This window comes from Corynebacterium sp. HMSC071F07 (genome assembly GCF_001810285.1).
GTDB classification, from domain to species: Bacteria; Actinomycetota; Actinomycetes; order Mycobacteriales; family Mycobacteriaceae; genus Corynebacterium; species Corynebacterium simulans.
Genome location: NZ_KV800715.1, coordinates 44,830 through 87,360 on the forward strand (window position 1 = coordinate 44,830; position 42,531 = coordinate 87,360).

The 42,531-nt window shown below is 58.7% G+C and carries 35 protein-coding genes and 1 pseudogene; 14 read left to right on the forward strand and 22 right to left on the reverse strand.

The genetic code is table 11. The features are described from left to right. Positions 1 to 2,706, reverse strand: a 2,706-nt coding sequence (gene hrpA / locus HMPREF2724_RS09740) for an ATP-dependent RNA helicase HrpA (RefSeq protein ID WP_070588408.1), incomplete at its 3' end; no start/stop codon positions are given. Positions 2,707 to 2,809: 103 nt separating this feature from the next. Here hrpA and HMPREF2724_RS09745 point away from each other — a divergent pair. Next, positions 2,810 to 3,721, forward strand: a complete 912-nt coding sequence (locus HMPREF2724_RS09745; RefSeq protein ID WP_070588411.1) for a hypothetical protein — start codon at positions 2,810 to 2,812, stop codon at positions 3,719 to 3,721. Between the two features lie 47 nt (positions 3,722 to 3,768). Here HMPREF2724_RS09745 and HMPREF2724_RS09750 read toward each other — a convergent pair whose 3' ends face one another. Continuing rightward, positions 3,769 to 4,716 carry a hydrogen peroxide-inducible genes activator gene (locus HMPREF2724_RS09750; protein ID WP_070433304.1) on the reverse strand — a complete coding sequence of 316 codons (948 nt, stop codon included), beginning with the start codon at positions 4,714 to 4,716 and terminating at the stop codon, positions 3,769 to 3,771. Between the two features lie 155 nt (positions 4,717 to 4,871). Between HMPREF2724_RS09750 and HMPREF2724_RS09755 the strand changes: the two genes are divergently transcribed. Beyond that, complete coding sequence (locus HMPREF2724_RS09755) at positions 4,872 to 5,465, forward strand: peroxiredoxin (RefSeq protein WP_070433213.1); 594 nt, start codon at positions 4,872 to 4,874, stop codon at positions 5,463 to 5,465. 122 nt (positions 5,466 to 5,587) lie between these two features. Then, positions 5,588 to 6,112 (forward strand): alkylhydroperoxidase, AhpD family, encoded by a 525-nt coding sequence (locus HMPREF2724_RS09760; protein ID WP_062044182.1) that lies wholly within the window; start codon positions 5,588 to 5,590, stop codon positions 6,110 to 6,112. 61 nt (positions 6,113 to 6,173) lie between these two features. On the opposite strand, the gene HMPREF2724_RS09765 is transcribed toward HMPREF2724_RS09760, so the two are convergent. From HMPREF2724_RS09765 to HMPREF2724_RS09775, 3 genes are all read right to left on the reverse strand, one after another. Then, positions 6,174 to 6,887: a VIT1/CCC1 transporter family protein gene (locus tag HMPREF2724_RS09765; RefSeq protein ID WP_083306129.1), complete on the reverse strand. Its 714-nt coding sequence runs from the start codon at positions 6,885 to 6,887 to the stop codon at positions 6,174 to 6,176. Between the two features lie 105 nt (positions 6,888 to 6,992). Further along, positions 6,993 to 9,536, reverse strand: a complete 2,544-nt coding sequence (locus HMPREF2724_RS09770) for a DEAD/DEAH box helicase (protein ID WP_070588413.1) — start codon at positions 9,534 to 9,536, stop codon at positions 6,993 to 6,995. Between the two features lie 44 nt (positions 9,537 to 9,580). Continuing rightward, positions 9,581 to 10,615: a PAC2 family protein gene (locus HMPREF2724_RS09775; RefSeq protein WP_070588415.1), complete on the reverse strand. Its 1,035-nt coding sequence runs from the start codon at positions 10,613 to 10,615 to the stop codon at positions 9,581 to 9,583. Between the two features lie 219 nt (positions 10,616 to 10,834). On the opposite strand from HMPREF2724_RS09775, the gene HMPREF2724_RS09780 reads away from it, so the two are divergent. Further along, positions 10,835 to 11,938 (forward strand): DUF4192 domain-containing protein, encoded by a 1,104-nt coding sequence (locus HMPREF2724_RS09780; RefSeq protein WP_070588416.1) that lies wholly within the window; start codon positions 10,835 to 10,837, stop codon positions 11,936 to 11,938. Here HMPREF2724_RS09780 and galE read toward each other — a convergent pair. From galE to HMPREF2724_RS09825, 9 genes are all read right to left on the reverse strand, one after another. Continuing rightward, complete coding sequence (gene galE / locus HMPREF2724_RS09785; protein ID WP_070588418.1) at positions 11,935 to 12,918, reverse strand: UDP-glucose 4-epimerase GalE; 984 nt, start codon at positions 12,916 to 12,918, stop codon at positions 11,935 to 11,937. The two genes, HMPREF2724_RS09780 and galE, sit on opposite strands and share 4 nt — an antisense overlap. Beyond that, positions 12,919 to 13,599, reverse strand: a complete 681-nt coding sequence (locus tag HMPREF2724_RS09790; protein WP_062040381.1) for a metal-dependent transcriptional regulator — start codon at positions 13,597 to 13,599, stop codon at positions 12,919 to 12,921. 283 nt (positions 13,600 to 13,882) lie between these two features. Next, positions 13,883 to 14,896 carry a sigma-70 family RNA polymerase sigma factor gene (locus tag HMPREF2724_RS09795; protein WP_070588422.1) on the reverse strand — a complete coding sequence of 338 codons (1,014 nt, stop codon included), beginning with the start codon at positions 14,894 to 14,896 and terminating at the stop codon, positions 13,883 to 13,885. A 181-nt stretch (positions 14,897 to 15,077) separates the two neighbouring features. Then, positions 15,078 to 15,827, reverse strand: a complete 750-nt coding sequence (locus HMPREF2724_RS09800) for a helix-turn-helix transcriptional regulator (protein WP_235591267.1) — start codon at positions 15,825 to 15,827, stop codon at positions 15,078 to 15,080. 130 nt (positions 15,828 to 15,957) lie between these two features. After that, positions 15,958 to 17,331 (reverse strand): L-serine ammonia-lyase, encoded by a 1,374-nt coding sequence (locus tag HMPREF2724_RS09805; RefSeq protein ID WP_070588425.1) that lies wholly within the window; start codon positions 17,329 to 17,331, stop codon positions 15,958 to 15,960. A 53-nt stretch (positions 17,332 to 17,384) separates the two neighbouring features. After that, entirely contained in the window at positions 17,385 to 18,740 is a 1,356-nt protein-coding gene (locus HMPREF2724_RS09810) for an SLC5/6 family protein (protein WP_062044191.1), read from the reverse strand. Between the two features lie 436 nt (positions 18,741 to 19,176). After that, entirely contained in the window at positions 19,177 to 19,632 is a 456-nt protein-coding gene (gene dtd / locus HMPREF2724_RS09815; RefSeq protein WP_061922952.1) for a D-aminoacyl-tRNA deacylase, read from the reverse strand. Further along, a complete protein-coding gene (locus HMPREF2724_RS09820; protein WP_070588427.1) occupies positions 19,632 to 21,248 on the reverse strand; it encodes a DUF7782 domain-containing protein in 1,617 nt (538 codons plus the stop codon). The genes dtd and HMPREF2724_RS09820 overlap by 1 nt, the downstream gene beginning before the upstream one ends. 56 nt (positions 21,249 to 21,304) lie before the next feature. Next, positions 21,305 to 21,769 (reverse strand): DUF3099 domain-containing protein, encoded by a 465-nt coding sequence (locus HMPREF2724_RS09825; protein ID WP_083286121.1) that lies wholly within the window; start codon positions 21,767 to 21,769, stop codon positions 21,305 to 21,307. A 48-nt stretch (positions 21,770 to 21,817) separates the two neighbouring features. Here HMPREF2724_RS09825 and HMPREF2724_RS09830 point away from each other — a divergent pair, with 48 nt between their 5' ends. The 6 genes and pseudogenes from HMPREF2724_RS09830 to HMPREF2724_RS09855 all read left to right on the forward strand — a co-directional run bounded on the left by HMPREF2724_RS09830 (position 21,818) and on the right by HMPREF2724_RS09855 (position 27,292). Further along, positions 21,818 to 22,069, forward strand: a complete 252-nt coding sequence (locus HMPREF2724_RS09830) for a DUF3039 domain-containing protein (RefSeq protein WP_049192065.1) — start codon at positions 21,818 to 21,820, stop codon at positions 22,067 to 22,069. 20 nt (positions 22,070 to 22,089) lie between these two features. Then, a pseudogene (locus HMPREF2724_RS09835) lies at positions 22,090 to 23,870 on the forward strand (DEAD/DEAH box helicase). Between the two features lie 138 nt (positions 23,871 to 24,008). Then, positions 24,009 to 24,473 carry a DUF4190 domain-containing protein gene (locus tag HMPREF2724_RS09840; RefSeq protein WP_070588430.1) on the forward strand — a complete coding sequence of 155 codons (465 nt, stop codon included), beginning with the start codon at positions 24,009 to 24,011 and terminating at the stop codon, positions 24,471 to 24,473. Between the two features lie 125 nt (positions 24,474 to 24,598). Further along, a complete protein-coding gene (locus HMPREF2724_RS09845; RefSeq protein ID WP_062038696.1) occupies positions 24,599 to 25,171 on the forward strand; it encodes a hypothetical protein in 573 nt (190 codons plus the stop codon). Positions 25,172 to 25,358: 187 nt separating this feature from the next. After that, positions 25,359 to 26,117: a 6-carboxyhexanoate--CoA ligase gene (locus tag HMPREF2724_RS09850; RefSeq protein WP_062039486.1), complete on the forward strand. Its 759-nt coding sequence runs from the start codon at positions 25,359 to 25,361 to the stop codon at positions 26,115 to 26,117. Next, entirely contained in the window at positions 26,114 to 27,292 is a 1,179-nt protein-coding gene (locus HMPREF2724_RS09855; RefSeq protein ID WP_070456502.1) for an aminotransferase class I/II-fold pyridoxal phosphate-dependent enzyme, read from the forward strand. Before HMPREF2724_RS09850 ends, HMPREF2724_RS09855 begins: the two co-directional genes overlap by 4 nt. A gap of 14 nt (positions 27,293 to 27,306) precedes the next feature. Here the strand turns inward: HMPREF2724_RS09855 and HMPREF2724_RS09860 are convergent, their stop codons facing one another. After that, positions 27,307 to 27,666, reverse strand: coding sequence for a hypothetical protein (locus HMPREF2724_RS09860; RefSeq protein ID WP_070588434.1), 360 nt, complete (start codon positions 27,664 to 27,666; stop codon positions 27,307 to 27,309). Here HMPREF2724_RS09860 and HMPREF2724_RS09865 point away from each other — a divergent pair. Beyond that, positions 27,665 to 27,997 carry an SDR family oxidoreductase gene (locus tag HMPREF2724_RS09865; RefSeq protein ID WP_070456504.1) on the forward strand — a complete coding sequence of 111 codons (333 nt, stop codon included), beginning with the start codon at positions 27,665 to 27,667 and terminating at the stop codon, positions 27,995 to 27,997. The genes HMPREF2724_RS09860 and HMPREF2724_RS09865 overlap by 2 nt on opposite strands. A 42-nt stretch (positions 27,998 to 28,039) precedes the next feature. On the opposite strand, the gene HMPREF2724_RS09870 is transcribed toward HMPREF2724_RS09865, so the two are convergent. From HMPREF2724_RS09870 to HMPREF2724_RS09890, 5 genes are all read right to left on the reverse strand, one after another. Next, complete coding sequence (locus tag HMPREF2724_RS09870; RefSeq protein ID WP_062038717.1) at positions 28,040 to 30,481, reverse strand: DUF262 domain-containing protein; 2,442 nt, start codon at positions 30,479 to 30,481, stop codon at positions 28,040 to 28,042. Positions 30,482 to 30,674: 193 nt separating this feature from the next. After that, positions 30,675 to 31,664, reverse strand: a complete 990-nt coding sequence (locus HMPREF2724_RS09875; protein WP_070588436.1) for a putative toxin-antitoxin system toxin component, PIN family — start codon at positions 31,662 to 31,664, stop codon at positions 30,675 to 30,677. After that, positions 31,661 to 31,900: a hypothetical protein gene (locus tag HMPREF2724_RS09880; protein ID WP_062038724.1), complete on the reverse strand. Its 240-nt coding sequence runs from the start codon at positions 31,898 to 31,900 to the stop codon at positions 31,661 to 31,663. The genes HMPREF2724_RS09875 and HMPREF2724_RS09880 overlap by 4 nt, the downstream gene beginning before the upstream one ends. A gap of 241 nt (positions 31,901 to 32,141) precedes the next feature. Next, positions 32,142 to 37,148, reverse strand: a complete 5,007-nt coding sequence (locus HMPREF2724_RS09885; protein ID WP_070588529.1) for a DEAD/DEAH box helicase — start codon at positions 37,146 to 37,148, stop codon at positions 32,142 to 32,144. 109 nt (positions 37,149 to 37,257) lie between these two features. Beyond that, complete coding sequence (locus HMPREF2724_RS09890; RefSeq protein ID WP_070456508.1) at positions 37,258 to 38,829, reverse strand: hypothetical protein; 1,572 nt, start codon at positions 38,827 to 38,829, stop codon at positions 37,258 to 37,260. Between the two features lie 225 nt (positions 38,830 to 39,054). On the opposite strand from HMPREF2724_RS09890, the gene dhaK reads away from it, so the two are divergent. From dhaK to dhaM, 3 genes are read left to right on the forward strand one after another with little or no spacing between them, the layout of a single operon-like run. Continuing rightward, positions 39,055 to 40,056, forward strand: coding sequence for a dihydroxyacetone kinase subunit DhaK (dhaK, locus tag HMPREF2724_RS09895; RefSeq protein ID WP_061922926.1), 1,002 nt, complete (start codon positions 39,055 to 39,057; stop codon positions 40,054 to 40,056). Positions 40,057 to 40,102: 46 nt separating this feature from the next. Beyond that, positions 40,103 to 40,711, forward strand: a complete 609-nt coding sequence (gene dhaL, locus HMPREF2724_RS09900; protein ID WP_070456736.1) for a dihydroxyacetone kinase subunit DhaL — start codon at positions 40,103 to 40,105, stop codon at positions 40,709 to 40,711. A 3-nt stretch (positions 40,712 to 40,714) separates the two neighbouring features. Then, entirely contained in the window at positions 40,715 to 41,410 is a 696-nt protein-coding gene (gene dhaM, locus HMPREF2724_RS09905; protein ID WP_061922923.1) for a dihydroxyacetone kinase phosphoryl donor subunit DhaM, read from the forward strand. Here dhaM and HMPREF2724_RS09910 read toward each other — a convergent pair. Both HMPREF2724_RS09910 and HMPREF2724_RS09915 read right to left on the reverse strand, forming a co-directional pair. After that, a complete protein-coding gene (locus tag HMPREF2724_RS09910; protein ID WP_070456510.1) occupies positions 41,407 to 42,168 on the reverse strand; it encodes an SDR family oxidoreductase in 762 nt (253 codons plus the stop codon). The genes dhaM and HMPREF2724_RS09910 overlap by 4 nt on opposite strands. A gap of 82 nt (positions 42,169 to 42,250) precedes the next feature. Next, on the reverse strand, positions 42,251 to 42,457 hold the full coding sequence (locus HMPREF2724_RS09915) for a 5-oxoproline transporter, DUF979 family subunit (protein ID WP_070456512.1): 207 nt from the start codon (positions 42,455 to 42,457) through the stop codon (positions 42,251 to 42,253). Between the last annotated feature and the right edge of the window lie 74 nt (positions 42,458 to 42,531).

Genomic DNA, 42,531 nt, shown 5'->3' on the forward strand with positions numbered 1-42,531 from the left:
CTCCAGGCGCAGACCCGGCACCAGCCAGTCGAAACCCTCCGTATCCAGCCCTGCAAGCAACGGCACGGGCACCATCAAGGTGACGCCATCGAGGGGATCGCCGGGCTCGAACTTATAGCTCAAGTCATAGTCAATCGAACCCTTCAGCCACCTGTCCGGGAAGGCTTCCTCGGTGACGTCGTGGTCTTCCTCGATAAGCTTTTCCGGGTCGAAGTCCAGCAGGTCTGGGGTCTTGTGACGCTGCTTCTTCCACCACGAGTCGAAGTGCCAGCCCGTGGTGACCTTGGCGGGGATACGTGTGTCGTAGAAATCGAAGAGCGTGTCCTCCGAAACCACCAGACCTCGGCGTCGCGCCTTGTCCTCAAACTCGGCGGCCTCTTCCAACTTTTTCACGTTGTCGTGGAAGAAGTGGTGGTGGGTATTCCACTCGCCTTCAATTAGGGCAGAGCGGATGAACATGTCGCGTGCGGCCGTCGGATCGACGCGGTGATAGGGCACCGTGCGGTCTACCACGATGGGCACGCCGTAGAGCGTCGAACGCTGCGTGGCCACGGCGGCGGCGCGCTTGCGCGACCACACGGGATCGGAATAGTTGTGACGTAGCAGGTCCGCGCCGAGCTTTTCCACCCACGCGGGGTCGATGGCGGCAACGTCGCGTGCCCACAGGCGCGAGGTTTCGACGAGTTCGGCGGCCATTAGAAATTCCGGCGGCTTCTTCGCCAGCGCGGAACCGGGGAAGACCAGGAAACGAGTATTGCGGGCACCGTGGAATTCCTTGGAGTTGCCATCGCGCGCGCCGATGTTGGACAAAAGGCCCGCTAAAAGCGACATATGGATGTCATCGGGGCGGCGTTCGGTGGCTTCTTGCTGGTTCCATCCGAGCTGCTTGGCGACGTCCCTAAGCTGGCGCACCAAGTCAAACCACTCGCGGATGCGCATGTAGTGCAGGAATTCCTTCTTCATGCGCTTGCGGAAGGCATTGCCGCTCATCTCGGTGCGGGCGTCCTTGAGGAAATCCCACAGGTTGAGCATGGCGAGGAAGTCGGAGGAGGCGTCCTTAAAGCGCGCGTGGGCTTGGTCGGCTTGCGCTTGGTATTCGAGGGGGCGCTCGCGAACGTCTTGGATGGTCATGGCCGCGACGATGACCATGACGTCTTCCAAGCAACCGGAGCGGTGGGCCTCGACGAGCATGCGCGCCATACGGGGGTCGACGGGGATGCGGGAAAGGTCGCGGCCGATGTCGGTGAGAACCGGAAGACCGTCTTTTTCCTCTTGCGAGTGCAGGGCGCCGAGCTCGCGGAGGAGCAGCAGGCCATCGCGAATGGCCTTGTTCTCCGGCGGCTGCACGAAGGGGAACTCCGAGATATCGCCTAGGCGCAGCGAAATCATCTGCAGGATGACGCTGGCCAAGTTGGTACGCAGGATTTCGGGGTCGGTAAATTCTGGGCGGGAGGCGAAGTCCTGCTCGGAGTACAGGCGGATGGCAATGCCGTCGGCAACACGGCCGCAGCGGCCGGAACGCTGGTTGGCGCTGGCCTGCGAAATTGGCTCGATGGGCAGGCGCTGGACCTTGGTGCGGGTGGAATAGCGCGAGATACGCGCGGTGCCGGTGTCTACCACGTATCGAATACCCGGGACCGTCAGCGAGGTCTCTGCGATGTTAGTGGACAGCACGATGCGGCGGCCGCGGTGCTCGGAAAAGACGCGGTGCTGCTCGTCGTTGGACAGGCGGCCAAACAGTGGGGTGACCTCAACGCCGCGCCACTTGCGCGCCTCGATGGCCTCTTGCGCGTCGCGGATATCGCGCTCGCCGGGGAAGAAGCAGAGGATGTCGCCTTCTCCTTCTGCCATGAGCTCCTCGATGGCCTCGTACAGGCCGTCTAGCGGATCTTGATCGACGACCTTGCCCCCAGCCTCGAACTCGAGCGGCCGGTAGCGAATTTCCACCGGGTAGGTGCGCCCGGAGACCTCGATGATGGGCGCGGGCTTTCCCTCACCGTCTGCGAAGTGCTGGGCAAAGCGCTCTGGGTCGATGGTCGCGGAGGTGATAATCACCTTGAGATCCGGGCGCTTAGGCAGCAGGCGCTTTAAGTAGCCCAGCAGGAAATCAATGTTGAGGGAACGCTCGTGAGCCTCATCGATGATGATGGTGTCATAAGCATTCAGGAAGCGGTCGCGCTGCATCTCCGCGAGCAGGATGCCGTCCGTCATTAGTTTCACGGCAGTGGTAGCAGACACGCGATCATCGAAACGGATGGCGTAGCCCACGGACTCGCCGATCTTCTGATCCATCTCCTGCGCGATACGCTCGGCGACGGTGCGCGCGGCTAGACGACGCGGCTGGGTATGGCCGATCAGCCCCTTGCGGCCACGGCCTAGCTCGAGGCAGATCTTAGGGATCTGCGTGGTCTTACCGGAGCCGGTCTCGCCGGCGATGATGACCACCTGGTTATCGCGGATGGCTTCTGCGATGTCGTCCTTGCGGACGGAAACCGGAAGGGTCTCGGGGGAGGAAATAGGGGGAACGGCGGCGTCGATTAGCGCGACGCGCTCGCGGGCTTGTTGGATATCGCCCCCGATTGCGGTGAGGGCTTGGGGCGAGCGGGCCTTGCGAAGGCGGCGTCGGAAAGCGCGGGCATCTTTGGTAGAAACCTCGTCGAGAGCGGCGTAAAGCTCGTCGCGGGTGGGCGTTGAAGAAGTCGTCATAGCTGGTTGTGAATTCTACTAGTCGTCGTAAGCGGCGGGAAATGTTGATAGGGTGGGTGCGATCAAGGAAAAAGAAAATGAATTTAAATAGAGGGGATTGAAGATGTCTTCACCTTTTGGATCTGCAGGCGACGGCAAGGATTTCCCGCGTTATGAGCCAACCAACCACCCGGAGGACCGTCCTGACTACGGCTTGCCTTCCTACGGTAGCTACAACGCGGGCGGGAACGCTGGCTACGACGAGCAGCCACAGGGCGGCGTGGGCTACAACGGCCCGGTTTCTGCGACGAAGGCTATCGGCTGGGCATTCCGCACGGTCTTTAGTAACTGGCAGCTGTGGATTTTGGGTTCGCTTTTGATGTTGGCTGTATTCGGCATCTTCGGTGCCGTTGTGGGATTCATCTTGGCCTCCAACGGCGACGGCAACGCCGCGTTCACGGGCAATATCTTCTCCAACGTGATCACGCAGGTGATTTCCCTGCTGGTCTCCTTGTTCGTCATGCGTCTGGCGCTGTTCCAGATTGATGATCTGAAGACTGGCTGGTCCTACATCGGTAAGGACGTACGATGGGGCAATACCTTCCTGATGCTGCTGATCATCGCCCTCGTGTCCTTCGTGGTCATGATTTTGGCCGTCATGGTCTTTGGTGGCGCGGCCTTTGCCACGCTCACCAGCGCGGACGTTCAGGACGAGGATGCAGCTCTGGCGGCTGCTGGCACCGTCTTCGGCATCCTGGCAGTGATGGTCATCATCGGCTGGCTGGTCACTCCGCTGTACAAGCTGATGCCATGGTTCGCAGCTGACGGTGACTCCATCGGCGATTCCATCAAGAAGGGCTTCATGGCGGGCAAGGCCAACTACATGCAGCTGCTGCTGTATACGCTGATGATGTTCGGCCTGGGTATCGCTTGTATCTTCACGCTTGGTCTGGGCTTTTTCATCTTCGCTCCAGTTTCCTTGCTGGCTGAGGCGCACTTATTCCGCCAGTGCGCTGGCCGCTACGTACAGGCCTAAAGATAAAAGAAAATCCTCGGTTCCAATCAAGGAGCCGAGGAATTTTTTTATACGTTGCGCGAGCGCTGCAGGGCTTCTTCGAAGGCAGCGGTAACCAGAGCACCGAACTTGCGGAATTCTTCGGCGCGAGCAGCGGAGCTGCGGAAGACCAAGCCCACCTTGCGCTCAGCGGTAACGCTTGGGTCGAAGCGTGAGACCTGCAAGTGCGGGTTGGTGCACTCGGTGGCAATCGCCGATTCCGGAACAAGTGTTGCGCCCAATCCGCCCATGACCAGCTGCAGAATCGTGGTCAAAGAGGATGCACGAGTAACCGAGTTGGTGGCCTCGGACGGGTTGATATGCGCGCGGCGGCACAGATCGAGGACTTGATTGCGGAGGCAATGGCCGTCGTCGAGAAGCAAAAGCTTCAGTCTATCTAGCTCTGCAAGGGTGAGGTCCTCGCGGCCTACCAGGGCATCGTTGTTGTCGGTGACCACGACGAAGTCCTCCGTGTACAGCGGCACGTCCACCATGCCGGCGGCCTCGGAGGGCAGGGCGATGATGGCAAGATCTAACTGGCCGTCGCGCAGCTTGCCCAAAAGGTGCTCCGTCTGCTCCTCCACAAAACGCGGCTCGAGTTCTGGGTAGGTCTCGGTGATAGACCGCAGCAGGGTAGGCAGGATATATGGCGCGATGGTGGGGATAACGCCGATGGTCAGCGGCCCAGTGAGGGTACCGTGGGCACCGCGGGCATGGGCATGGAACGCATCGGCGGCCTCGAGCGTTGCTTTAGCGTAGGGCAGGAGCTCTTCGCCGTTGGCGGTGACTATTACCTTGCGCGTGGAGCGCTCGATGAGTTGAATTCCAAGGCCCTGTTCGAGGGCCACGAGGGCTTGGGAGAGGGAAGGCTGGGAGATTTCCAGCTTTGCGGCGGCGGTGCCGAAGTGTTTGTTCTCCGCGATGGTGACGAATGTTCGCAGCTGAGCGAGTGTGGGACGGTACTCTTTATTGTGCATGCCTATAACTTTAACATCCATCGATAGGATTTCCTATTGACATGCGCAACGGATGTTGGCATACTTGGCTGCGGCGGGGCTTAAGGCCCCACAAGCGCTGGAAGATGCGCAGCCCAGAAATTTGATTCAACATCTATTAAGGAGATGTCTTTCATATGCCTATCTTGACCGTTGGCGAGAAGTTCCCAGAGTTCGAGCTCACCGCACTGAAGGGCGGCGACCTGCACGACGTTAACGCTAACCAGCCTGAGGATTACTTCGAGCAGGTTTCCCTGGACAAGTACCAGGGCAAGTGGAAGGTCGTCTTCTTCTACCCGAAGGACTTCACCTTCGTTTGCCCGACCGAGATCGCTGCTTTCGGCAAGCTGGATGAGGAGTTCCAGGACCGCGACACCCAGATCCTCGGCGGCTCCACCGATAACGAGTTCGCTCACTTTAACTGGCGCGCAACCCACCCAGAGCTGAAGGAAATTCCTTTCCCGATGTTCTCTGACATCCGCCACGACCTCATCCGCGCCCTCGGTGTTGAGAACGCTGACGGTGTTGCTGACCGCGCAACCTTCATCATCGACCCAGACGGCGTTATCCAGTTCGTTTCCGTTACCCCGGACGCTGTCGGCCGTAACGTTGACGAGGTTCTGCGCGTTCTGGACGCACTGCAGTCCGAAGAGGTCTGCGCTTGCAACTGGGAAGCTAATGACCCAACCAAGAACATCAACAAGATGGACGTCGTTCAGTCTGCTCTCTAAGGGCGACTAAACCGCGCGTGCTCAGTCACGCGTGACGCCTAAGCCCCCTCGGGCAACCGAAGGGGCTTTCCTTTGAACTTCTTCTGAAAAACACTTATTAAAAACGCTAAGGAGCACAAGATATGTCTATCGATAACCTGAAGTCTTCCCTTCCGGAGTACGCAAAGGACCAGAAGCTGAACCTGGGCACCCTGGCTCGCTCCACCGAGCTGAACGAGGAGCAGCTGTGGGGCTCCATGCTGGCTGCTGCTGCCGCAACCCGTAACGACACCGTTCTTTCCGAGATCATGGAAGAGGCAAAGGAACACCTTTCCGCTGAGGCTATCGAGGCCGCGCTGGGCGCTGCCACCGTCATGGCAATGAACAACGTTGCATACCGCGCCAAGGGCTGGTTGGGCGAGGACTACGCTCAGGTCAAGTTCGGCCTGCGCATGAACATCATCGCTAAGCCGGGCGTGGAGAAGGCTAACTTCGAGCTGTGGAACACCGTTGTTTCCGCAATCAACGGCTGCGAGCACTGCCTGGTTGCTCACTCCAAGACCCTGCAGGAAGAGGGCATGACCAAGGAGCAGATCTGGGAGGGCGTCAAGATCGCTGGCGTTATCCAGGCTATCGCTCAGACCATTCAGGTTGAGGCTGCTCGCTAAAGCACTTTAAAGGCTCGCACGGTGAAATATCGTGCGAGCCTTTTGGTGTTTTAACGCGGCGCTAGCCGACGGCCACCCCAAACAAGGTACCGATTCCATAGGTTACGGCCAGACCCGCGGCGCCGCCGATGAGCAGGCGGATGACTGCGCGGGCGGAGTTGGTGCGGGCGAGGCGGGCGGAAATATAGCCGGTAAGCGCAAGCGCTAGGAGCGTAACCAGGGTGACGGCCCAGCCGCCTGCGGCAGAAGGTGCGATGAGGATGGCAAGCATCGGAAGCAATGCACCGGCGAGGAAGGAGACCGCTGACCAAAATGCGGCATGCCAGGGGTTGGTGAGGTCATCGCCGTCGATGCCGAGTTCCAGCCGCAGGTGAGCATCGAGCGGGTCATTATCGGCGATTTCGTAGGCCGCGCGGCTCGCGGTTTCCACACTCATGCCGTAGCCCGCCAGCATCTCCGTGAGTTCGGCGTGCTCCTGCTCGGGGAACTCGGCGAGCTCCCAGCGTTCTTTGGCAATGAGTGCGCGCTCGGAGTCGCGCTGCGCAGACACCGAGACGTATTCGCCCAAGGCCATGGAAACCGCGCCGGAGACCGTGGCTGCAAGACCAGCGGTCAAGATTGTTTGATCGCTGGCACCAGAACCAACGACGCCGAGCAAGAGCGCAGCGACCGATACGATGCCGTCGTTTGCGCCCAGCACGGTTGCGCGTAGCGAATTGAGCCGCGAGTTATGGCTTGCCGCGTGTGGTTCGGTGGGGTGGAGCATATCAACCATGGTCTTCACCTTTTGTCCTTTCGACTCTTATTGTCGTCGCAGGTCAAAGGGCTTGTCTAGCATGGTTAGGCTGCGCTGGCGGCGCGCAGCAGACCCTTTCCTAAGCTAGTGCTCGATACGCAGCTCCGCTAGGCGCACCTCGCCGGCTGCATCGGAGGCGTCGAGATCCACGCGTCCAACGAACTGATAGCCGTGATCGCCCTCAGGATCCTTGATTACCTGGCGTACCTCCCACAAGCGGGTGTCCTGGCCGGAAACGCGGAAGAACTCCGGGCCACGGGCGGCGGGGCCGGAATCGATGTCGTCGTATTCGTCGAAGTAGTCGTCGAGGACAGCGCCGAAGTCGGGGACCTCGTCCAGGTAGTCCAAAAGCTCGGCCAGCCGATCCTCTTTTTCGAGCGCGAAAAGCTGCACCAAGCGGAAGAAATAATTGCGCACCATGATGCTAAACGCGCGGCGGTTGGACGTTAGGGCAGAAGGGTCCTCAACGCCGAAGGCCAGCTCGCGCTCCAGGTCCTCCTGGGAAATCGGCGAATCCTCGCCGGCCATCTGCGCCCACTCGTCCACGAGGGAGGAATCCACCTGGCGGATGAGCTCGCCGAGCCAAACGACGACGTCGGCAAGCTCCTCGCTCATGTATTCCTCCGGGATGGACTGCTTGAGCGTGCGCCAGGCGTCCGTGAGGTAGCGCAGGATAACGCCCTCGGAGCGAGCCAAGCCGTAGGTGGACACCAGGTCCGAGAAGGTCATGGCGCTTTCCAACATGTCGCGGACCACGGACTTCGGGCGCAGCTCAAACTCCTTGACCCACGCGTTGGTCTCCGCGAAGGTGTCATAGGCCTGCTCGAGCAGCTCCTCCAGTGGCTTTGGCCAGGTGATGTCCTCAACGATGGCCATGCGCTCGGTGTAATCGACGCCGTCGGCCTTCAGCGCGGCAATTTCCTCGCCGCGGCGCTGCTTCTGCTGGGCCACGAGCACCTGGCGCGGGTCATCGAGGATCGCCTCAAAAACGGAAATGACGTCTAAGGTGTAAGTCTCAGACTCTGGGTCCAGCAGCGTGAGTGCGGCGAGAGCAAAAGGCCCAAGCGGCTGGTTCAGCGCGAAGTCTCGAGGCAGTTCGCGGACCAAGTGATAGGGCCGGCCGTAGATGTCCAGGCCCTTGGTTGATTTTTGCACCACGCCGGAGTTCAGCAGGCCGCGGAAGAGCTCGATGGCGGTCAGGATGTCCTGGTTCTGCTTGCTACGGGTGTCATGGTTGGTACGCAGCAGGTGCTTCATGTGCTCGTACCCGTTGCCGTGGCGGGAGAGCACGTTGAGCAGCATCGAGTTCGAGACCCGGAACTGCGAAGTCAGCTGCTCCGGCTCGGCCTCGGTCAGGCGGGCGAAGGTCTTCTCCGACCACGAGACCTCGCCATCGCGCGGGGACTTCTTCTTAAGCTTCTTCAGCCGCGCCGGGTCGTTGCTGAGGCGACGCCGCGCCTTGGCGTTTTCGATCTCGTGCTCTGGGGCCTCAACGATGACGGTGCCCTCGGTGTCATAGCCCGCGCGGCCCGCGCGGCCGGCAATCTGGTGGAACTCGCGGGACTTCAAAATGCGTTGGCGTTGACCATCGAACTTGGCCAGTCCGGTCATCAGCACCGTGCGAATCGGCACGTTGATGCCCACGCCCAGGGTGTCGGTTCCGCAGATGACCTTAAGCAGCCCCTGCTGCGCAAGCTTCTCGACGAGGCGGCGGTACTTCGGCAACATACCCGCGTGGTGGACGCCGATGCCGCGACGCAAAAGCTTGGACAAGTCGCGGCCGAAGGCGGTGGAAAAACGGAAGTGCGCCAGCTCCTTGGCAATAGCTTCCTTTTCCTCCGGCGTGATGATGCCAGATAGGGAAGTCAGCGCTTGGGCGCGCTCGGCGGCCTCACGTTGGGAGAAGTGCACCACATAGACCGGCGCCTTACCGGAGGAGAGGATTTCCTCGATGGTCTCGTGGACCGGGGTAAACACGTAGGAGAAATCCAGCGGCACCGGGCGGGTGGTGCCGGCCACCAGCGTGGTCTCGCGGCCGGTGCGTTCGGTTAAGTCCTTTTCCAACCAGCCGGTATCGCCCAGGGTGGCAGACATCAGCAAGAATTGCGTCTTCGGCAGCTCCAGCAGCGGCACCTGCCAGGCCCAGCCGCGGTCCGGCTCGGAGTAGTAGTGGAACTCGTCCATGACTACCTGATCGATGGCAGCATCAGCGCCGTCGCGAAGCGCAATGTTCGCCACAATCTCTGCCGTGGCGGCGATGATGGGAGCATTGCCGTTGACCGTGGCGTCGCCCGTCATCATGCCTACGTTCTCGGCGCCGAAGATCTCGCACAGGGCGAAGAACTTCTCGGAGACCAAAGCCTTAATCGGCGCGGTATAAAAACTGCGCTGGCCACGCGCCAACGCGATGAAGTGCGCGGCATTTGCCACCATGGACTTGCCCGAGCCCGTGGGCGTGGCAAGGATGACGTTATCGCCAGCGAGGATACCCAGCGAGGCCTCCTCTTGGGCTGGGTACAGCGAAATGCCGCGCTGCGTGGTCCAGCTAGTAAAGGTATCCCAAACCGCCTCGTCAACGAGGGAATCAGGAACTTCGGCGAGATCGGGCAGCAGCTGAGAAAGATTCACCTTCCCTACATTAGGGGATGAAGGCGCCGCCGTGTGGAAAGAGGCTAGTTCTCGCCTTCCTGATTATCTTCATCATCTTCTGCAGCGCGATCGGCGGCATCCTCGCGGTCATCGATCTCGCTGTCCAGAACCTCATGGCGCTGCTCGGAATCGCCGTCTAGGTTCGCTAGGAAAGCCTGGAACTCCGCACTGATTTCCTCGCCGGAGGGCACGGATTCCTCACCCGGCAGCAAAGCATTCGGGTGCTCCTTGCGGTAACGCTCGTGGGAATGGTCATACTGCTGCTCGAGCTGCTGGACCACGGAGGAAACCTCCTCGGAGTCCATGACCTGTTCCTCGAGCTGCTGGTTCACGCGCGTGATGTCTTCTTCTAAGCTGCGCAGAGGCAGGTTGAGGCCTGCGGCATTCGACACCGAGTTCAGCAGGGAGAAAGTACCCTGCGGATACGGTGAGGAAGCCAGGTAATGCGGGACCGAAACGGTAAAGCCAGCGACGTTGCGGCCCTTTTTATCCAGTGCCTTTTCCAGGAAGAGGGCGGCCGAGCCCGGAACCATCATGGTCTGCTCAATCTTCATCATGCGGCCTACCAACTCAGGGGAGTTGCCGTGCGCGGTAATCACCGTGGGGCGCGTATGCGGAACCGGCATCGGGGCGGCGTAGAGAACGATGGTGTCGTGTACATCGAACTTCTCTGCAATGCCCACGACGGCCTCGGTGAAAGCCTCCCAGCGCAGGTCCGGCTCAGGGCCGGAAAGCAGCAGGAAAGACTTGCCGGAGTTATCGCGCAGCACCTTGATTCCGAGCTCGATGTTTTCGATTTCGACGGTGCGGTCATGGTCAATGGTGACCATGGGGCGGCGCGAGCGGTAGTCCATGAGCTCGTCGCTATTGAAGGAGGCGAGCTGGCGGTTTTCCAGCGCGGCCTTCAAGTGATCGGCAGAGGCCTCCACCGCCTGGCCGGCATCGGCATAGCCATGCATAGCCACGATCATCGTGGGACCTTCATCCTCACTGGAAGAATCCTTCACCACTGGGGCTGGGTATTCCAATTCGTAGATGCGCCTTTGATCATCATGCATGCGTGCGATACCTCCTTAGCCTGTGCCCCGACAATACAGCTTCGGAAGACACTTACCGCTTTCAACACCGAGCCTTAAACAAGTATTCCTGAATTTCGCCCTTTAGGATCCTAAAAGCCCCGGATGGTAGGTGGCGTCGCGATGAGTTATCCACAGATTCGGCCGTTTGGGAAAACTGACCCTAGTGTGTGGCCCGCGCGCTCGCGCAAACTAAGTGCTATGAGCAAGCAAGACACACATCAGCACAGCTATCCACCGATCAACACCCCGGGACACCTTTTGGCCAACCTGCCAGGAGTGCTCGGGTTCTATCCCACCGATTCCGTAGTCTTTCTAACCTTCGAGCCTTCACCACACGGCATAGCGTTGGGCCCCGTCGCACGCGTGGACTTCTCGGACGCCAAGGCGGCGACGGAGGAAGTCTGGCAGACAATTACCACCGAACGTACCGAGGGCGTCTTCGCCTTCTTTATCACCCAGCGCCCACCCAGCGAAGTCGACACATTGGCCGAGTGGATGTACGGCTTGCACAAGCACAACGACGGCATGGACATCGACGCCGCCTGGCATACCCCGGAGATCATCACCGGCGGCAGCTATGAAATTCTCTTCGGCGCCGTCAACCACGAGGGCAAGGGGCCGATGAAGAATTGGCAGGAAGGAAAGATTCCACCGCTGACTTCTGCGCCCACCATGCACCACTGCGTGGATAAGGACTTTATCCCGGAGCTAACGCGTGAGGAGCTCTATGCCAAGCTCGCGCCGGGCAATAACCAGGTAGGAACGGTGTTGGGCCGCGAGATTGCAGAGCGCGCACGGGCTGCGGCACAGCAATTCCGTGAAGAGATCGAGCTCTACGAGGATGACCCAGAGTTAGCGCTTGAGGAGTTCCTGGATGATGCGTGGTGGCAGCTGCGCGCGGTGCAGGATTTACACGCCACGCTTGGCGACGTCGAGGCTCTCGAGACCGCCGCCACCTGGCTGGCCACCACGTGGTCGCGCGACCTGGTCATTGAGAAGCTCTGCGAGCGGCCAGATAAAGCGGCCATCCTGATGCTGGCCACGGCGAAGACCTTCGAGGGGGTTATCCGGTATAACGCGCTGGTGCTTTATGCCATCGCGCAGCTGCAGATGGAGCGCTACCAGCTGGCAGGGCCAGCGCTGAATATCCTGCTGGAGGAAGCCCCAGAGCATACCTTCGGCAACCTGGTCCACCGGCTTTACCGCAATGGCCTGGCAAGCCAGCTGACCGAAGCCCTGCGTCATTCCTCTGGGGTTGCGCGTTCCATGGCGCTGCAAGCCCGGGACGGCAAAGTGGCTTAGCGCTTGGCGGAATGGGCTTTATCGCCGAGCTGCTTGGTGAAGTTCCAGGCATCGGTGACGATGGTGCGCAGATCCGTGCGGGTGGGGTTCCAGCCCAGTTCGGCCTTGATCTTCTCGGAGGAAGCCACCAGGGTGGCTGGGTCGCCGGCGCGCCGGGGTGCAATCTCTGCCGGGATTTCGTGGCCGGTGACCTCGCGGCACATCTCGATGACCTGCTTGACGGAGTAGCCATCGCCGGAGCCCAGGTTATAGATGCGGTGGGTGCCCGGCTTATTGCTTTCCAGCGCGAGCAGGTGCGCCTCGGCGAGGTCGCGGATGTGGATGTAATCGCGCACCGCGGTGCCATCGGTGGTGGGATAGTCATCGCCGAACATGAAGATCTTGTCGCGGTGGCCCAAAGCTACCTGCAACACCAGCGGAATCAGATGGGTCTCCACCTCGCGGTTTTCGCCGATGAGGTCGTAAGCGCCCGCGACGTTGAAGTAGCGCAACGAAGTGGCGCCTAGGCCATAAGCCTTGGCAAAGGAGGTGATGATGTAGTCGATGGACAGCTTGGACGCGCCATAAGGGTTGGTGGGTTGGGTCGGCATGTCCTCGGTGATAGGCACCTGCTGCGGCTCGCCGTAGGTGGCGGCGGTAGAGGAGAAGACCAGGTTGTTGACACCGTGAGCGCGCATGGCGTTGAGCAGCTTCAGGGAGGTGACAACGTTGTGCTCCCAGTAGTCGGCAGGGATTTCCACCGACTCGCCAACTAGCGAGCGGGCAGCGAAGTGGACAACTCCGTCGAAGCCGCCCTCGGAGAGCACCTCATCGGCAACGTCGGCGACATCGCCTTCTACCAGGCGCGCGTTTGCCGGAACTGCCTCGCGGTTGCCGGTTGTGAAGTTATCGATGATGGTGACTTCGTGGCCTGCTTCCAGCAGAACCGCCGCGCAGACGGAGCCGACGTAGCCTGCGCCGCCAGTGACTAGGAGTTTCATTTACTTCACCTCAATGCGGATTGCGTGTGCCAGATCGTCGAGCAGCTCAATCTTGGCACCTGATTCGGTGGTAAGGGTCACCGCACCGTTGGCGTTGACCACGGTGACGGGCGCACCCACTACGACGCCGGCTGCGTTGATATCGCGGAACGTGGCGGAATCTACCTGCAAGATCTCGTTAATCTGCGTGATAGTAGCTTTGGTCTCTACGCCGTTGGGAAGGTCGATGGCGCGGGTGCCGCTCGGTGCCTCGCCAACCTCGATGCCTAATTGATCCAACGCCGGGATGGGGTTGCCGAAGGGGGAGCGGGTGGCGTCGGAAAGCACGGCGACAACGCGCTTTTCTACTTCCTCGCTCATGACGTGCTCCCAGCGGCAGGCTTCGTCGTGGACCTTGTGAATGTCGAGCCCCAGGACGTTGGTAAGCAAAAGCTCCGCGAGGCGGTGCTTACGCATCACCGCCGTGGCGAGCTCGCGGCCCTGGGCGGTGAGGTCGAGGCTGCGGTCGGTGCGCACGTGCAGCAGGCCATCGCGTTCCATGCGTGCAACGGTCTGAGATACCGTGGGCCCTGACTGCTCAAGGCGCTCGGCGATACGCGCGCGCAGGGGCGTGATGCCTTCTTCCTCAAGTTCGTAGATGGTACGCAGGTACATTTCAGTGGTATCAACTAGGTCCCTCACGTGGGCATACCTTTCTGCACGATGGTGAAAGGCGCCGTGAGCAAAAAGGCCGGAACGCACCTTTCGGTGCGGGCGACATGGCTCGCAGCGTCTTCGAACAATAACTAAACAATACCGCACTTTGCCGAGCCTGCTTCCGAAAGGGATAAACGCATCTCTTGCTTTCGGCGCGGTGTAGCTTCACATATTCTACCTATAAAAGATTGAAACCCTGTCAGCTACTGCCTATTAAAGGAGAAGTGGCTGACAGGGTGAAGAGAATTTCTCAGGAGAGGGCTAAAGATTAGAGTGCGTACTCACGCAGGCGGTCTGCACGGTTGCCGTCACGCAGCTTGGCCATGACCTCGCGCTCAATCTGGCGCACACGCTCACGGGAAAGGCCAAACTTGCGGCCAATCTGATCCAGGGTGCGCGGGACACCGTCGTCCAAGCCGTAGCGCAGGCGGATGACGTCCTGCTCGCGCTCCTCAAGGGTGTCGATGACACCGCGAATATCGGAGTGGCGCATTGCCGCCACAACGGCGGATTCGGCGTCGGTAGCTTCGGCGTCCTCGATGAAGTCACCCAGTGGTGCTTCCTCATCGGTGCCTACAGGCATGTCGAGGGAGACAGGATCGCGGGACTGACGCAGCAGCATCTCGATCTTGGATTCCTCGATGCCGGACTCTTCAGCCAGCTCCTCATTGGTGGCCTCGCGGCCCAGGGACTGGTACATCTCACGCTTGATGCGGGAGAGCTTGTTGACCTGCTCTACCAGGTGGACTGGCAGACGGATGGTGCGGGACTGGTCAGCCATGCCGCGGGTAATGGCCTGACGGATCCACCAGGTGGCGTAGGTGGAGAACTTAAAGCCCTTGGCGTAATCAAACTTCTCCATGGCGCGGATAAGGCCCAGGTTGCCTTCCTGGATGAGATCCAGAAGTGGCATGCCGCGGCCGGTGTAGCGTTTCGCAAGCGAAACGACCAAGCGCAGGTTTGCCTCCAGCAGGTGGGAGCGTGCCTTCTTGCCTTCCCGGACCAGAATTTTGAGATCACGCTTTTCGGCGCGGGTGACCTTTTCTGCATTCGCCAGCTTGTACTCGGCGTAGAGACCAACCTCGATGCGCTGGGCGAGTTCTACCTCATCTTCAGCGCTGAGCAGTGCGGTTTTGCCGATGCCGTTGAGATAAACACGGACCAAGTCGGCGGAAGGGTTGTCATTGGTCTGGTTGCGGCGTGAGCCGCGGTCTACCTCCTGCTCCTCTTCATTTGAATTGTTTCCAAGGTCAGCGGCCTTGGTGTGGGACTTTTCAGCCATCTCTAGCCTCCTGAGGTTGCGGCTTTGTACATGAGGTACAACGAAGCGCTTGTGCGTTTAGTTCCCCGGGATAGAAAATTATTCAAAAGTAGTGCACACATTAAGGAGGCCCTCCCCGCATACGGGGGAGGGCTCACTCATGGCATGGGCAGTTTGGCCTTGCAGTTGGCCATTGGCCTGGCTAGCTACGCACTTTGACCAAGTATCGGTAGATGGTCGGCTCGGAGACTCGAAGGCGCTCTGCCGCGGCGGCGATTCCGCCCTTCAAGAGGAAGAAGCCGCTATCTTCGAGGGCGCGAACGACCTCGATGCGCTCGTCGCGCTGCATGCGTCGGACAGGCACGGACTGGGTAGAAATCGCGGAATCCAGCATGGAGTCCAACAGGTTCTCTACGTTGTCGCGCAGCGATTCGCTGACCGCCTCCTCTGGCTCTGGTTGCGGGGCCAGAGCAGTCACAGCAGCCTGGGCTGCGCTTGCTCCCGGGTAGCCGCCGAAGGCTTGGGCCTTATCCGGTGCTTCCTCGGTGTTGCCGATGAGGAAGCTGGCGGCGTTGCGGATTGCTACGAGATCCGAGATGTCGACGTTGATGCACAGCATGCCGCGCATATGGCCGGTCTCGTCACGCAGGAAGTAGCTAGAGGAGTGGCAAATCTTGCCCTCCGTGTTGACGGCCCGGTAGCCGGTCATCATGGGGACGGCGGAGGCGTCGCCTTGTTTCATAAACCACAGGGCGAAATCAGTTACAGGCCCGCCAATCTGGCGGCCGGAGATGTGGCCGTTCGCAATGGCGATGATTGACTGATCTGGGACATCGAGATCGTGCAGAACGATCTCAGTGTTTGGGCCCAAGGCCTGGCCTAGAAATTCGACGAGTGGTACGTACTGCCCGAGGAAATCTTGGTCTATGCCATGACTGTTGAGTTCATTCATCAGCTGAAGCATGTCCTTTAAGTTCCTGACACTTTAAGAAAGTTGGATAGATATTAACACGACAAAAAGCGGGTAAACACGAGCGGCCAAGCGCTGTGTTCACCCGCTCAAGGTGTGCCTTACGGCAGTATTAGCCGCAGACTGGGATAGGTGGGTGGATAGCCAGTGCAAGGCCACACTGGGAGGTCTCGCGGTACTTGGCGTTCATATCCTTACCCGTCTTGTACATCGTCCAGATGACGTCATCGAGGCTGACGCATGGCTTGGACTCGCGCTCAAGGGCCATGCGGGCGCTGGTGATGGAGTCAACTGCAGCGACTGCGTTGCGCTCGATGCACGGAATCTGTACCTGGCCCAGGACCGGGTCACAGGTCAAGCCGAGCTTGTGCTCCATAGCGATTTCGGCTGCGATGCAGACCTGCTCTGGGGTAGCGCCCATGAGCTGAGCCAGACCGCCGGCGGCCATGGAACAGGCGACGCCGACCTCGCCCTGGCAACCAACCTCTGCACCCGAGATGGATGCATTCATCTTGTACAGCGAAGCAATCTGGTTGCAGGCGAAGATGTAGTCGGAGAACATCTCCTCGGTGACCGGCTCAACGAACTTGTCGTAGTAGGCGATGACTGCTGGGACGATGCCGCAAGCGCCGTTGGTAGGAGCGGTGACCACGCGGCCACACGAAGCGTTTTCCTCGGAGATGGAAAGCGCGAACATGTTGACCCAGTCGAGGATGTTGAGTCCATCGTGCGGCTCATCCGTTTCCAGCAGGCGCTTGAGCGCAGCAGCACGGCGTGGGACGAGGAGCTGGCCCGGCAGAGGGCCGTCAGTTGATGAGCCACGCTCGATGCCGGTGTACATGACATCGCGGACCTTGCGCATGTGCTCCTTGACCTCTTCTTCGGTGGCGTGCGCCAGCTCGTTGGCCATGCCCAGCTCTGGAAGAGTCAAGTTGTGCTGCTCGCAGAGGGCGAGCATTTCCTGTGCGCTTGCGTAGGCGTAAGGAACCTTGACGTTGTCCTCGCCGCGCTTTGCAAAATCTTCCTGGGAGACAATGAAACCGCCGCCGATGGAGTAGTAGGTCTTGTGGAGCAACTCTTCATCACCGTTGAAGGCGATGAGGCACATGCCGTTCTCGTGCATCGGCAGGTACTCGTTGTGGGAGTAGAAGCCGCCTTCCTTCGGGAAATCGACCTCGCGGGTACCACCGAGCATGAGCTTTTCGGAGGTGCGAACGTTCTTCACGAATTCGTTGATGCCGTCGATGTCTACGGTCTCTGGCACCTCGCCGGCCAGGCCCAGGAGGATGGCCTTATCGGTGGAGTGACCGATGCCGGTAAGCGAGAGGGAACCGTACACGTTGGCTTGAATGCGGGTGACGTGGTCGAAGATGTCCTTTTCTTTCAGCTCATCTACGAACGCCTTACCAGCCTTCATTGGGCCAAGCGTGTGTGAGCTTGAGGGGCCGATGCCGATCTTGAACATATCGAAAATGCTGATGAACATTGCTTTTCCTTGAATCTTCCGAGGGGGAGAGGGGGTCCGGGGGTTTCTAGTGTTTAGAAAGCCTGGACGATGGTGTAGAGGATGGTGGCGACAGCTACCAGGCCCATGAAGAAGACGAAGTAGTTGGAAGCCTGGCCCTTGAAGCGCTGCAGTGCAGGAACCTTGTGGATTGCCCACATCGGGATGAGGAAGAGGATGAGTGCAATCGTCGGGCCGCACAGGGTCTCAATCATGCCCAGGATGGATGGGTCTGCCCAAGCGGTCAACCATGCGGTAATCAGCATGAAGATGAGGGTGATGGTGCCGAGCTTGCGAGCGGTTGCAGCGTCGTCCTTGTCGAGGTTCTTGTTGCCCTTGAGGATGAGGCCTTCGAAGCCCTCAGCAGCGCCGAGGTAGTGGCCGAGGAAGGACTTTGCAACAGCGATCATTGCGATAATCGGTGCAATCCACTGGATGATCGGGGTATCGAAGTGGTTAGCCAGGTAGGACAGGATGGTGATGTTCTGGGCTTTTGCTTCTGCCATGTCAGCTGGCGACAGTGACAGTGCGCAGGAGAAGACGAAGAACATAACGACGACGACCATGAGGATTTCTGCGCGCAGCAGGGTGGTGCGCGCCTTGACCTCAGCGAACTTGCCGTAGGTCTCGCGGCGGTCAACTGCGAAGGAGGAAATCATCGGGGAGTGGTTGAAGGAGAAGACCATAACCGGAACCAGGAGCATCAGGGTGACGCCCAAGCTGTGGCCGGAAGCTTCACGGGCAACGTTCAGGTCGAAGGAATCGAACAGTGCGGTGTTCCACTTCGGGATGAGGTAGATGGACAGGAGGACCAGGACGGCGATGAATGGGTAGACCAGCCAGGACATGACGTGGACGATGACATCCTTGCCCATGCGGACGATGAGGATGAGGCCGCCGACGAGCAGCAGGGAGGTCAGCCAGCGGTCCGGCGGGGTGATGCCGAGCTGGTGCTCCAAGAAGGAGTTAACCGTGTTGGTGATGGTCACGGAGTAGACCAAGAGGATGGGGTAGACGGACAGGAAGTACAGGATGTTCATGAACACGCCTGCCTTGATGCCGAAGTGCTCCTCGACGACGTCGGTCAGGTCACCGGATGGCTTGGAGCTGGAGAGAACCAGGCGCGCCAGGCCGCGGTGTGCCCAGTAGGTCATCGGCAGGGCAACAACCGTCATGATGATGAGCGGGATGATGCCGCCGATGCCGGCGTTGATTGGGAGGAACAGAACGCCTGCACCGATTGCGGTGCCGAAGAGGGAGAGCATCCAGGTTAGGTCGGAGTTGTTCCACTTCGGTGCGCCGGTGGTGCCGGCGAATGGGGATTCTGCAGGATCGAATCCTGCGGCTTGTTCAGCTTTGACTGCTTTTGAGGTCTTCATGTTCTCAGGCATGTTTGGCTCATTCTCCGGATGGTTAGCGGTGTCTTTCCGCAAGACTGAGTGAGACATTTTTTGGTCTCCTTGATGTCTCTAGTTGATCGACCGAAGCCTTAGAGCTTGGCGCAACTTTGCAAGTCTTGAGAATTTTCTCGCGGCTACAATTTTGCAACTGCAGTTGGACTTTTTAACTCTGTGTCCTGCAGCTTCAGCCCTTGTTGCTTCGCTGTGTCTTTATCATAAGCCTGTTTGGAGAAGATTTGATAATAAATTATCGCATTGCAAGTACGTTTTTTATCACTCCCTTAAAATTTGAGTTTTGCGCCAGATTGTGCTTTGTTCAACACTCTAAATTAAACAATGAACTACGTCACAGACAAAAAGAAAAAGCGCAGGTAAAAGTACCTGCGCTCGGATGTATTAATCGCCCCTTGGGGTTAATTGATCCCCTTTAAGTTTCCACCAGAACGGTGAAAGGGCCTTGATTGACGGATGCAACTTCCATCATCGCGCCGAACTTTCCGGTCTCAACGTGGACGCCGCGTGCAAGAAGTCTTGCAATGATTTTCTCAATCACAGGCTCTGCTGCATCCCCGGGCGCGGCATCAGACCAAGAGGGGCGGCGTCCCTTAGCAGTCTTGCCATAGAGCGTAAATTGGCTAACTACCAGCACGGGAGCGCCTGCTTCCTCGACGGATTTCTCGCCTTCGAGGATGCGTAGCTCGGCAATCTTGCGCGCCATCTTCTCTATCTTGGCTTCTAGCTCTGCAGTATTTACTGCAGTGTCTTCGCGTGATACTCCCACAAGTGCGAGGAGCCCGCCGGTTTCTGGGCAGTCGATAGCCCCTACGACCTCGCCATCTACGATCACTGAAGCGCTGGATACTCGGGTTAAAACTGCGCGCATTAGTCTTCCTCCTCAGCAGTAGCAGTTTGGCCGGCAGCGACTGCGCCATTTACAAGGTTGCAGAACGGGGCCAGCTCGGTGGGGATGATGAGGCCGTGGCGGATGAGGTCAACCATGGCCGGCAGCGCGGAGGCCACCAGCTCCTCCTCATCGAAGCCCTGGGCTGCGGCGTAGAGCTCGATGGTCTCGCCAAGGGAGAGCCCCGCTGGGTTTAAGCCGACGACGATGGCCGCGATGTGCTTGTCGACGTCGTGGGACCAGCGTGGGCCCTCCGTGCGGGTAAGGCGCAGCGCGGCGGGGGCAAAGCCCATGCCCAACTCGGCGTCGGGAAGCTGCACGTCCTCGCGGGCCACGCCGGGGCGGACCTGGAAGTGCTTGGTCTCTAGCTCGCCCGGGACAAGACCTCGGAGCCAGGCCACGCGCGCGAAGTATTCCTCTACTTCTGGGCCCAGGGGATCGGTGAAAGGCTGCGGCATGTACTCGGCGAGGACGTCGGAAGGCTCGTCATCGTCGATGCGCTGGATGGCCACAAAACCAAAGCCGATGCCGGTGACGTCGTGCTCGTTAAAGTGCTCAAGCCAAAGCCGGGCACGCTCGCGGCCGAGGTCGCTGCGAACGTCCACTGACTCGTCCTTGAGCCAGGTGGAGACGTAGAGGGCAGGGTCGGCGACGTCGCGCTGGATTATCCAGGCGGCCACGCCCTTTTCCGGCAGCCAGGAGGCCACGCGCTGCTGCCAGGACTGCTCGCCTTGGTGGACCCATGCTCCCAAGATGTGTGCGCTACCGCCTGGTGCGAGGTGCTCGACTGCCTGGGAGACCACGAGCTCGCTGGCGCCGTCCAGGTTTAGCCCGGAGTCGCGGTAGATGTGGCCGACTTCCGGCAGGCCCACCACGAAAGGCGGGTTGGCCACGATGCGATCGAAGCGGCGGCTGGCTACTGGTTCAAACCAGGAGCCCTGGAGCAGTTCGACCTTTTCTTCTGCCGCGGGGCCTGCGGCGGCCAGCGTGGCGCGCGCGAGGTCCAGAGCGCGGGAGTGTAGGTCGGTGGCCGTCACGTGGGCGGCGGTGGAAAGCTGGCCGAGCAGCTGCACGCCGGAGCCGGTGCCTAGGTCCAATGTGGTCTCCACCGGAGTAAGCGGCGTCGATTGCAAAAGCGAGAGGCTGGCCGCTCCCACGCCGAGCACGTGCTCGGAGCCCGGGACGTGGTCCACCAGGGAAGCATCCACGTCAGAGAAGACCAGGCGGTTGGTGCCGACGATGATGTGTGGGCGGATGTCATAGGCAATGTAGGCATTGCCGGACTCGTCGAGTTGTGCGACGCCTGCATCCATGAGCTTGGTGGCAAGGCGGGCGCCGAGGACGTCGGAAAGCTGCGTCGGAGCCACGGCCTCGTGCAGGATAAACAGGCGGATTAGTGCGTCCAAGGTGGTATCACCCGCAGCGCCCAGGGCCACGGCGGCCGGCTCGCCGCGGTGAAGCGCCTCGGTGTACTCGGGGCCTAAGTGCCCAGCGATGCCGTCGGCGGTGAAACCGTGGGAGCTCAAGAACTCGCCAAGCTCCGCGGCGACGGCGGCGACGGGGAGCTCGGGATTGAAGTCAGGTCCAAATTTAGTCATTGTCTTTTCTCCGTCTTTTCTCCAGCCTTATTTCTTTATCTGTTTATCTATGCCGATTATTGCGAGTCGTCGTCATGTTCGATGGTCTCGGCAGTCCGCTGCTCGATGCCCTCGCGCTTGGGCTGGGCTAGTTGTTCTGCCTGCATTTGCGCCATCTGGCGGGCAAGCGCCGGCTTATAGATGTTCTTTTCGCGCTTGTCCTTGCGCTGGCCCTGCGCGTTACCAATTACCACGGCGATCCACGGCAGCGGGAAGGTAACGGCGATAATTAAGGTGCCGGCGAGCCAGGCGTCGAAGAAGTACATGAGCGCGCCGCCTATGAGGAGGGAGGGCACGCGCAGAAACTGCAGGATGGAATAGATGACTTCGCGCCGATGCAACTGTTGGCCCGGGGAGAGCTGGGCGGTGGTGATGAGGTGGGCTTCGCGGCGTCGGAAAGGGCGCGCCCATCCGCGCCGCCCCGTTTGTGGGGTGCCGGAGGAATTTCGGCTTAACCTATCGCGCGAGTTCTTGGGGGACATGCGTACAAGGGTAGACGGGCGAGGTGCGAACTTCGACACCGATGCGGCATGATTGGTGGAGTGAGTACGACGACTAAGACGATTGAACGCCCCGACGTCCGCGAGGACACGTCCACTTCTGATGACACCCCGAAGTTCTTTCATTACGTAAAGAAAGACCAGATTTTGGACTCCGCAGTCAACGGTAAGTACGTCGTTGCGCTGTGCGGCGAGACCTTCCCCGTAACCAAGCAGGCAAAGCCCGGCTCCCCGGTATGCCCGGATTGTGAGCGCGTGTACAAGGGCCTGCGCCGCAAGTGAGCCGCCCGGTGAGTAATTCTGTGTCCCGCAACCCCAGAAGATTCGCCAACAACGGAAAGCTACGCGCCTGGCAGCAGGCCGCCCTCGACAAGTTCCTCGCCAAGAAGCCGCAGGACTTCATGGCCGTGGCAACGCCTGGCGCGGGTAAGACCACCTTCGCGCTGCGCATTGCCACGGAGCTGATGGAAGACCGCACGGTCGAGCGCGTCATCGTCGTGGTGCCTACTGAACACCTGAAGATTCAGTGGTCCCAGTCAGCCGCGCGCGTGGGCTTGGCGCTGGATCCGAACTTCTCGAATTCTTCTGCCGTGAACCCGGCGATGGATGGCATCGTGGTGACCTATGCCCAGGTGGGCATGCACCCGTTCAAGCACCGCGCGGTGGCTTCGGCGCGCCGTACGTTGGTGATTCTGGATGAGATCCACCACGCCGGTGACTCCAAGAGCTGGGGCGACGGCGTGCGCGAGGCTTATGACGACGTCGAGCATCGCTTGGCGCTTACCGGTACGCCTTTCCGTTCGGATGACTCGCAGATTCCTTTCGTGCGCTACGAGGAGGACGGTGAGGGCCACCTGGTCTCTCGCTCGGATCACGCCTATAACTATGGCGATGCGCTTCGCGACGGCGTCGTGCGCCCCGTTGTGTTCTTGTCTTACTCGGGCGAGGCGCGCTGGCGTGACTCCGCGGGTGAGGAATACGCCGCGCGTCTGGGCGATATCTTGAACCCTGAGCAGACAGCCCGTGCATGGAAGACGGCGCTGGACCCGAAGGGCGAGTGGATCCCGGCGGTGCTGCAGGCCGCACACACGCGCCTTATGCAGATGCGCCGCAACATGCCGGACGCCGGCGGCCTGGTGCTTGCTACCGATACGCAGACCGCGCGTGCCTACGCGAAGCTGCTGAAGCAGCTTTCCTCGACCCCGGTCTCCGTGATTTTGTCCGATGACCCGGGCTCTTCGGACCGCATTGAGGAGTTTTCCAAGTCCACCGACGAGTGGATGGTGGCAGTGCGCATGGTGTCTGAGGGCGTCGACGTCCCGCGCCTAGCGGTGGGCGTTTACGCCACCTCGGCCTCGACTCCGCTGTTCTTCGCGCAGGCAATCGGCCGCTTCGTGCGATCGCGTATGCCCGGTGAGACCGCCTCGGTGTTCCTGCCTTCCGTGCCGGTGCTGCTGGGCCTGGCTGAGAACATGGAAAAGGAACGCAACCATGTCCTGGGTGAGGAAAGGGCCCCGATAAAGAGGGCTGGGACGACGAGCTATTGGCGGAGGCCAATACTAAGAAGTCTGAGCCCGACATGCTCGAGCCCTCCTACGAGGCCCTCGGCGCTGAGGCGGAATTTTCCGGCTTGCTGTTTAACGGCTCGCAGTTCAACACCGGCGATATCACCGAAGACGTCGATGCGGACTTCCTGGGCATCCCCGGGCTTCTCGACGCCGACCAGGTCAAGGACCTGTTGCGCAAGAAGCAGTCGGAGGAACTCGACCGCCGCGAAGCAGAGGAGAAGGCGCGCCGGGCTGCTGAGGCCGCTGAGGAACAGCGCCGCAAGCTCTACGGCATGCAGTACGCCCCGAAGCGCCGTGAGGAACCAACTAACAACCAAGAATCCACCGGCGTAGTAGATGAGATTGGCAACCTGCGCAAGGAACTCAACACCGTTGTCTCCATTACCGCGCAGCGCACCGGCCGCCCCCACGGCGCCATTCACACTGAGGTTCGCAAGGCCTGCGGCGGCCCACCCACCGCGCTTTGCGACGCCGAGCAACTGCGCCAGCGCATCGAGTACCTGCGCAAGTGGTAGGTGACGCGACGCGGTGCACTCCTAGCGTGGAGCGCACCCAGCGTGGGTAACTTGGTCAAAAGCAGTAGTCAAAAGTAATAGAACGATGAGCAATAACACGATTAAGGCTTGTGGGCTGTACTCAAGGAGGCCAAGCGTATGACCACCCCGAACGACCCTCACACCCCGGGCAATGAGAAGAATTCCGACAGTACCGAGGGCACGGCATACCCAGCCTATGCCGGTGGTGTTGTCGGTGAACCTCAAGCCGAAAAGAAGAGCGTGATCGCTGTTTGGGCTCTCGTTATCGGCATCATTGCGCTGGTGTCTTTGTTCCTAGTTGTTCCACCGCTGCTGCTGGGGCCGATTGGCATCATCGTCTCCATCATCGCATTGCTAAAAGGCAAGAAGCGACCAAAAGAGCTGCGCCGCGCCTGGATGTCCATCGCCGGCTTGATTACCTCAATTATCGCTTTAATCTTGTCCGTTGCTTTCTCGATTTACTTGTATACGCACATTGGTTGGACGATGACGCCTGACCCTGAAATGTGCACGACCATCGATGACCCAGCGCAAAAGCAAGCCTGCATGGAAGATTCTTTGAATGGCTCTACTCAAAACTAGGTTGCCAGTGATTTCACAGGTTTCGTAAGTAACGTGGCCGGAAGCGATTGCAAACGTATAAGTTATTAAACGCACATATTCGATAAAGAGCACGCAGTTAGGGCTGCCCCAAGGAGGCCAACCACATGACCACCCCGAACAACCCAGAGAATCCGAACAACCTGAACAACCCAGAGAACCCGGACAACGTAAAGAACCCATTTAGCAGCGACAGCACCAGCAAGCTGCCGTCCTACGGTGAGGCAACCTCCAAGGCCAACGAGGAGCGCGCTCACGACGCATACGCCACGGACGCTAACGCAACCGCCGCTGGCACCGGCTACCCGGCCTACGCTGGTGCTGACAGCCAGCCGGCAAAGAAGAACGCCGTTGCTATCTGGGCGATGGTCATCGGCATCATCGCGCTGCTGTCCCTGCTGCTGATTGTTCCGCCGCTCCTGCTTGGCCCAATCGGCATCATCGTCTCCATCATCGCGCTGGTCGTTGGCGGCAAGCGCCCGAAGGAGCTGCGCCGCACCTGGATGTCCATCGTCGGCCTGGTTACTTCCATCCTGGCCCTCGCTGGCTCCATCGCCGTCATGGCCCTCGGCGTCGCGTTCCTCGGTGAGACCGGCGCCGACAAGTGCTTGGAGATGCAGGACCCTGCTCAGCAGCAGGCCTGCATGGAGGATAGCCTAGGCACCGCAGCACAGCAGTAGGGGAAATACCCACACATCGCACTAAGCAACCCCCACGAGCCCCGACCACATATGTGGTTGGAAGGCACGTGGGGGTTCTTAATGTCTCGTGGAAGTCGCTCTGTCACTTGGCGTCGGTAAGTGCGTTTCCGAGCGGAACTAGGAGAGGGGATTAACCCTGTTTGATAATTATTGAACGGTGTTCAAGATGCTGGGCTACGATACCTGCATGGCAAAAACCTCGACTGTGCTGATGAGTATCAAGATGCGTGCAAGCCTTGAAGGTAGGCATATCTCGGGTGCAGAACGCATCGTAGAACCGCACCTTGTTCCTCGTGTGAGCTCAGAGCTTGCTACTCGTGCGTTGCGGCACGAAAAGGGCGTGCCGGATTCCATCAATATCGCTACGAGGGTGGTTGCAGCAAGCGACATTGCTCATGTCAGTGCCTTGAAGGTGAGTACACGGGACTGCGAGAACCCGGAGTCTGCACAAACAGCGATGATAGCCGTGCTCGCTAAGGGCAACCGAGTTTCCGAGAGCGCAGCCCGCCGAGGTATCGAGCTTCTGTACCGCACCCGCGATATGCGCGGTGCGAGCATCGTCTGTGCTGAAACCGGCGAGCGTCTAGACACTCATGGGCAACGTGGCGTTCGGGTGGGAACATTTGATTGGGCTGATTCCTTTTGCGCCGAGTCGAAGAACCATCGGGCTGATGCCGTTGCTTTAGCATCCAAGGCTCTTGCTGCGCCGGGCATTGTCGCGGAAGTCTGTATTTCCGATGACCCGAGCTACACCACGGGTTATGTTGCGGTCGAAGGTTCCTATACGGCTTTGCACAACGTCAAGGCTGAAGGCGGGAAACAAGGCGGACGTGTCTTGTTCTATTCAGGCGCACTTAGTGCACTTCCGGCGACAGAGCAGTGGCTGCGTGAAAAGCCTGTCCTCGTGGAAGGTTCTTGGCAATGAGCCTGGAAGACTGGGCATGCAGTTCTAATGCTTCGTGGCGTGAGCGTGGTCTGGAAAGAGTCGAAAGGGTCATTAGCGGTAGTCAAAGTCCGCGCACCGTGGTCGATGGGCGTGAAACGCTGCTTGCGGGATCGTCTGATTACCTGGGGCTCGGGGCGAATCGCGCGCTTGCCGACGCAGCCCACGAAGCAACGCTGCGCGCCGGGGTGGGGTCGGGAGGATCGCGACTGACTACGGGTACGAGTGATTATCATGTCGCGCTCGAGCGTGATCTGGCTGGTTTTGTCGGTGCGCCGGCAGCGCTCGTGTTCGGTTCGGGTTACCACGCCAACATGGGAGTAATCCCTGCGCTTGCTGCAGCTGCGCGAGATTGTGGCGAGAGACTTTCTATTTTCTCTGACGCTGATAATCATGCGAGCATCATCGACGGCATCCGGCTGGCCAAGTCGAGCTACCAAGGGATCCGGTCATCTGTTTATCCGCACCTCGACGTGAAAACCTTAGAAGAGCAGCTTGCTGCCGATGCATCAGAGCGCCGATTGATTGTCAGTGACGGCGTATTTTCCATGTCCGGCGAGCTTGCGAATCTCCATGCGCTTCAGGAACTTGCTCAGGATTACAACGCCTGGTTGATGATCGATGACGCGCACGGGATCGGCACACTTGGCAGAAATGGACGCGGCGTTTGTGAGCATTTCGATTTACCTTTGCCGGATATCTATATCGGTACCGCTAGCAAAGCCCTAGGTGTGGCGGGCGCTTTCGTCGTGGGCAGTGAGCCACTTATCGAGCTATGCCGCCAACGCTGCCGCAGCTATATCTTCTCAACGTCCATGCCACCATCGCAGGCGGCTGCTATTAGTGCGGCGTTAGCTCTTGTTCCTTCGCATGTGCCACGGCTTGCCCGCGTCGTGCACAACCTTCGGCAGCGTCTGCGGGCGAACGGATGGAAAGTGGCGGACTCGCCCGCACCTATTATCGTCTTGCCAGTAGGCGCTGAGGACGCAGCTATGGAGTGTGCGGCACAGGCGGCTGAAAGGGGAGTAATTGTTTCTCCGATCCGCTATCCGTCGGTACCGCTCGGACAGGCATTGCTAAGACTTACAGCTCATGCCGACTACTCCGAGGATGATATTGCGCTCATTGTCGATGCAGTAGGCCCCGCGCCTCAATAGTGTGACCGCGGCGCTCACCACAAAGTAACCATCACAATGAGAGTTAGTTCCATTAGTGCTGCCTGCCAGATTATGTGATGGCCGAAGGCACTAAACCCTGTAGCGGTAAAGATGTTGAGAAACTCTTTGGTTAGCAGCGCTACGACTATTGCGGCAAAAGCGATGGCGCAGGCGGCGTGGAAGAGGATGGAGAACTGCGTGAAACCTGGCGTCTTGCGCTCACGCACCATGGATTTCACGAGCGGGACGGTGCCCGAAAAGTACAACGCTAGGAACGCAAAGCTGAGCCAGGCCCTGTTATCGATGCTGCTGAAGCTGGTTGCATAAGTCGCCATCGCGATTACGGGAACGAGGAGCGCTGAGGCGACCGTCATGCGCCGCATTATTGACGCGTGCCCGCACACCGGCGTGGGCCATCTCGTCTTCCTGTCCATCACTAACCTCGACAAGCCCGAGAATACGAAGTTCCCGTACTACGCGGCGAAGGCGGCGCAGGATAAGCTCGTGCGTGAGACCGCTCTTCCCACCTCGGTCGTCAACTCCGCGCAGCGGATGGAGTTCGTCCTCAACCCCGCCTCCCCGAGCGAGGAAGACGACACCGTCAAGGTCGAAGATTGGCTTATCAAACTCATCGCGCTTGCCGATGCCGCCCGCACTGTCGCCCACTCCGCCGTCGGCGCCCGAGGTGAAGGGCGCCGTGATTAATCGGAAGATTCGATGTTCCCAACGAACGTGGTGTCTTATGCTTTAGTGGTTCTCGTCCACGGCAGCATCAATGTCTTCAAGTCGCGCAAGCCACATTGACATGTGTCCGTTTGCAATGGCGTGGAACATTGCGTTGGGGAAATACACCGGCGGCTTGTCGTAGGTTAGACAGATAGCCGCAATAATCTCCGCGGCGCTGGCAGCTGCAATTCCCTCAGCTGTCTCAAGCTCTGAAAGCGGTTTCGTTCCCAGTACAGTGGCAGGTTCATCTGGACGGAACTTCTCCAACGCTTCAGCAAATTGATTCTCGAATTGCTGCGTGTCTTCTGGAGTGATGTTCTGGGAACCAAAATCGTCCGCCATGCTCTTGAACACGGTGAGTGCAGAGTATTTCGATTCGGCTTCTTCCTCGTTGCGTTGTGATTCGCCTGCTGTCTTCCTCAGCGTGAGGATGACCTCGTTGGTATCTAGTTGAAGATGATCGAAGAGTCTACGGAGGAAGGAAATTTTCTGATCGGTCGATGTAGACAGGACGACGCCCAGACCTGCATCAACTTCACGCACTCGGCTCGAGTACGCGTAGCCGGACTTAGTAAGCACGAGAGTTCCTGATGCTTGTTCGACGAAGTTTATCAGTTCCGTGCGGTAGCGTTCGGCCATCAACTTAAGCAGCATGTGGACGAACTCGGCCCAGGTTTTGACAGGGATCTTGATGCCTTCCCATTCGAAGGCGCTGATCGAGCGCCCAGTGAAGTTCGCATCGTCGCCCATCGGCTCAGTAGGGAGCACTTCGCGCTTGGGGATAAAGTCGGAATTGGGGAGGTACCAGTAGTTGAGAGCGCGGCGCAAAAGTGCGTCGGTACGCTGCTCCATAGCTGCCCGGTCCCATTTGTCCTTCGTCTTTACATCGTCATTGAGGCGATAACCGGTTTCTCGGAAGCCTTTCTCACGGTCACGCTTGGTAATGAAATTGGAGTTGGAGTACGCGGAGTTGTAACCAGTGACAGTGAGGTTTCCAATGCGGTTTACCCACGTTTGATGGATCTCCTGAAAGTCCTCTCCGAGTTCTTCTTTCCACTGCGCATTGAGCGTCTGCGGCATAATGTGCTCGACACTGATATTGCCGTTCTCGAGCGCGGTTGCGATGTCCTTCGTATCGTTGGAATCCCCGTTTTCGAGAACATCGAAAAGATAAGCGCGCACATTTTTGTGAATGTTGTACATATTGCGGGTGCGGAACTCAGCGCTAAATTCTTCGTCGCTGGGAATGCGTCCGGACGATCCGTCGCGGCGTCGGAGCAGATAGGTGAGCACGTCGTACGCCGTATCTTTCTCTCCACGAATCTTCCGCATGTCGTTGTACATGGTCTCGTAGACCTTGTTGAGCGAGTTCGTCGGAACAGAAGCGACCGTACGGCGGAAGATATGGATCTCCAGTAGTCGAATGATGCGCGAAAATTCGTTTCTTGAAAGCTTGCCAAGCTTGACGTCGCGATACAACGGCAAGAGAAGCGGAAGCAGAACATCGCCGCGGATGAAATTAAATCGTTCGAGCTGTGCGTCCAGCGCGGCATTCTTCGTGTCGGATCCACAGATCTCGCGCATGAACTGGGAATACTCGTACATGTCGGCGAGTACCGTCTGGACATCGGAACTTTGCTTTTTGAAGTATGCCTTGAACTCGTCATAGACCTCGTTGCGCTTGGGAGTCCGCGACAATTTGATTGTTAGGTACCAGCGGATGAACCAGTCCGTGAGGTACCAAATATTCTTCTCCATCGGATTCCAGTAGTTCTCGTACAGCGTCGTCTGTAACTGGTGCTCGCAGCCCATGAGTATGAGATTGCGAATCTTGTCGCCTTCGCTCAACGCAAGGCCTGTCGAGTTGAGAGATTCGAAGATGCGTTGTGGATCATCGTGCGACTCTAGATCGAGAATCATGAGGTCAAGTCGCTCGATGGCGTTCCACAGTTGATCGCCGGTGAGCTTGGTCTTGTTCATTCGCTCGAGGAAGTACCGGTAATTTGCCGTGAGGTTGCTGTCCTCGATGAACATCGACTCATCGCCGAACAAACGCTTGTAAGCGGTCGCGTCGTTCTTTACAGGTTTGAGCTTGAATTTTGGTTCGTTGGTCGAGCTGTTTTTCATGAGATAGCTAGTACGCAACCGCCGTGCGAGTTCGGGGTCTTTGGAGGTTACGACACCGGTATCCAACAGGTGAGTGAGCGCGAGGATATAGAGACTCAGCGTGGTGAGGCGCTGTTGGCCATCAATAACGACCCACTTGAACGATGTCTCGGGGTTGCCAACGATCGAGCCGAAGAAGTGACGTTCTCTGTTCTCCGTAATCAGAGTTTCCAGGTCGTCGAATAGTCGCTCACATTGCTTCTTTGACCAGTCGTAATTGCGTTGATAAACAGGGATAATGAGTTCTTTCTCGACGCTGTCGAAAATGGTATATGCCTGTTTGACTTCGCCCTTCATGCGGCTGCGGCTCCCCTCGCTAATGGTGCACGTGAATCAATCCTTTCAACGATATAGGGCGCAACGCCTGCCTGCAGCCGAAAGGCTGATTAGGAACTGAAGAGAGAACTCTGCATAAAAATTAACGAAAGGTGTGCGCGTGAAAGACTCCAAAGGGGTCGAAAATTATGGTGATCTGTTTTCTGGGGCTTGCTTAGTTTCGCGAACCGCGTAGCGACTGAACTGCCTTCTTGCGTACTGCATCCGTTGGAGGCCGGACTTCATTGGGCTGTAAGAATCGTGGCCCTATGCTGTGTGCTCTCCAACCATCAAGGCCGAGAGCGTCGTTCCCTTTGTTATCGAGAAGGTCTGGGCAACGCTCAAGTGTGAGGAAAACGGCGTTTTCGATCGGTGCAGTCGGCCGCAGCGCGACGTAGGAATCTCCAAGATCAGGCACCAGTTTGATGGCAACAATCTCGGGCGAGATGATAATCGGGTGAGTACCGAATGCGCGGTTCGTTAACAATGACTGAGCTGATTCGAAGTCATCAAGCCACGCAGTTGCGGTGCCGGGGCCAACGGCTTGGGCGAGTAGTTCACGGTCAAATTTTTTGGACTTAATGCCCTCTATTACCTCGAATAGGAAATTAACGGCGTTGAAAATAGCCCGATTTCCCGCTGCTTCGATAGCCTCCCATCCGCTCTCACTATCACCTCTGAGAAGTTCGGATCCCCAAGCCTTCCTATTCTCTAGGAGAGTGGCTGCCATTTTGCCATCGGCGCTGGTAACCCAAAGTGCGCTGACTGCGGCTTTGCGGACATCTTTGTCGCCGCTAACAAGGAGGTCTCCGTTACCGTCTTCGTAGAGAGCGAAAAGGAAGTTGTCATCGGGGTCATCGCAGATTCGCGGTAGTTTTTGCTCCTCGCGGTCCGGAACCTCTGTCCCGACAAGGACGATGGCATCGATAAGGGATAGGCCTTCTTCTACAGTGAAGTGCTTCCGAAATTTTGCTCTAGAAATAACGTCTTCAATCTCCTGGAGAAGGCGTTCGCAGTAGAGCAGCTCAAATTTTCCTGCAAAACATGCTTCAATCAGCGCGCGCACGGAGCCGCGAGGTGACAGCAAAGACGATATAAAGAGGTTAGTATCAACAACCAGACGCAACTTTCTGTGTGCTGCTATCTGTTGAAGCTCTTCGGTCACTTACCTGCTCCCAAGGCGGTACGGGTCCTCTTTTCCATTCGCATAGTGGCGATTTCTTCATGAGCAAACGCTTCCGCAGCACCGGGATCAAGGGGCTCAGATTGAGCATCGATTGTGCGGAGAAGCTGACGGTAGGCTGCTGTAGCAAGTTCGTTGTCGCTAAGTACTTCGACAGAGGCGGCAGACTCTTGAGCGCTTTCAAGAAGACGCTTACGTGCTGCGTCTTTGCGATTCATGGCTCTGTCCACCTTTCCTTATCGGCGAAAGTCTGAGGCAAAAGTTGGAACTTATATTACCTGACATTACGACATACAGCTAGCCTCGGCCTGTCACCTGCATGTGCGAGACATACTCTGTCTCGCCGAGCAGAATTGGTGGCCTTGAAATGATTCTTTCAGAGACTAAAAAGAGGAAGCGCCCGCGCTGTACTGAGGCGCAGGCTCGACCCCGGTTTAATCGATGGCATGTCCCCCAGAGCTACTTATTTTCGCCAACCTCTCTGATTCCTTCGACGATTCGTACAGTCTTCACCGCCACGCGCGTAACCTTCGCGATGAGGTCCACGATGTACCGCGGATTTCCCACCTCGTCAGCCCAGTCGTTGGGGTCGTTGACGATTCCCGATGCCTTGTCCTTCTTCACTTGGTACCGGTCAATAATCCACGCCAGCGCAGACCGCGAGCCGAGCATGTACTCGTCCGCTTCGGCCGGGATGTCGCGCACGGTCACGGACTTGTTGTAGACCAACGTCGTTACATCGTTGACGTTCTTACCCGTCTCCGAGTCCTTCCTCTTCGCCCACTTCATCTTCTGCACGCGCCACGTCTCGCGGTCGGACTCGTCTGCCGATGCCTTCACCTCCACCGTGACCGGCCACGGCTCCACGTCCTCGTAGTTCACATGCAGATCCATGAGCTCCCGGCCGGCGTCAGCCAGCTGGTCGAACCGCGCCCGCGACGTCGGCGTTTCGATATGTGGCAGCATCTTCTTCAGATCCGCGGCGTACTTCTCTCGGTACTCGGGGTCATGCAGCTGCCCGTACACGAAGTAGAAGATGTCGTCTTTCGTCACATCCGAGCCCAGCGCCTGGCGGTAAATCCTAAGAATCTCGTCCGTGATGTTGTCCACGCGCTGGTACCCGTCGAGGATTTCTCCTTCCGTACCAGGCTCCGAGCCTTCCGATGCCCCCATCCCAAAGTCCAGCTCACCTTCCGGCGCCTTGATGTGCTCCCAGGTCCAGCGGGGGAAGAATTGGCCGCCTGAGCCAGCTCCAGTCACGTGAAGATTGGGCAGCAAATTTGTGGCGATTACTCCAAACGGTACTGCTGATCCTGCCCCTACTTGGTAGAAACCCAAATTGTCATGGGCTGGCGTGGGGAACAGCTGCGGCAGCTGGTAGGTGCAGTTGTTCAATTGCTGAGTTGGATCAAAATATGAATGCTGCTTGAAAAAGGGGCGATAGAGGCTTGTCCGGAAGCCTGCTTGGTCGATTGTAATGTTCTTGCCGCGGACTACGTTTCGAATGTTTACTCGGTCCCACGAAAATTTCTCCGAGTTAAAACAGATCTCTTTACGGGCCTCATCTTCGGACTGCCCTTTAGCGACTAGTTTTCCGAGTCGTTCAGCTTCAGAATTATAAAAAGCTGCTGAACTCGTGACCTGAGACCTCAGTTTTGCTTGTTGGCTGGAGTAACACCATGGATCTCGACTTGTTTTCAAGCCTGCGGAAAACAGTCTGAAAATCTTTAGCCCGGTTTTGTTTTTCTTGTCGCCCAGAGCAGGCCAAGTTTCAAATTCGTCATTTCTCTGATCGAGCCAGTCGCCGTAAATATTGGGCTCAATAATTTGCCAATCGACATTATCGAGCGTGGAGTGATCAACAATCGCAAGTTTTTCGTCTGCACTGAGGTAGTCGCCAATATCGCGGTAGTGGATACAGACATCGTCGGGGATTTCGCGCTTGACGGCGATGATGATCGCAATAGTTGTGCGTCCGCCGTCACGGAAGACATTGCCTGCTTCTTGTCGTCGAACGTCGCCTGCAGTACGCGCATTACCGCGAAGGTTATACACGTAAATGTCGCTGAGTTCATCGTCAAGAGACAACCGAACTCCGTCAGCGGTGTTGCCGTCTATCCAGCCGCCGTTTGAAACAAATGCCATCACACCGTGTGTACCGAGTCGGTCAATCGACCAGCGGAATGCGCGGAGGTATGAATCATAGAGGGAGTTCTTTAGCTGAGCGCTGGAATTTGCAGCAAAGGTTTCCTCGATACGTTTGTCGAGCGTCGGGTACTTGAGGTTTTGGTTGTTATCGTTCGCACTCGTCTGGCCCACGGAGTAGGGCGGGTTACCGACGATGATATTGATAGGAGCATCGATTTGCCGTTGGATGGCGGCGTTGTTTTCCTTGAAGACCTTGAGGTCGAGGATGTCGCCTTCCTCATGGATTTGGAAGGTATCGGCAAGAGCGATGCCGTCGAAGGGGACGTACTCGGGCTCGGGTTCGCCATTGCGTTGGGCGCGTTCGGCCTGGAGTGCGTTGTAGGTGGTCTCGATGTTGACCGCGGCGACGTAGTAGGCGAGCAACATAATCTCAGTGGCGTGGAGCTCGGTCGCGTACTTGCGGGCGAGGTCGTCGGGTTCGATGAGACCAGACTGGAGGAGGCGAACCATGAACGTGCCGGTGCCGGTGAAGGGGTCGAGAATGTGGACGCCTTCGTCGGTAAGGCCCTTGCCGAAGTGCCAGCGGGAGATTTGATCGGCGGAGCGAAGGATGAAGTCGACGACCTCAACTGGGGTGTAAACGATGCCGAGGGCCTCGGACTGTTTCTTGAAGGCTTTGCGGAAGAATCGTTCGTATAGGTCCTTGATCACTTGCTGCTTGCCGGAAGCGGAGGAGACCTCGGAGGCGCGGATGCGGACCGACTCGTAGAACTTCGTCAGAGACTCGGTCTCCGACTCGAGCTTGGCGTCCGAGAGCGCGTCGACCATGCGCTGCATGACGCGGGCGACCGGGTTGTGCGCGGCAAAGTCGTGCTCGGTGAACAGTGCATTGAACACCGGGGCGGTGATCAGGTGCTGCGAGAGCATGCTGATCGCTTCGTCCTCGGTAATCGAGTCGTTGAGGTTCCCGCGCAGGCCCTCGATGAAGACCTCGAATTCCTTGCGGATCGTGTCATCCGCGGCATTGATGAGTGCCTTGATGCGAGCGATTTGTGCTTCGGCGATCGTGGCGACATCGTCAGCCCAGTCTTCCCAATAAGTACGTGTGCCGACCTTGTCGACCAGCTTGACGTACATGGCTTCCTGCCAGGCCTCGAGGGAGAACAGAGTCATCTGCTCCGCGGTGAGTTCCTGCTCGCTGGAAGCTTCGGACTGGCCGGTTGGGGAGGTATCGGAAGCATTGAGCCTATTCTTGGCCGTGGCCGGATCGTCGTCGGCAGGCTTGTCGTTTGGCTTCGAGTTTGGTACGGGCTGAACATCGATGGGCAGCTTAACTTTCTCGTTGAGCGCAATCGAGTTGACCTTCGCGTTGAAGCGGTCATCGTGGGCGCGCAAAGCGTTGAGAATCTGCCAGACGACGCGGAAGCGCGTGTTGTCGTTGAGCGCCTGGGACGGGGAGACTCCCGGTGGAATGGCGACGGGAAGGATGATATAGCCGTAGTCCTTGCCCTCGGCTTTGCGCATGACGCGGCCGACGGACTGGACGACGTCGACCATGGAATTGCGCGGGTGGAAAAAGATGACGCTATCGAGGGCGGGGACGTCCACGCCTTCGGAGAGACAGCGGGCGTTGGTAAGGATGCGGGTTTCGTCTTCGGGGATGGAGGACTCAAGCCACGAGATCTTATTGCCGCGCTCGAGGGCGTTCATGGTGCCATCGACGTGCTCGACGGCGACCTGAAGATCGATGTTGAGCAGGCTGACGTCGTTGGTGGCGGCGTGGTCCTTGAGCTGCTCCTGGTACTGGCGGATGAGCGTGGGGAAGGTCTCTTGGATGGTCTTCGAGGCCTTGATGTCCTTGGCGAAGGCAACGGTGCGGCGCATGGGTTGGGCGTTCGCTTCAAAGCCGGACTTGGTGTCTTGCTCGGCACCCGAACGCTTCGCGAGTCCGTTCCACGCGCCGATCATGGCAGAGGCAGTGGTGAGGTTGATTTCGTTGGTGGGGTTGGTAGCGAGGACGTCGGCGGCGATGTCTTCCTCGACGGTCATGACGAGAACCTTGTAGTCGGTGAGTAGACCCTTGTCCACGGCCTCACCGAAGCCGAGGCGGTAGAACTCGGGGCCGTAGATGGCCTCTTCATCCATGGAGGCAAGCTCCGCGGAATGCTCAGCGGCCTTGCCCTTTATGTTGTCATCGAACAGGCGGGGAGTCGCGGTCATGTAGAGACGCTTGCTAGCCTTGATGTATTTTTCGTCGTGAATCTTCACGAAGTTGGAGGCATCCTCCCCGGCGAGGGTGACGCCGGTGGTGCGGTGAGCTTCATCGCAGATGACGAGATCGAAGTCGTCCATGCCGAGTTCCTGGGCCTCGTGAATGGCCTCAATGGACTGGTACGTGGAGAAGATGACGTTGATACCGGCACGACGCTTGCCCTGCGCGGTGCGCTCGGCAATGTTCTTGCCGTTGGTAGAGACCGGAACCTCCAAGTCATAGGAGGCAATGTCTTCAGCCTTCTTGGAGACCTTCGTATCCGAACAGACTGCGTAGGACTTCAGCGGCAGGTGCTCCTGGTTCTGTGCGGTCCATTCTTTTAACGTCTGCGAGAGCAAGGAGATGGAGGGAACGAGGAAGAGGACGCGGGCCTTGTTGCCGTTGAGCTCCGCGAAGCGCTCCGCCAGACGCAGGGCGGTAAACGTCTTTCCCGTACCGCACGCCATGATGAGCTTTCCACGGTCGTGTGTTTCAAAGCCTGCGATAGCCTTCGAGATCGCTTCTTGCTGGTGCGGGCGCGGGGAGAAAACCTCGCGCCGGGTGAGGTTAATTTCGATCTCAGAACCCGGGAAGGTCACATCCCAGTCGATAGGGGATTCTGCAATCGCTGCCGTGCCGATACGGTTGGTTGGGATGAGCTGGTGCTCCAGCATCTCCTCAGCATTCTTTGACCATCGCTCCGACGTGGAGATGATGATCCGCTGTGCGAAGGATTCTGTGCCCTTGTCTGTAGTAAACGAGTGTCCGGATGCCTCAAAGAAGGAATCAAGGTGACGCTTCTGGATATAGGTATCCGGCTTGTAGAACTTGCACTGGATGGCAACCCACGCGTCGTCATCGGCGCGCCGGGCAACGAGGTCGATGCCGGTGTCTTGCTTACCGCCGTTGAACTCCCAATCGCTCCAACGGCTGACTTCCGAGAACTGCTCCTGGAGGACGGGATCGGTTCGGAAGTAGTTGACCATTAACTTTTCGAACTTAATGCCGTACGAGCCTTGAGGCTGATTTTCACGGAGCTGGGCTAGGACTTCACCGAAAGCAGACATGGTGTCCATTATGGACTACACATGAGTTCTCCACTTCCAAATGGTGGCGATGTTGTGCAGCCGGGGTGGATGACTTGAGCCATTAGTCCGGGGTGGATGACTTGAGCCATTAGTAGAGCCCTGCATTCCTCATCATGCTCTGTCGTGTTTGAGAGATGAGGTAGCCGCTCAAGGGGCGGCCGGAGTGGATGGCGGCATCGTAAAGATAGTTGTGGAGGGTATCGGCACGCGAGCGGGGGCTGGTGCGTAAATCGAAGTCACGTTGGATCTGGGCGACTACGAATGGCACGGCGTTGATCTCGGAGACCGCGATTAGAAGTGCGGCGACGCTGCGCTCCACTGTGGCGTTGGTCGAGCTAAATTGCTTCGGCTTGTCGTGGGCTAGGGCGCTCAGGAGCCGGCGAGTGGATGTTAGCAGTTCCGGATCGATCTCTGGGTGATCGTTAAACCACTCGGTGATAAGTGCGTCCCATTGCTTTACACCAGCGATAACGTCTGGGGCTAGGGCGCTGAGTTTGGTGTCCTCGGAGGGGAGAGGGGAATCGTCGAGCTGTGCGTCGAAGCGGGAGGTCTCGGGGTCGGGCATGCCAGGGCCGAGGCCGATGGCATCTGAGCCGTAGCCATAGGAACCGAAGTCGGATTGTGCTTGGAGTTCCCTGCGGAAGCGCTTTCCTTCTTCCTTTAGTGCTGAGTCGAGCTGCCTTTGGATGTGGGCGGGGCGTCCTGCGACTTCGCCGGTCCAGGTGACGAACTTGGTGAGGACGCGTGGGAAGCACCGGAGGAACGAGTCACGGGCTATGACTTTGCGGGCTACGAGGGTCAGAGCTATTTCCACACGTAGTGGGGACCAGTGGTAGAGGTCGGCCATGGTGTAATTGGCTGTGATGCTGAGTAGCGTCTCGGTAGCATCGGCCTCCTCCTTCTTAAGCGGAACGGCATCCAGGAAGGCGGCCAATGTTTCTTCAGTTTCGGAATTATCGCCTTCTTCAAGACGAATACGGCGGCCGATGATACCGGGACTGGAGACAGTAGCAGGGACATTATCTAGTAGCGAGAGCACCCAGCGCAGCAGCGGACGGGTGGTAGGCCAGCTTTCACCAGGGCCGTCGTCGACTGTGATCTCATCTAGCCAGATGGCGTTGCTGAGGAAATCGGCCAGGCCCTCCTGGCTCGTAGGGCCGAAGCTCTCCATGGACTCATCCTTGGACATGATCTCCATAACCTGCTGTGCATTGGCCTCGGTGAGGAAACAGTCATAAATCGAGCCATTGCCGCCTGCTAGGTCAATGGAGACATTCACCGTCAGGGGCGCAGAGTGCGGGACGGATAGCTCGAGAGTGTAGTAATGGACATCCCCGTAGTACTGCGTAGCCTCGATGACGTTGACTACGCTGGCTTGCTCAAGGTGAGCAAGCCAGGTCGGTTCCTGCGGTAAGTCATCGCGCCGGGCGAGCTCAGCGTGATGGAGCTTTACGCGCTCTTTATCTTCATCCAGCAGGGCGGCGGCCCAGAGTACCGCGGTCGTCTCTGGGGCGGGGTTATCCCACATGGCTTCAAAGAACTCGGCAGGCTTTTGCGAGAAATCGTCATCCAGGGACAGGATCGCAGAGACCCACTGAAGCAGATCGATGGGGCTTGAACTGTCCAGGAAGGCCGCAAGGGCGGGCGTGAAGGCATTCATGACACCAGAGTCTATCCATGCATCCGCGGCAGCGGGGCTGTGTACTCTCGAGTGTTATGTCGAAATTCGACGTAGTGAGCTGGGAATATTTTTTGATTTGTAGACGGGTATTTTCGGCGTCTCCATTTTCTTAAGTTTGCGTTCATCTATGCGGATCCGCGTGTAGGCTCGGCACTGTTATAACCAGTGAAATTGGGTTAATTCGACATCCCAAGGAGATACGTGATGAAAAAGCTCATCAACTCACCGGAGAACGTAGTGGCGGAGTCTGTGGAGGGCTTCGCGCTGGCACACGGCGACATCGTCAAGCGCTTTACTGAGCCGCTGTTTGTGGCGCGTGCGCAGAAGAAGGAACAGGGCAAGGTTGCGATTGTCTCTGGTGGTGGCTCGGGACATGAGCCGCTCCACGCAGGCTTCGTGGGCCACGGCATGTTGGATGCCGCGGTGCCAGGCGCGATGTTTACGTCGCCGACGCCGGATGCGATCCAGGCGGCGACCGACGAGGTCCATGCGGGTGCGGGTGTGCTTTACATCGTGAAGAACTACACCGGCGATGTCCTCAATTTCGATACCGCGGCTGAGTTGGCGGAGTTCGATGACATTGAGGTCAGCCAGGTAATCGTGGATGATGACGTGGCGGTGGAGGATTCCACCTACACTGCAGGCCGTCGCGGTGTGGCGGGCACGCTGCTCGTGGAGAAGCTGGCAGGTGCAGCCGCTGAGCGCGGTGATGATCTAGCTGCTGTCACGGCAGTGGCGAAGAAGGTCGTGGAGAACACCGCGACCATGGGCGCAGCACTGAGCGCTTGCACCGTGCCGCACGTGGGCAAGCCTTCCTTTGACCTCGCAGATGATGAGGTGGAGCTCGGCGTCGGTATCCACGGCGAGCCGGGCCGCAAGGAGATCCCGTTGGTCTCCGCGGACGATGTCACTGATCATCTCATGGAGCCGATTCTTGCCGACCTGAAGTTGGCAGAAGGCGAGCGAACCATCGTCGTCGTCAATGGCATGGGTGCCACCCCGGCATCGGAGCTCTACGTGGTCTACCGCCGAGTAGCTCAGCGCCTAGAAGAAGCGGGCGTGACCATTGAACGCTCCCTCGTAGGTAACTTCGTCACCAGCCTCGACATGGCGGGCTGCTCTGTCACGGTCATGCGCGCCGACGATGAAGACATCGAGCTGTTCGACGCACCATGCCATACCGCCGCACTACGCCAAGGAGAATAAAGTGACTTCTGTTGAAACTTTGAACACCGAATGGGCCCTGGCTTGGATGAAAGGTTGTGCCGAACAAGCCCACGAGCACCGGGAGGAGCTTATTGAGCTCGACCGCGTCATCGGCGATAGTGACCATGGTGAAAACGTGGACCGTGGTTTCCGTGCGGTCGTGGAAAAGCTCGAAGCAGATGCCTCGGAAAGCATCGTGGATGTGCTGAAGCTGACGGCCAAGACCTTGATGTCCACCGTCGGCGGCGCATCTGGTCCGCTTTTGGGAACTACATTCCTGCGCGCTGCTAAGTCAGTCGGCGGTGAAGCGCTTGATGGCGCTGGCGCGGCCGCGCTCATTGAGGCGGCACTCGAGGGCATCACCACCCGTGGTAAGGCCGCCGAAGGGGAGAAGACCATGGTTGATGCGTGGGCGCCGGCGGCGCGTGCTGCCCGCGAGCAGGCTGATGCCGGGGCGGGAGTTGCCGACGTTCTGCGCGCGGCAGCCGATGCCGCAGCCGAAGGCGCCGAGGCAACCATTCCACTCGTTGCCACCAAGGGCCGTGCTTCCTACTTGGGTGAGCGCTCTGTTGGCCATAAGGATCCAGGTGCTGCTTCGACCGCGCTGTTTATTGCTGCAGCTGCTGACGCTGCTTCTGCTGTAAAGGAGGGTTAGGGCATGGCAGAACCGAAAGTGGGCTTGGTCCTAGTTTCGCACTCAGCCAAGCTGGCCGAAGGCCTTGCTGAGCTGGCTGGGCAGATGGCCGCTGACGTGCGTATCGCAGCCGCGGGTGGTCTGGAGTCCGGTGAAATCGGAACCTCGTATGACCTCATCGAGTCGGCTATTAATGACCTGCTCGGGGAAGGCCTCGCAGTTGTTGTTCTCACCGACTTGGGCTCGGCAACAATGACCGTTGAGTCGGTGCTGGAGTTCCTTGACGATGAGCCGGTGAAGTTCGTGGACGCACCGCTCGTGGAGGCTGCTATCGCTGCGGCTACTGCGGCGCAGCAAGGTGATGACCTTGACGAAGTTGCTGTTGCTGCCGAGCGCGCCATCGAGGTGTTCGTGCCAAAGAAAGTGGCGGAACGCAAGGCAGACGTCGCAGACGGCGATGCATACTCACGGTCGGCAACCGTGGCTGATGCTGCTGGTCTCCATGCACGCCCTGCAGCGAAGGTGGCTGAGATGGCCGCGGAGGCAAGTGGCGACATTGTCATTGCATTCGATGACGACCGAGCTGATGCCGATTCCGCCATGATGCTGATGTCCTTGGGCGCCGCGCAGGGCGACACCGTGACGATCATCGGTGATTCAGCGGATAAGCCGATTGTCGACAAAATCGCTGATGCTATTGCGGATGGTCTCGATAACTAGGTTGACAGCACCTGGTAGATGACCTTGGCTACGCGGTCGGGCACCATGTTGCGGGCTACGCGGGCTGCTTTGTCTTGGGCGCCGACGCCCCAGTGGAGGCGGCCTTTGTCCCAGCGGTTCTTGGGGTTGGCGGCGCGCCAGATGGCTTGCGCGACGTCGTCTGGCGTGAGGTTTACGCCGAGGCGTGTGACCGTCTTGGACTTGACGTCGGAGATGGGCGTCTTTGCCCACAGCGGATTGATGTCGAGCACGCGGATCTTGTCGCGGCGCCACTCGAGGTCGAGGGTTTCAGTCATGGACTGGACGTAGGCCTTGGTGGCGGCGTAGACGCCGACGTCGGGGATGCCGTAGCAGCCGGCGATGGAGGCGATGTTGATCAGCTGCGAGCCGGGAGTCTTCTTCAGATAGGGGTAAGCAGCGCGTGCGCCGAGGGTGACGCCTAGTGCGTTGACGTCGATGACGGCGCGGATACGCGCGGGTTCGCTTTCCGCGATGGTGGCGGAGTCGATGATGCCGGCGTTGTTGTCGAGGATGTCGAGCCTGCCGCCGGTGAGTTTGGTGAACTCGGATAGGGCAGCGTCCCAGGACTCCGGTTTGGTTACGTCAAGCTCGTAGAAGGTGATGCCGTCACCGAGGATGGAATCGTCGGCTGGTGGACGGAGATCGCCCAGTCCGACGATGTAGCCTTCATTGCGGAAAATACGGGCTACGGCGAGACCGAAGCCGCCGCAGCCGCCGGAGATAAAAATCGACTTCATTCCGCAATGCTAACTGTTTCCTAAGTCATAGGAAAGAGTTTTATAGGCCGATGTCTTTGTTTTCTTTTGTGGCTTTGGCTCGCTAGAAGGCGAATACGCGCATCATGATTGTGATGGCCACCAGCATGATGATGGCGGTGGGGTTTCCGTCGAAGTTCTCAACGAGAACTGGCCAGCCGATGGCAGCGGTCATGATGGGGAACGCGGCGAAGGCGTTGCCCATGACCACGGTGAACAGCGCGTTGCTCGAGCAGTACGCGATGACGCTCCAGAGCAGGGCTTCCTGCACAATCGGCTTCGGGGCTTGTAGGGGCTAGGCCGCTGCGGCCTCCCGGGCTGTGGGGATGTCTCTGTAGAGCTCTC

Excerpts from the sequence above, each read along its gene's own strand:
- HMPREF2724_RS09745 (WP_070588411.1), top strand. The coding sequence starts at position 2,810 with ATGTCTTCACCTTTTGGATCTGCAGGCGACGGCAAGGATTTCCCGCGT.
- HMPREF2724_RS09750 (WP_070433304.1), bottom strand. The coding sequence starts at position 4,716 with ATGCACAATAAAGAGTACCGTCCCACACTCGCTCAGCTGCGAACATTC.
- HMPREF2724_RS09755 (WP_070433213.1), top strand. The coding sequence starts at position 4,872 with ATGCCTATCTTGACCGTTGGCGAGAAGTTCCCAGAGTTCGAGCTCACC.
- HMPREF2724_RS09760 (WP_062044182.1), top strand. The coding sequence starts at position 5,588 with ATGTCTATCGATAACCTGAAGTCTTCCCTTCCGGAGTACGCAAAGGAC.
- HMPREF2724_RS09765 (WP_083306129.1), bottom strand. The coding sequence starts at position 6,887 with ATGGTTGATATGCTCCACCCCACCGAACCACACGCGGCAAGCCATAAC.
- HMPREF2724_RS09775 (WP_070588415.1), bottom strand. The coding sequence starts at position 10,615 with ATGCATGATGATCAAAGGCGCATCTACGAATTGGAATACCCAGCCCCA.
- HMPREF2724_RS09780 (WP_070588416.1), top strand. The coding sequence starts at position 10,835 with ATGAGCAAGCAAGACACACATCAGCACAGCTATCCACCGATCAACACC.
- galE (WP_070588418.1), bottom strand. The coding sequence starts at position 12,918 with ATGAAACTCCTAGTCACTGGCGGCGCAGGCTACGTCGGCTCCGTCTGC.
- HMPREF2724_RS09795 (WP_070588422.1), bottom strand. The coding sequence starts at position 14,896 with ATGGCTGAAAAGTCCCACACCAAGGCCGCTGACCTTGGAAACAATTCA.
- HMPREF2724_RS09800 (WP_235591267.1), bottom strand. The coding sequence starts at position 15,827 with ATGAATGAACTCAACAGTCATGGCATAGACCAAGATTTCCTCGGGCAG.
- HMPREF2724_RS09805 (WP_070588425.1), bottom strand. The coding sequence starts at position 17,331 with ATGTTCATCAGCATTTTCGATATGTTCAAGATCGGCATCGGCCCCTCA.
- HMPREF2724_RS09810 (WP_062044191.1), bottom strand. The coding sequence starts at position 18,740 with ATGCCTGAGAACATGAAGACCTCAAAAGCAGTCAAAGCTGAACAAGCC.
- dtd (WP_061922952.1), bottom strand. The coding sequence starts at position 19,632 with ATGCGCGCAGTTTTAACCCGAGTATCCAGCGCTTCAGTGATCGTAGAT.
- HMPREF2724_RS09820 (WP_070588427.1), bottom strand. The coding sequence starts at position 21,248 with ATGACTAAATTTGGACCTGACTTCAATCCCGAGCTCCCCGTCGCCGCC.
- HMPREF2724_RS09825 (WP_083286121.1), bottom strand. The coding sequence starts at position 21,769 with ATGTCCCCCAAGAACTCGCGCGATAGGTTAAGCCGAAATTCCTCCGGC.
- HMPREF2724_RS09830 (WP_049192065.1), top strand. The coding sequence starts at position 21,818 with ATGATTGGTGGAGTGAGTACGACGACTAAGACGATTGAACGCCCCGAC.
- HMPREF2724_RS09840 (WP_070588430.1), top strand. The coding sequence starts at position 24,009 with ATGACCACCCCGAACGACCCTCACACCCCGGGCAATGAGAAGAATTCC.
- HMPREF2724_RS09845 (WP_062038696.1), top strand. The coding sequence starts at position 24,599 with ATGACCACCCCGAACAACCCAGAGAATCCGAACAACCTGAACAACCCA.
- HMPREF2724_RS09850 (WP_062039486.1), top strand. The coding sequence starts at position 25,359 with ATGCTGGGCTACGATACCTGCATGGCAAAAACCTCGACTGTGCTGATG.
- HMPREF2724_RS09855 (WP_070456502.1), top strand. The coding sequence starts at position 26,114 with ATGAGCCTGGAAGACTGGGCATGCAGTTCTAATGCTTCGTGGCGTGAG.
- HMPREF2724_RS09865 (WP_070456504.1), top strand. The coding sequence starts at position 27,665 with ATGCGCCGCATTATTGACGCGTGCCCGCACACCGGCGTGGGCCATCTC.
- HMPREF2724_RS09860 (WP_070588434.1), bottom strand. The coding sequence starts at position 27,666 with ATGACGGTCGCCTCAGCGCTCCTCGTTCCCGTAATCGCGATGGCGACT.
- HMPREF2724_RS09870 (WP_062038717.1), bottom strand. The coding sequence starts at position 30,481 with ATGAAGGGCGAAGTCAAACAGGCATATACCATTTTCGACAGCGTCGAG.
- HMPREF2724_RS09880 (WP_062038724.1), bottom strand. The coding sequence starts at position 31,900 with ATGAATCGCAAAGACGCAGCACGTAAGCGTCTTCTTGAAAGCGCTCAA.
- HMPREF2724_RS09885 (WP_070588529.1), bottom strand. The coding sequence starts at position 37,148 with ATGTCTGCTTTCGGTGAAGTCCTAGCCCAGCTCCGTGAAAATCAGCCT.
- HMPREF2724_RS09890 (WP_070456508.1), bottom strand. The coding sequence starts at position 38,829 with ATGAATGCCTTCACGCCCGCCCTTGCGGCCTTCCTGGACAGTTCAAGC.
- dhaK (WP_061922926.1), top strand. The coding sequence starts at position 39,055 with ATGAAAAAGCTCATCAACTCACCGGAGAACGTAGTGGCGGAGTCTGTG.
- dhaL (WP_070456736.1), top strand. The coding sequence starts at position 40,103 with ATGAAAGGTTGTGCCGAACAAGCCCACGAGCACCGGGAGGAGCTTATT.
- dhaM (WP_061922923.1), top strand. The coding sequence starts at position 40,715 with ATGGCAGAACCGAAAGTGGGCTTGGTCCTAGTTTCGCACTCAGCCAAG.
- HMPREF2724_RS09910 (WP_070456510.1), bottom strand. The coding sequence starts at position 42,168 with ATGAAGTCGATTTTTATCTCCGGCGGCTGCGGCGGCTTCGGTCTCGCC.